57 protein-coding genes, 1 pseudogene and 1 riboswitch (2 of these 59 cut by a window edge) are annotated in these 53,870 nt (G+C 70.2%); of the genes and pseudogenes, 37 read left to right on the top strand and 21 right to left on the bottom strand.

Translation table 11 applies throughout. From position 1 onward, the window contains the following. The 4 genes from DEJ47_RS14280 to bcp form a co-directional block, all read right to left on the bottom strand. Positions 1 to 578, bottom strand: partial view of an HNH endonuclease gene (locus DEJ47_RS14280; RefSeq protein WP_150168376.1) — the 5' portion only. It extends 85 nt beyond the left edge of the window; the window shows 578 of its 663 coding nt (coding positions 1-578); its start codon is at positions 576 to 578; the stop codon falls past the left edge of the window. Next, positions 575 to 1,216 (bottom strand): HNH endonuclease signature motif containing protein, encoded by a 642-nt coding sequence (locus DEJ47_RS14275; protein WP_150168374.1) that lies wholly within the window; start codon positions 1,214 to 1,216, stop codon positions 575 to 577. The genes DEJ47_RS14280 and DEJ47_RS14275 overlap by 4 nt, the downstream gene beginning before the upstream one ends. Positions 1,217 to 1,373: 157 nt before the next feature. Then, entirely contained in the window at positions 1,374 to 2,876 is a 1,503-nt protein-coding gene (gene proP / locus DEJ47_RS14270) for a glycine betaine/L-proline transporter ProP (RefSeq protein ID WP_150168372.1), read from the bottom strand. Between the two features lie 194 nt (positions 2,877 to 3,070). Next, positions 3,071 to 3,538 carry a thioredoxin-dependent thiol peroxidase gene (gene bcp, locus DEJ47_RS14265; protein WP_150168370.1) on the bottom strand — a complete coding sequence of 156 codons (468 nt, stop codon included), beginning with the start codon at positions 3,536 to 3,538 and terminating at the stop codon, positions 3,071 to 3,073. Between the two features lie 149 nt (positions 3,539 to 3,687). Between bcp and DEJ47_RS14260 the strand changes: the two genes are divergently transcribed. The 3 genes from DEJ47_RS14260 to DEJ47_RS14250 all read left to right on the top strand — a co-directional run bounded on the left by DEJ47_RS14260 (position 3,688) and on the right by DEJ47_RS14250 (position 4,902). Next, the gene (locus tag DEJ47_RS14260; protein WP_190329340.1) at positions 3,688 to 4,008 is read left to right on the top strand and encodes a DUF3618 domain-containing protein; all 321 of its coding nucleotides are present in this window, start codon (positions 3,688 to 3,690) and stop codon (positions 4,006 to 4,008) included. A 101-nt stretch (positions 4,009 to 4,109) separates the two neighbouring features. Continuing rightward, a complete protein-coding gene (locus DEJ47_RS14255; RefSeq protein ID WP_055568690.1) occupies positions 4,110 to 4,412 on the top strand; it encodes a GroES family chaperonin in 303 nt (100 codons plus the stop codon). A 47-nt stretch (positions 4,413 to 4,459) separates the two neighbouring features. Beyond that, a riboswitch (guanidine-III (ykkC-III) riboswitch) is annotated at positions 4,460 to 4,530 on the top strand. A 51-nt stretch (positions 4,531 to 4,581) separates the two neighbouring features. Next, positions 4,582 to 4,902: a DMT family transporter gene (locus DEJ47_RS14250; RefSeq protein ID WP_150168366.1), complete on the top strand. Its 321-nt coding sequence runs from the start codon at positions 4,582 to 4,584 to the stop codon at positions 4,900 to 4,902. Between the two features lie 81 nt (positions 4,903 to 4,983). On the opposite strand, the gene DEJ47_RS14245 is transcribed toward DEJ47_RS14250, so the two are convergent. Continuing rightward, positions 4,984 to 5,607 (bottom strand): hypothetical protein, encoded by a 624-nt coding sequence (locus DEJ47_RS14245; protein ID WP_150168364.1) that lies wholly within the window; start codon positions 5,605 to 5,607, stop codon positions 4,984 to 4,986. A 249-nt stretch (positions 5,608 to 5,856) separates the two neighbouring features. Between DEJ47_RS14245 and DEJ47_RS14240 the strand changes: the two genes are divergently transcribed. Beyond that, positions 5,857 to 7,194, top strand: a complete 1,338-nt coding sequence (locus DEJ47_RS14240; protein WP_223828355.1) for a helix-turn-helix domain-containing protein — start codon at positions 5,857 to 5,859, stop codon at positions 7,192 to 7,194. A gap of 9 nt (positions 7,195 to 7,203) precedes the next feature. Here the strand turns inward: DEJ47_RS14240 and DEJ47_RS14235 are convergent, their stop codons facing one another. Beyond that, positions 7,204 to 9,732 (bottom strand): transglycosylase domain-containing protein, encoded by a 2,529-nt coding sequence (locus DEJ47_RS14235; protein ID WP_398334436.1) that lies wholly within the window; start codon positions 9,730 to 9,732, stop codon positions 7,204 to 7,206. Positions 9,733 to 9,939: 207 nt separating this feature from the next. On the opposite strand from DEJ47_RS14235, the gene DEJ47_RS14230 reads away from it, so the two are divergent. From DEJ47_RS14230 to DEJ47_RS14215, 4 genes are read left to right on the top strand one after another with little or no spacing between them, the layout of a single operon-like run. After that, positions 9,940 to 10,761, top strand: a complete 822-nt coding sequence (locus DEJ47_RS14230) for an ABC transporter permease (RefSeq protein ID WP_150168362.1) — start codon at positions 9,940 to 9,942, stop codon at positions 10,759 to 10,761. Between the two features lie 10 nt (positions 10,762 to 10,771). Beyond that, positions 10,772 to 11,626, top strand: coding sequence for an ABC transporter permease (locus DEJ47_RS14225; protein WP_223828700.1), 855 nt, complete (start codon positions 10,772 to 10,774; stop codon positions 11,624 to 11,626). A 5-nt stretch (positions 11,627 to 11,631) separates the two neighbouring features. After that, on the top strand, positions 11,632 to 12,603 hold the full coding sequence (locus DEJ47_RS14220) for an ATP-binding cassette domain-containing protein (protein ID WP_150168360.1): 972 nt from the start codon (positions 11,632 to 11,634) through the stop codon (positions 12,601 to 12,603). 11 nt (positions 12,604 to 12,614) lie between these two features. Further along, positions 12,615 to 13,331 carry a DUF1707 domain-containing protein gene (locus DEJ47_RS14215; RefSeq protein ID WP_150168358.1) on the top strand — a complete coding sequence of 239 codons (717 nt, stop codon included), beginning with the start codon at positions 12,615 to 12,617 and terminating at the stop codon, positions 13,329 to 13,331. Positions 13,332 to 13,501: 170 nt separating this feature from the next. Here the strand turns inward: DEJ47_RS14215 and DEJ47_RS14210 are convergent, their stop codons facing one another. Beyond that, positions 13,502 to 14,824, bottom strand: coding sequence for an SGNH/GDSL hydrolase family protein (locus DEJ47_RS14210; RefSeq protein ID WP_150168356.1), 1,323 nt, complete (start codon positions 14,822 to 14,824; stop codon positions 13,502 to 13,504). 403 nt (positions 14,825 to 15,227) lie between these two features. On the opposite strand from DEJ47_RS14210, the gene DEJ47_RS14205 reads away from it, so the two are divergent. The 4 genes from DEJ47_RS14205 to DEJ47_RS14190 all read left to right on the top strand — a co-directional run bounded on the left by DEJ47_RS14205 (position 15,228) and on the right by DEJ47_RS14190 (position 19,727). Then, a complete protein-coding gene (locus DEJ47_RS14205) occupies positions 15,228 to 16,523 on the top strand; it encodes a DUF445 domain-containing protein (protein ID WP_223828354.1) in 1,296 nt (431 codons plus the stop codon). Positions 16,524 to 16,714: 191 nt separating this feature from the next. Then, positions 16,715 to 18,196 carry an MFS transporter gene (locus DEJ47_RS14200; RefSeq protein ID WP_150168354.1) on the top strand — a complete coding sequence of 494 codons (1,482 nt, stop codon included), beginning with the start codon at positions 16,715 to 16,717 and terminating at the stop codon, positions 18,194 to 18,196. Positions 18,197 to 18,255: 59 nt separating this feature from the next. Further along, complete coding sequence (locus tag DEJ47_RS14195) at positions 18,256 to 19,191, top strand: GlxA family transcriptional regulator (protein ID WP_150175625.1); 936 nt, start codon at positions 18,256 to 18,258, stop codon at positions 19,189 to 19,191. Positions 19,192 to 19,259: 68 nt separating this feature from the next. Next, positions 19,260 to 19,727 carry a hypothetical protein gene (locus tag DEJ47_RS14190; RefSeq protein ID WP_150168351.1) on the top strand — a complete coding sequence of 156 codons (468 nt, stop codon included), beginning with the start codon at positions 19,260 to 19,262 and terminating at the stop codon, positions 19,725 to 19,727. Between the two features lie 13 nt (positions 19,728 to 19,740). Here the strand turns inward: DEJ47_RS14190 and DEJ47_RS14185 are convergent, their stop codons facing one another. The 4 genes from DEJ47_RS14185 to DEJ47_RS14170 all read right to left on the bottom strand — a co-directional run bounded on the left by DEJ47_RS14185 (position 19,741) and on the right by DEJ47_RS14170 (position 21,840). Next, complete coding sequence (locus DEJ47_RS14185; protein WP_150168350.1) at positions 19,741 to 20,043, bottom strand: hypothetical protein; 303 nt, start codon at positions 20,041 to 20,043, stop codon at positions 19,741 to 19,743. A 53-nt stretch (positions 20,044 to 20,096) separates the two neighbouring features. Beyond that, the gene (locus DEJ47_RS14180) at positions 20,097 to 20,684 is read right to left on the bottom strand and encodes a nucleoside deaminase (RefSeq protein ID WP_223828353.1); all 588 of its coding nucleotides are present in this window, start codon (positions 20,682 to 20,684) and stop codon (positions 20,097 to 20,099) included. Positions 20,685 to 20,785: 101 nt separating this feature from the next. Further along, entirely contained in the window at positions 20,786 to 20,995 is a 210-nt protein-coding gene (locus DEJ47_RS14175; protein WP_150168348.1) for a DUF397 domain-containing protein, read from the bottom strand. Beyond that, positions 20,995 to 21,840, bottom strand: coding sequence for a helix-turn-helix domain-containing protein (locus DEJ47_RS14170; RefSeq protein ID WP_150168346.1), 846 nt, complete (start codon positions 21,838 to 21,840; stop codon positions 20,995 to 20,997). The genes DEJ47_RS14175 and DEJ47_RS14170 overlap by 1 nt, the downstream gene beginning before the upstream one ends. 231 nt (positions 21,841 to 22,071) lie before the next feature. Here DEJ47_RS14170 and DEJ47_RS14165 point away from each other — a divergent pair, with 231 nt between their 5' ends. Next, the gene (locus DEJ47_RS14165; RefSeq protein ID WP_150168344.1) at positions 22,072 to 22,704 is read left to right on the top strand and encodes an ATP-binding protein; all 633 of its coding nucleotides are present in this window, start codon (positions 22,072 to 22,074) and stop codon (positions 22,702 to 22,704) included. Here the strand turns inward: DEJ47_RS14165 and DEJ47_RS14160 are convergent. Next, on the bottom strand, positions 22,674 to 23,447 hold the full coding sequence (locus DEJ47_RS14160; RefSeq protein WP_150168343.1) for an HNH endonuclease: 774 nt from the start codon (positions 23,445 to 23,447) through the stop codon (positions 22,674 to 22,676). The two genes, DEJ47_RS14165 and DEJ47_RS14160, sit on opposite strands and share 31 nt — an antisense overlap. 161 nt (positions 23,448 to 23,608) lie before the next feature. Between DEJ47_RS14160 and DEJ47_RS14155 the strand changes: the two genes are divergently transcribed. Beyond that, the gene (locus DEJ47_RS14155) at positions 23,609 to 24,664 is read left to right on the top strand and encodes a DNA cytosine methyltransferase (protein WP_150168341.1); all 1,056 of its coding nucleotides are present in this window, start codon (positions 23,609 to 23,611) and stop codon (positions 24,662 to 24,664) included. A gap of 18 nt (positions 24,665 to 24,682) precedes the next feature. On the opposite strand, the gene DEJ47_RS14150 is transcribed toward DEJ47_RS14155, so the two are convergent. Together DEJ47_RS14150 and DEJ47_RS14145 are read right to left on the bottom strand one after the other, a co-directional pair. Then, positions 24,683 to 25,150 (bottom strand): very short patch repair endonuclease, encoded by a 468-nt coding sequence (locus DEJ47_RS14150; RefSeq protein ID WP_223828352.1) that lies wholly within the window; start codon positions 25,148 to 25,150, stop codon positions 24,683 to 24,685. A gap of 20 nt (positions 25,151 to 25,170) precedes the next feature. Next, on the bottom strand, positions 25,171 to 26,178 hold the full coding sequence (locus tag DEJ47_RS14145) for a NaeI family type II restriction endonuclease (protein ID WP_317850808.1): 1,008 nt from the start codon (positions 26,176 to 26,178) through the stop codon (positions 25,171 to 25,173). 57 nt (positions 26,179 to 26,235) lie between these two features. Here DEJ47_RS14145 and DEJ47_RS14140 point away from each other — a divergent pair, with 57 nt between their 5' ends. Continuing rightward, complete coding sequence (locus DEJ47_RS14140; protein ID WP_150168339.1) at positions 26,236 to 27,102, top strand: hypothetical protein; 867 nt, start codon at positions 26,236 to 26,238, stop codon at positions 27,100 to 27,102. 76 nt (positions 27,103 to 27,178) lie between these two features. Here DEJ47_RS14140 and DEJ47_RS14135 read toward each other — a convergent pair whose 3' ends face one another. After that, positions 27,179 to 28,216 carry an SEC-C domain-containing protein gene (locus DEJ47_RS14135; protein WP_150168337.1) on the bottom strand — a complete coding sequence of 346 codons (1,038 nt, stop codon included), beginning with the start codon at positions 28,214 to 28,216 and terminating at the stop codon, positions 27,179 to 27,181. A 239-nt stretch (positions 28,217 to 28,455) separates the two neighbouring features. Here DEJ47_RS14135 and DEJ47_RS14130 point away from each other — a divergent pair, with 239 nt between their 5' ends. Genes DEJ47_RS14130 through DEJ47_RS14120 form a run of 3 tightly spaced genes read left to right on the top strand, consistent with a single transcriptional unit; the run spans position 28,456 to position 31,043 of the window. Continuing rightward, positions 28,456 to 29,274, top strand: a complete 819-nt coding sequence (locus DEJ47_RS14130) for a class E sortase (RefSeq protein ID WP_223828351.1) — start codon at positions 28,456 to 28,458, stop codon at positions 29,272 to 29,274. Between the two features lie 27 nt (positions 29,275 to 29,301). Further along, positions 29,302 to 29,511, top strand: a complete 210-nt coding sequence (locus tag DEJ47_RS14125) for a DUF3311 domain-containing protein (protein ID WP_223828350.1) — start codon at positions 29,302 to 29,304, stop codon at positions 29,509 to 29,511. Further along, entirely contained in the window at positions 29,508 to 31,043 is a 1,536-nt protein-coding gene (locus tag DEJ47_RS14120) for a sodium:solute symporter (RefSeq protein ID WP_150168333.1), read from the top strand. Before DEJ47_RS14125 ends, DEJ47_RS14120 begins: the two co-directional genes overlap by 4 nt. Here the strand turns inward: DEJ47_RS14120 and DEJ47_RS14115 are convergent. Then, entirely contained in the window at positions 31,006 to 32,469 is a 1,464-nt protein-coding gene (locus tag DEJ47_RS14115; protein ID WP_150168331.1) for an MFS transporter, read from the bottom strand. The genes DEJ47_RS14120 and DEJ47_RS14115 overlap by 38 nt on opposite strands. A gap of 106 nt (positions 32,470 to 32,575) precedes the next feature. Between DEJ47_RS14115 and DEJ47_RS14110 the strand changes: the two genes are divergently transcribed. From DEJ47_RS14110 to DEJ47_RS36895, 7 genes are all read left to right on the top strand, one after another. After that, positions 32,576 to 33,106, top strand: a complete 531-nt coding sequence (locus tag DEJ47_RS14110; RefSeq protein WP_150168329.1) for a winged helix-turn-helix transcriptional regulator — start codon at positions 32,576 to 32,578, stop codon at positions 33,104 to 33,106. Positions 33,107 to 33,177: 71 nt separating this feature from the next. After that, complete coding sequence (locus DEJ47_RS14105; RefSeq protein ID WP_150168327.1) at positions 33,178 to 33,498, top strand: DUF6412 domain-containing protein; 321 nt, start codon at positions 33,178 to 33,180, stop codon at positions 33,496 to 33,498. A 151-nt stretch (positions 33,499 to 33,649) separates the two neighbouring features. Beyond that, complete coding sequence (locus DEJ47_RS14100) at positions 33,650 to 34,420, top strand: YidC/Oxa1 family membrane protein insertase (RefSeq protein WP_150168326.1); 771 nt, start codon at positions 33,650 to 33,652, stop codon at positions 34,418 to 34,420. Between the two features lie 113 nt (positions 34,421 to 34,533). Further along, positions 34,534 to 35,391 (top strand): fumarylacetoacetate hydrolase family protein, encoded by an 858-nt coding sequence (locus DEJ47_RS14095; protein ID WP_150168324.1) that lies wholly within the window; start codon positions 34,534 to 34,536, stop codon positions 35,389 to 35,391. Positions 35,392 to 35,502: 111 nt separating this feature from the next. Beyond that, the gene (locus tag DEJ47_RS14090) at positions 35,503 to 36,090 is read left to right on the top strand and encodes a hypothetical protein (protein WP_150168322.1); all 588 of its coding nucleotides are present in this window, start codon (positions 35,503 to 35,505) and stop codon (positions 36,088 to 36,090) included. A 114-nt stretch (positions 36,091 to 36,204) separates the two neighbouring features. Beyond that, entirely contained in the window at positions 36,205 to 37,032 is an 828-nt protein-coding gene (locus tag DEJ47_RS14085; protein ID WP_150168320.1) for a hypothetical protein, read from the top strand. 43 nt (positions 37,033 to 37,075) lie between these two features. Continuing rightward, entirely contained in the window at positions 37,076 to 38,791 is a 1,716-nt protein-coding gene (locus DEJ47_RS36895; protein WP_223828349.1) for a hypothetical protein, read from the top strand. Between the two features lie 46 nt (positions 38,792 to 38,837). Here the strand turns inward: DEJ47_RS36895 and DEJ47_RS37625 are convergent. The 4 genes and pseudogenes from DEJ47_RS37625 to DEJ47_RS14065 all read right to left on the bottom strand — a co-directional run. Next, a pseudogene (locus tag DEJ47_RS37625) lies at positions 38,838 to 39,197 on the bottom strand (nucleotide triphosphate diphosphatase NUDT15); the annotation flags it as partial. Positions 39,198 to 39,207: 10 nt separating this feature from the next. Continuing rightward, positions 39,208 to 40,080: a radical SAM protein gene (locus tag DEJ47_RS14075; protein WP_150168316.1), complete on the bottom strand. Its 873-nt coding sequence runs from the start codon at positions 40,078 to 40,080 to the stop codon at positions 39,208 to 39,210. 104 nt (positions 40,081 to 40,184) lie between these two features. After that, positions 40,185 to 40,670, bottom strand: coding sequence for a heme-degrading domain-containing protein (locus tag DEJ47_RS14070; protein WP_150168314.1), 486 nt, complete (start codon positions 40,668 to 40,670; stop codon positions 40,185 to 40,187). Then, positions 40,667 to 41,791 (bottom strand): Gfo/Idh/MocA family oxidoreductase, encoded by a 1,125-nt coding sequence (locus tag DEJ47_RS14065; protein ID WP_150168312.1) that lies wholly within the window; start codon positions 41,789 to 41,791, stop codon positions 40,667 to 40,669. Before DEJ47_RS14065 ends, DEJ47_RS14070 begins: the two co-directional genes overlap by 4 nt. 56 nt (positions 41,792 to 41,847) lie before the next feature. Here DEJ47_RS14065 and DEJ47_RS14060 point away from each other — a divergent pair, with 56 nt between their 5' ends. From DEJ47_RS14060 to DEJ47_RS14005, 12 genes are all read left to right on the top strand, one after another. Next, positions 41,848 to 43,020, top strand: a complete 1,173-nt coding sequence (locus DEJ47_RS14060) for an ROK family transcriptional regulator (RefSeq protein ID WP_150168310.1) — start codon at positions 41,848 to 41,850, stop codon at positions 43,018 to 43,020. Between the two features lie 222 nt (positions 43,021 to 43,242). Next, positions 43,243 to 43,974 carry a hypothetical protein gene (locus DEJ47_RS14055; protein WP_150168308.1) on the top strand — a complete coding sequence of 244 codons (732 nt, stop codon included), beginning with the start codon at positions 43,243 to 43,245 and terminating at the stop codon, positions 43,972 to 43,974. An 82-nt stretch (positions 43,975 to 44,056) separates the two neighbouring features. After that, a complete protein-coding gene (locus DEJ47_RS14050; protein ID WP_150168306.1) occupies positions 44,057 to 44,848 on the top strand; it encodes a GntR family transcriptional regulator in 792 nt (263 codons plus the stop codon). Positions 44,849 to 44,982: 134 nt separating this feature from the next. Continuing rightward, positions 44,983 to 46,107, top strand: coding sequence for a TIGR03364 family FAD-dependent oxidoreductase (locus DEJ47_RS14045; RefSeq protein WP_150168304.1), 1,125 nt, complete (start codon positions 44,983 to 44,985; stop codon positions 46,105 to 46,107). 17 nt (positions 46,108 to 46,124) lie between these two features. Beyond that, positions 46,125 to 46,844 carry a phosphonatase-like hydrolase gene (locus tag DEJ47_RS14040; RefSeq protein WP_150168302.1) on the top strand — a complete coding sequence of 240 codons (720 nt, stop codon included), beginning with the start codon at positions 46,125 to 46,127 and terminating at the stop codon, positions 46,842 to 46,844. Further along, positions 46,844 to 47,896: an ABC transporter ATP-binding protein gene (locus DEJ47_RS14035; RefSeq protein ID WP_150168300.1), complete on the top strand. Its 1,053-nt coding sequence runs from the start codon at positions 46,844 to 46,846 to the stop codon at positions 47,894 to 47,896. The genes DEJ47_RS14040 and DEJ47_RS14035 overlap by 1 nt, the downstream gene beginning before the upstream one ends. After that, positions 47,889 to 48,854, top strand: coding sequence for a 2-aminoethylphosphonate ABC transporter permease subunit (locus DEJ47_RS14030; RefSeq protein ID WP_150168298.1), 966 nt, complete (start codon positions 47,889 to 47,891; stop codon positions 48,852 to 48,854). Before DEJ47_RS14035 ends, DEJ47_RS14030 begins: the two co-directional genes overlap by 8 nt. Continuing rightward, positions 48,841 to 49,638 (top strand): ABC transporter permease, encoded by a 798-nt coding sequence (locus DEJ47_RS14025; RefSeq protein ID WP_150168296.1) that lies wholly within the window; start codon positions 48,841 to 48,843, stop codon positions 49,636 to 49,638. Before DEJ47_RS14030 ends, DEJ47_RS14025 begins: the two co-directional genes overlap by 14 nt. Positions 49,639 to 49,667: 29 nt before the next feature. Then, complete coding sequence (locus DEJ47_RS14020) at positions 49,668 to 50,744, top strand: 2-aminoethylphosphonate ABC transporter substrate-binding protein (protein WP_150168294.1); 1,077 nt, start codon at positions 49,668 to 49,670, stop codon at positions 50,742 to 50,744. A gap of 123 nt (positions 50,745 to 50,867) precedes the next feature. Further along, positions 50,868 to 51,647, top strand: a complete 780-nt coding sequence (locus DEJ47_RS14015) for an HAD-IIA family hydrolase (protein WP_150168292.1) — start codon at positions 50,868 to 50,870, stop codon at positions 51,645 to 51,647. 122 nt (positions 51,648 to 51,769) lie between these two features. After that, positions 51,770 to 52,282: a hypothetical protein gene (locus DEJ47_RS14010; protein WP_223828348.1), complete on the top strand. Its 513-nt coding sequence runs from the start codon at positions 51,770 to 51,772 to the stop codon at positions 52,280 to 52,282. Between the two features lie 16 nt (positions 52,283 to 52,298). Further along, on the top strand, positions 52,299 to 52,967 hold the full coding sequence (locus DEJ47_RS14005; RefSeq protein ID WP_150168288.1) for a class F sortase: 669 nt from the start codon (positions 52,299 to 52,301) through the stop codon (positions 52,965 to 52,967). A gap of 300 nt (positions 52,968 to 53,267) precedes the next feature. Here DEJ47_RS14005 and DEJ47_RS14000 read toward each other — a convergent pair whose 3' ends face one another. Next, a protein-coding gene (locus DEJ47_RS14000; RefSeq protein WP_150168286.1) for a GAF and ANTAR domain-containing protein crosses the window boundary here: on the bottom strand, positions 53,268 to 53,870 show its 3' portion. The gene runs 174 nt beyond the window's last position; 603 of the gene's 777 nt are visible here — the last part of the coding sequence; its start codon lies off the right edge, out of view; its stop codon occupies positions 53,268 to 53,270.

Genomic DNA, 53,870 nt, shown 5'->3' with positions numbered 1-53,870 from the left:
CGGTCGTCGCGCCAGTCGCCGTTGACGTGGTCGATCTCCAGCGTCATGGGTTTTCCGTACCACATGGGTGGGGTCCCGCACTCGTCGCAGAGCTCGGGGACGCCGACCTCACCCAGGGCACGACGCAGCAGGACGGTCCTGGTGCGGTTCTGCCTGTCGTGCCGAATGAGTACGTCCGCGGCAGTTTTCACGGGTGTCGGGCCCGGTCGGCCTCGTTGGTGGGCCTGGCCGAGGAAATGTCGTGTGTCGAGCCCGTCTTCCTCCACCCACTGGGACAGCAGAGCGCGCAGGCGACCGTTCTCCGGTTTTCCCAGGGCGCGCAGCGTGCCTGCGATCGAAGTGCTCCCGGCAACCGCGCGACTCAGGTCGTCGGACGCGGGCTTCGGGTGCGGTCCGCCTCTTGAGCGTCGAGAGATGTGGGAGACGTCGATCCCATGGTCATCGAACCGTTTGAACAAGTGGCGGCGCAGACCGCGGTACGGGCGTACCCCTACGAACTCGATGACTTCATCCATGCTTGAGCAGTTCTGGGCGGCCGTCGTCAGGAGCTCCCGCGTGTAGCGGACCGGCTCACTCATGCCCGGCGGGTTTTGCCGCGACCGCGATAGGTGTCCGTGGCCGAGTGGCAATTGGGGCACAACAATCGCAGGTTCTCGATGCGGTTGTCGCGCCAGTTGCCGTCGATGTGATCGACCTCCAGTGGCAGCGGGCGTCCTCGCCACAGGGGCTCCGTCCCGCACATGGCGCACCGCTCCGCAGTGCCGAGATCGGTCATGGCCTGTCTCAGCCGGTCGCCCTGGATACGTCGGGCGCGCGTCGGCTCCTGTTCCACCAGGAGTAGTTCCGGTGTGCAGCGCTGCCTGGGGATACCGAGCCGGGAGGGCTGCTGGAAGTGCGACGTGTCGATTCCGTACGCCTTGATGCGTCGGCTGATGTTCGTGTGGTGGCCGCCCACGACCTCGATTCCCAGGTACCGCAGCACATCGTTCACGCTCTTCGACGCGGCCACTGCCGGCTCGAGAACGCTTCTGGTCCACCGCGTCCCCTCCCGCTCGAAGTGCGATGTCACCACTCCGAGCTTCTTCATCCGCCCGTGGATGTACCGCCGCGTCGAACTCTTCGGATCCACCCCCAATTTCTCCAGCGCCTCGGACAGCGTCCGCGACGAGCGGGCCGCCTCTTCCAGTCGCTCCTTGGTGTACGGACTGACCGGCATGCTTCCTCCCCATCCGACCACGCGTTCGCAGCCTCGTACGGACCAACGAACCGAAAATCGGATCGTTACGACCGGTATGCGGAACGGCCCGCCTCACTTGTGGGGGCAAGTGGGGCGGGCCGTTGCGGAGGGGGAGGGGAGGTGTCAGAACCTCGGGTCAGAACTTGGGGGGTGTGGCCTGGGCCTCGACCATTTCCGCTGCCTCTTCCTTTGTCTCCACGGAGGGGGGCGAACCCGACAGCGGCTTCTGGGCCGTTTCCTTCATGCAGGCCACCGCGATCACGCCCACCAGCGCCGCCGCCATCGAGTAGTACGCCGGGATCATGTCCGTGCCCGTGACGCTGATCAGGGAGGTGATGACCAGGGGAGCTGTGCCGCCGAAGAGGGAGGCGGAGAGGTTGTAGCCGACGGACAGGGAGCCGTAGCGGACCGACGTGGGGAAGAGGGCCGGGAGCGTGGCCGACATCGTGCCGAGGAGGCAGACCAGGGAGAGGCCGAGGAGGAGCATGCCGGCGGAGACCGCGACCAGGCTGCCCTGCTGGATGAGCAGGAACGCCGGGATCGAGAGGACCAGGAAGCCGATCATGCCCGTCATCAGGAGCGGCTTGCGGCCGAAGCGGTCGGAGAGCTTGCCGATCCGGGTGATGATCAGCATCAGGATGATCATTGTGCCGATGAGGATCAGGAGGCCGTGCGAGTCGTCGTAGCCGAGCTCGTCCGAGAGGTACGTCGGCATGTAGGAGAGGAGCATGTAGTCGGTGATGTTGTACGCGCCGACCAGGGCGATGCAGAGGATCAGCGTCGGCCAGTGGTCGCGGAAGATCTTCGCGAGGTCGCCCTTTGCGGTCGTCTCGACCGTGGACGCGCCCTCGGACGCCGAGTGGTAGGAGGCGTCTTCCATTTTCTGGAACGCCGGGGTCTCGTCCAGCTTGAGCCGCAGGTAGAGGCCGACCAGGCCCAGCGGGCCCGCGACGAGGAACGGGATGCGCCAGCCCCAGGACTCCATGGTGTCCGAGCCGAGGGACGCGTTGAGGATGAGGACGAGGCCCGCCGCGCCCGTGTAGCCGGCGAGCGTGCCCATCTCCAGGAAGCTGCCGAAGAACCCGCGGCGCTTGTCGGGCGCGTACTCGGCGATGAACGTCGACGCACCGCCGTACTCGCCGCCCGTCGAGAAGCCCTGGACGAGGCGGAAGAAGATGAGGAGGACCGGTGCCCAGAAGCCGATCGTCGCGTAGGACGGGATCAGGCCGATCGCGAGCGTGCCGATGGCCATCAGGATCATGGTGAGCGCCAGGACCTTCTTGCGGCCCACCTTGTCGCCCATGGGGCCGAACACCATGCCGCCGATGGGTCGCACCAGGAAGGAGACCGCGAAGGTGGCGAAGGACGAGATCAGCTGGGCCGTGTCGTTCCCGGACGGAAAGAACACGTGGCCGATGGTGACGGCCAGGTAGCTGTAGATGCCGAAGTCGAACCATTCCATGGCGTTGCCGAGCGAGGCCGCTTTGACGGCCCGCTTGACCGCTGCCTCGTCCGTGACCGTGATGTCGGTACGGCGCAGGGGCGGGTTCTTGCGCCGTTTCACCGCCCTGAACAGGGTGCGGTGGCGCTTCATCGCCTCCGGGTCGGCCTCGGCCTCGAGCTCTTCTTGGGCCGCCATGGAGTGGTTCCTTTCGTTCTTCGTACAAGTCCCCCGGGGATCACTTGCTCGAAGATGGCCGATGCAAACGAAAGCCCCCCGTGAGGGGGGCTTACATCACATCGGAAGGGGAACTCGGTGCGCGCGGCGGAGTGCTCCGTTCGGAGGCCCCGGAGGCCCCGGAGGCCTCGGATGCCCGCGGTTCCTCAGGTGTCTCAGACGCCCAGGTCCCTGATGATCTTCGCCACGTGGCCCGTCGCCTTCACGTTGTAGAACGCGTGCTCGACCTTGCCCTGTTCGTCGACCACCACGGTCGAGCGGATCACGCCGGTCACCGTCTTGCCGTACAGCTTCTTCTCGCCGAACGCGCCGTACGCCGCCAGGGTCTCCTTGGAGGGGTCGCCGACCAGCGTGACCTTGAGGTTCTCCTGCTCGCGGAACTTGGCCAGCTTCTCGGGCTTGTCGGGGGAGACGCCGATGACGTCGTACCCGGCGGCGGCCAGCACGTCGAGGTTGTCCGTGAAGTCGCAGGCCTGCTTGGTGCAGCCGGGGGTGAGGGCGGCGGGGTAGAAGTACACGATGACCTTGCGGCCCTTGTGGTCGGCCAGCGAGACGTCCTTGCCGTCGGCGTCGGGCAGGGTGAACGCGGGGGCGGTGTCGCCGGGCTGCAGTCGCTCGCTCATGGGCGTCTCCTCGTACGGGTGCTTCGCAAAGAGTGTGGTGACGGGGACGAGCGTAATAGGGGTGCCGCCGGGTGCGGCGCGCGTGAAGCTGACAGACTGTGGGGTACAGCTCGTACCCATCACACAGCTACGACCACGGAGGCAGCGCGGTGTCGGATGCCAGGACCCCTGCGCAGATCGAGGCGGACATCAAGCGCCGGCGCGACCAGCTCGCCGAGACCCTCGACGAGATCGGGGTGCGCGTCCACCCGAAGACGATCGTCGGCGACGCGAAGGCAAAGGTCGTCGCGGGCGTGGACAACTCGCTCGGCCGGGCGTACGTGGGGGCGAATCGCTTCGTCTCCGACGTGCGCGGGCAGCTCGTGTCGGAGGACGGTTCGCCGCGCATCGAGCGCATCGTGCCGGTCGCCCTGGTGGCCGTGGGCCTCGTGGGGCTCCTCGTGGTGAGCTCGCGGCGTCGCGGCGCCTGAGTGCCGACCCGGGACCCATTGGTCCGGCCGGTACGGGTAGGTTCTGGGGCGTGAGCGAGAAGACCCCCGGGACCCCCCACGACGACAAGCTGCCCATCCGCATGCTGCACGACCGCGTGCTCGTGCGGCAGGACACCAGCGAGGGTGAGCGGCGCTCCGGCGGCGGCATCCTGATTCCCGCGACCGCTGCCGTGGGCAAGCGGCTCGCCTGGGCCGAGGTGGTCGCGGTCGGGCAGAACGTCCGGACGGTCGAGCCGGGCGACCGGGTCCTGTACGACCCGGAGGACCGCGCGGAGGTCGAGGTGCGGGGCGTGGCCTACGTACTGATGCGGGAGCGCGATCTGCACGCCGTGGCGGCCGACCGCTTCGAGGGGTCGGAGGACTCGACGGGGCTTTACCTGTAGGGACCTGTGCGTAAGGGGCTGGTGACGATGGTCACCAGCCCCTTACGCATGCCCTTTGCTACCGTTGAAGGACCCCGACGAGACGCGCCGTACCGGGTTTCCGCAAAGACGACGCACCCCCATCAGGCAACGCGACGCGTTCGCGTTTCTACTCGTCGGAGGTGCCGTCATGGCCTGGGTTCTGCTGATCGTCGCCGGACTGCTCGAAGTGGGCTGGTCGATCGGGATGAAGTACACGGACGGTTTCACGCGCCTGTGGCCCAGCGTGTTCACGGGCGTGGGCATCGTCGCCAGCATGATGCTCCTGTCGCAGGCCGCCAAGACGCTGCCGATCGGTACGGCCTACGGAGTGTGGGTCGGTATCGGCGCGGCCGGCGCGGCGGTGCTCGGCATGGTGATCCTGGGTGAGCCGGTCACCGCCGCCCGTATCTTCTTCGTCTGTCTGCTGCTGGTGGCCGTCGTCGGCCTGAAGGCGACCTCCGGCCACTAGCCGCATGCCGGGTGTGACCCCGGCTGAGGGGCCGTCCTCCCGACCCCCGTGACGGGAGGACGGCCCTCTGCCTTCTCCGGGTCAGTACAGCTTGTTCACCGCCGTGGTCGTCGTCTTCTTGAAGGCGGCCACGGGCGCGTCGTCGAAGTCGCCCATCTGCCCCCACTTCACGACGGTGACGGTCCTGCCGTCCCGTCCGACCGACATCAGGGCGATGTCGGTGGCGCCCCCGGACGTCTCGGTGTGCAGGCCGCGGACGCGGGCGCCCTCCTCGACCGGCAGGGTGCCGTAGTCCCGGCCCTCGGCCCGGACGTCGGGGTCGGCCTTCTCGATGCGCTCGGCGCAGGTGCGGACCAGGTCGTCGTAGTGCTTGGCCAGGGCCTTGGCGTGGGCGGCCGTGTCCGCCACGACGGTCAGCTGCGCGGCGTTGGTGTCCACGTCGGTCCGGAACAGCCGGTTCTTGTAGTCGTAGGAGGGCACGCCCTCCGTGCTCACGCAGAAGCCGATCTCATCCGGGAACCCTTCGGTGACCGGCCCCGCGGTCCAGGACGACGTCGGGTGCGGCGGCAGCTGGGACGCCGAGAGGAACTTCGGGGCGGTGGCCTGGGGCGCGGCGCCGGCGGCCGGTGCCGTGAGGACCGTGCCGGCCGCGAGGGCGGCGACGGCGAGTGCGGTGCGGGCGCTCGTTCGGATGCGCATGGACATGGGTGATTCCCCCGTGAAGGAGTGCGTGGAGTACGTGGACGTGGTTGCCGCCGCGGGGCCGGCTGGTCGGCACGGGCCTGGTCGGTGCGGCACCAAGAGCATCAGCGGTCACGGCCACCGGGCGCAACGACCGACGCACGATCGAGCGGGGTGGAACCATCCCAGCCCTCCTGACGTGCAGGTATACGGGTGCCTGGGATACCGTCCCGGGCCGCGTGGGGCGTACGGGCGTACGAGGACGGGGGACCCGTGTCGGCACAGGACGACGGCGACGGCTGCGGCGACGGCGACGGCATCGACGAGGTGGCGGAGTTCGCCGCGCTGCTGCGCGGGTTGAAGGAGCGCACGGACCGGAGCTATGGCTCGCTGGCCCGCCGTCTGGGCATGAACACATCGACGCTGCACCGCTACTGCGCGGGCGACGCCGTGCCGCTCGACTTCGCCCCCGTGGAACGGTTCGCGGCGCTCTGCGGAGCGACCCCGGAGGAGCGCCTGGAGCTCCACCGCCGATGGCTCCTGGCGGTGGCGGCCCGCCGCAGGCCTCGTGGGGCGGAGGACAGGACTGCCCAGGGGCGCGGGGAGCTGCGCGAAGAGCCCCCACCGGTCCGCGGGCACGAGAGCGCGCCCGAGACCACGGCGCCCCGCCCCTGGTACCGCCGAAGACGTCTCATGGCCGGGCTGGCCTCGGCCTGTGCCGTACTCGCGACGCTCGGCGCGTTCTCCTTGCTGCCGGACGGGCGGCGGGTGTCCGCCGACGGTCCGGACCGGGTCGCCGGGGCGCCGGAGAGGCGGGGCGGCCCGTCCGGACCGAGCGGCGCCCCCGCCTCCGAGCCGCCCACCGACTCCGCCGCCTCGAAGGAGAAGGCGGCGAAGAAGGAGCAGCCGGGGAAGAAGCCGTCGGCGAAGACCCCGGGCGGCTCCCACCCGCCCGGCGCGACCTCAGCCCCGCCCTCCGGCGACAAGCCCGCCGCGCTGCCGCTCACCTGGACCGTCGACTCCCACGCGTGGAAGCTCGGCTGCGGTCACGACTACGTCGTCGCCAAGCCGCCGAGCCAGGTCCCCCCGCCCCCCGCCCCGCAGGACGCGGTGCCCTGGGCGGCGACGCAGAAGGCGGTGCACGGCGGCGAGACGCTCGTGCGGCTGTCGGTGCAGGGGCGCAGCGACACCGCCGTCGTGCTGGAGGCGCTGCGCGTGCGCGTGGTGGGCCGTGCGGCGCCGGTGAAGGGCAACGCGTACCGCATGGACCTGGGGTGCGGTGGCGCGGTCACGCCCCGCATGTTCGCCGTGGACCTGGACAAGGACCGTCCGATCGCGCGCGCGGTCCCCGGGAACGACACGGGCACGCCGATCCCGGCCGTGCGCATGCCCTACCGCGTGTCGGCGAAGGATCCCGAGGTGCTGCTGGTCGACGCCGGGACCCGTTCGTGCGACTGCCGGTGGTACCTGGAGCTGGACTGGTCGTCCCAGGGCCGCCAGGGCACGGTGCGCGTCGACGACGGGGGCCGCCCGTTCCGTACCAGCGCCATCAAGGGCCTGCCCCGGTACGGGTACGACACCATCGGGCGCCGGTGGGGGACCTACGGCTGAGGAGCCGCGTCAACCGTCCGTGAGGCCGCCGATCCCTCCGCCGTCGTCCGTCCCGCCGTCGACCGCCCCTCCTGCCGGGTCGGTGCCGCCCGTCGGCCCGCCTTGGGCGCCCCCGTCGGTGGGGCCGCCGTCGGTGGCGCCGCCGTCGGTGGGGCCTCCGGTGTTCTGGCCGCCGGTTTCCTGTCCGCCGGTCTGGCCGCCGTTCTGGCCCCCCGTCTGGCCGCCTGTCTGGCCGCCGGTGTCCTGGCCGCCGGTGGTGGTGCCTCCGGTGTCCTGGTCGCCGGTGGTGCCGCCGTCGGTCGTGCCGCCGGTGTCGGGGCCGCCGTCCGTGCCGCCGTCGGTGCCGGGCTCCTCGGTGCCGCCCGTCGTCGGGTCCGGCACCTCCGGAATGTCCGCGCCCTGCTCCAGCTCCAGGTCGAAGTCCTTGACGGGCTTGCCCTTGAGGGCGGCCTCGGTGAACTGGGCCCAGACGCGCGCGGGGTAGGCGCCGCCGTTGATGCGGGTCTCGCCGAGCGCGCCGTACAGCGGGGTGTGGGCGCCGGTCTCCGGGTCCTGGCCCATGACGGCGACGACCGTCGCGAGCTCGGGGGTGTAGCCGGCGAACCAGGCCGCCGTGTCGTTCTCGGCCGTGCCCGTCTTGCCCGCGGCCGGGCGGCCCGCGCCCTGTGCCGCCGTGCCGGTGCCGCCCTGGACGACGCTCTGCAGGACCGACGTGGTGGTGTCGGCGGCTTCGCGGGTCACGGCCTGCGCGGTCTTCGGCTCCGGCAGTTCGATCTCGCTGCCGTCCTTGCTGATCTTCTCGACGAGGGTGTACGTGCCGTGCTTGCCGTGGTTGGCGAGCGTCGCGTAGGCCTCGGTCATGTCCAGGACGCTCGCGGTGGAGGGGCCGAGCGCGATCGACGGGGACGCGGTCAGGTCGGGGGTGTTCTCGGGGACGCCGAGGGCGATGGCGGTCTCCTTGACCTTGTCGGAGCCGACGTCGACGGCCATCTGCGCGTACACCGAGTTCACGGACTTGTCGGTGGCGGTGCGGACGGTGACGTCGCCGTAGTCGACGTGGTCCTCGTTCTCCGGGGCGTACGATCCGCCGCTCCAGCCCTGCACCGGCCGCTTGTTGGTGCCGTCGTACACGGTGTTCGGGGTGATGGGGCGGCCGTCCTGGGTGACCGAGCCGTTCTCCACGGCGGAGGTGAAGACGAACGGCTTGAACGTGGAGCCGACCTGGTAGTCGCGGCGGGTCGCGTTGTTGACGTACTGCTTGGTGTAGTCGATGCCTCCGTACATCGCGACGACCTTGCCGGTGGCCGGGTCGATGGAGGCGCCGCCCGCGCGGACGTTGCGGTCGACCTTGCGGGCGCCCTTGTCGACCTTCGACATCACCTGCTCGTCGACGGCCTCCTTGAAGGCGTCCATGCGGTCCTTCTGGAGGGTCGTGGTGATGCGGTAGCCGCCCTTGGCGAGGGTTTCCTCATCGATGATCTTGTTGGCCGTCAGATAGTCCTCCACGGCCTTCACGACGTAGCCGCGCTGCCCGGACAGGCCCGCCGCGCCCTTCGCCTCGTCGGGCATCGGGAACTTCGTCTTCGTCCGCTCGGACTTGTCGAGCCAGCCCTCGCTGACCATGCCGTCCAGGACGTAGTTCCAGCGGCCCGCCGCGCGCGGCTTGTTCTCGGGGTGCGTGGCGACGTCGTAGGCGTTGGGGGAGTTGAGGAGCGTGGCGAGGTAGGCGCCCTGGGCGACGGAGAGGTCCTTGACGTTCTTCCCGTAGTACGCCTGGGCGGCGGCCTGCACGCCGTAGGCGTTGCGGCCGAAGTAGCTGGTGTTCAGGTAGCCCTCGAGGATGTCGTCCTTGCTCACCTCGCGGTCCAGCTTGATCGAGATGAAGAACTCCTTCACCTTGCGGGTGACCGTCTGCTCCTGTCCCAGGTAGTAGTTCTTCACGTACTGCTGGGTGATGGTGGAGCCGGACTGCTTGCCCTTGCCGGTGACGGTGTTCCAGGCCGCGCGGATCATGGCCTTGGGGTCGACCGCGGACTCGCCGTAGAAGTCGCGGTCCTCGGCGGCGAGCACGGCGCGCTGGACGTGCAGCGGCACTTCCTTGAGGGGCACCTTCTCGCGGTTGACCTCGCCGTCGCGGGCGATCTGGGTGCCGTCGGCGTAGAGGTAGACGTTGCTCTGCTTGGTGGCCGCGGAGTTCGCGGCCGGGATGTCGACCAGCATGTAGCCGGCCATGAAGCCGCCGACGCACAGCAGGATGATCAGGATGAAACCGCCGAGGACCATGCGCCAGGTGGGGAAGATCCGCCGCCAGCCCTTGCGCTTGGGCCGCTTGGGCTTCTTGCCCTTCTTCCCTTCGGGGGCGGCCCCGGCGGCGGCTCCGTCGGCCACCTGCGGGTTCTCCGCGGTCGCCCCCGCCTCCGCGGTCGTTCCCGCCTCCGCCTCCGCGGTCTCAGCGGGCGTGTCCTGCGGCTCCCTGGACGCCCAGCGCGGGCGCCGGACAGGACCCTGCTTGCCCTGCTGCTGCGGCTCGTCGCTCATGTCTTGCGGAACTCCCGGTTAGCGTCGTACATCCCGTACGCCTCGTAAACCTCTTGCAACCCCGTTGCAACCCCATTGGACACCGTTGCCACAGGCGTTCGTGACCAGGGACGCGCCACGCCCCGAAAATGCCTGGCACGGGCGACCCCTATCGCACTACGCTCCAGCGCTTTGGCCCCATTCGGGACGAAGCCCACGGTGAAAGGGATGCTCGTGCGCGCAGGACGGTTCCGTTTGTACGCGGCCGTCACCGAGGGCAGCTTCCGCAGGTACGCCACGTATCGGATGGCGACCGCGGCCGGCGTCTTCACGAACACGGTGTTCGGCCTCATTCTCGCCTACACCTACCTGGCGCTCTGGGACGAGCGGCCCGGCCTCGGCGGCTACGACCAGTCGCAGGCCCTCACCTATGTGTGGCTCGGGCAGGCGCTGTTGACGGTGATGGCACTGATGGGCGGCGGCTTCGAGGGCGAGCTGATCGAGCGGATCCGCACCGGTGACATCGCCGTGGACCTCTACCGTCCCGCCGACCTGCAGCTGTGGTGGCTGGCGGCCGACATGGGCCGGGCGGCCTTCCAGCTCGTCGGCCGCGGCATCGTCCCCATGGTCTTCGGGGCGCTCGTCTTCGACCTGACCCTGCCCCCGGACGCGCTGGGCTGGCTGGCGTTCCTGGTGGCCGCCGTGCTCGGCGTCGTGGTCAGCTTCGCGATCCGGTTCCTGGTGGCGCTCTCCGCCTTCTGGCTGATGGACGGCGCGGGCGTCACGCAGGTGGCGATGCTCGCGGGCACGTTCTTCTCCGGGATGCTGCTGCCCCTGAACGTCTTCCCCGGCGCCCTCGGCGAGTTCGCGCGGGCCCTGCCGTGGTCGGCGCTCCTCCAGATGCCCGCCGACGTGTTCCTCGGCGAACGCTCCGGTACGGCGCTGCTGCGGACGTACGCCTTCCAGATCGGCTGGGCGGCGGCGCTGCTCACGGCGGGGCGGCTGCTGCAGGCCGTGGCGACGCGACGGGTGGTGGTGCAGGGTGGCTGACGACACCGACGTGACGCCGGTCCGGGACGGGCGTCCCGGGCCCGGGTCCGGGTTCTCCCAGGTCCGGGAGGGGCTGCGTGCCTACCGCCTGATCTCCGCCATGTGGATCCGCTCCCTCATGGCCTACCGCGTCTCCTTCGCGATGACCGCGCTCGGCAACTTCGCGGTGACCGCGTTCGACTTCGTGGCCATCCTGCTGATGTTCTCGCAGGTGGACCGCCTCGGCGGCTACTCGCTCGCGGAGATCGCGTTCCTGTACGGCGCCTCGTGCGCCGCGTTCGGCCTCGCCGACCTCGCCCTCGGCTCCATGGACCGCCTCGGCAGACGCGTGCGGGACGGCACGCTGGACACGCTCCTGGTGCGCCCCGCGCCCGTGCTCGCACAAGTGGCCGCCGACCGCTTCGGGCTGCACAGGATCGGCCGCCTCGCGCAGGGCGCGCTCGTCCTCGCGTACGCCCTCGTCGTCCTGGACATCGACTGGACCCCGCTGAAGGTCCTGATGGTGCCGCTGATGCTGGTCTGCGGGGCGGGGATCTTCGCGGCGGTGTTCGTGGGCGGCGCCGCGTTCCAGTTCGTCGCGCAGGATGCGGCGGAGGTGCAGAACGCCTTCACGTACGGCGGCACCACGCTGCTCCAGTATCCGCCGACCGTCTTCGCGAAGGACCTGGTGCGCGGCGTCACGTTCGTCCTGCCGCTGGCCTTCGTGAACTGGCTGCCCGCGCTGTACGTGCTCGGGCGCCCCTATCCGCTGGACCTGCCGACGTGGGTGGCGTTCACGCCGCCGCTGGTGGCCGCCGCGCTGCTGGCGCTTGCGGGCGTCGTCTGGCGCACGGGCCTTCGTTCGTACCGCAGCACAGGGAGCTGACAGACATGACTGGTGACCCCCTCATCGAGCTGGAGGAGGTCGAGAAGGTCTTCGACGTCCGCAGGAAGACCGGCTTCCTGCGGCGCGAACGCCACGAGGTGCACGCGGTCGACGGCATCTCGTTCACCGTCCCGCGCGGCGAGATGGTCGGCTACATCGGCCCGAACGGCGCGGGCAAGTCCACGACGATCAAGATGCTGACGGGCATCCTGACGCCGAGCGGTGGCCGCCTGCGCGTGGCGGGCATCGACCCCTCCCGTGAACGGACGCTCCTGGCCCGCCGCATCGGTGTGGTCTTCGGCCAGCGCACGACGCTCTGGTGGGACCTGCCGCTGATCGACTCGTACCGTCTGATGCACCGCATGTACCGCATCCCGGACGCCCGTTACCGGGAGAACCTGGACCGCTGCGTGGAACTCCTGGAACTGGGCGACCTGTTGGACGTTCCCGTGCGCCAACTCTCCCTGGGCCAGCGGATGCGCGGCGACATCGCGGCGGCGCTGCTGCACGATCCCGAGGTGCTGTACCTGGACGAGCCGACGATCGGCCTGGACGTGATCAGCAAGTCGAAGGTCAGAACCTTCCTCAGCGACCTCAACAGGGAGTCCCGGACGACGGTCCTCCTGACGACCCACGACCTGACGGACATCGAGCAGCTGTGCAAGCGCGTGATGGTGATCGACCACGGGCGCCTGATGTACGACGGTGCGCTGTCGGGGCTGCACGAGGTGGGGGAGAGCGAGCGCACGCTGGTCGTCGACCTGGAACGCGAACTCCCGCCCATCGAGGCGGGGTCGGGGGCGAAGGTGGTGAAGGTGGAGGGCCCGCGCCAGTGGCTGGCGTTCCCGGCGTCGCAGTCGGCGGCCCCACTGGTGGCGCACATCGCCGCCCGCTACCCCCTGGCGGACCTCTCCGTGAGGGAACCGGACATCGAGGCGGTCATCGCGAAGATGTACGCGGAGAAGTCGACCTCGTAGGCTGCGGAGTTATGAGTGACGACGCCCACCGCACGCCTCCCCGCCTCCCGGACCTGCGCGCCTCCGACGCCGACCGGGAACGGGTCGCCGAGCAGCTCCGGGACGCGGTGGCCGAGGGCCGCCTCGACATGACGGAGTTCGAGGAGCGCCTGGACGCGACGTACAAGGCGCGGACGTACGGCGAGCTGGAGCCGCTCACCCGCGACCTCCCGTCGCACGAGGCGGTCACGGCCAAGGCGGACCTGGTCAAACACGGCGCGAGCACGGACCCGGTGGCGATCAACTGGCCCGAACGCATGGTGGAGGGCGCCGAACCTTCTTCGTCGTTGGGCTTCGCCTTCTGGAGCGGCTTCGGCCGCAAGGGCAGCTGGGTGGTGGGCCGCCGGTTCACCGCGTTCGCGATGTGGGGCGGCGGCGAGATCGACCTGCGCGAGGCCCGCTTCACGGACCGCGACGTCGAGATCCGCTGCTTCACGATCATGGGCGGCCTCCAGGTCGTCGTCCCCCCTGACATGACCGTGGTCGTACGCGGCTTCGGCATCATGGGCGGCTTCGACGACAAGGCCACGGGGGAGGGGACGCCGGGCTCCCCGCGCGTGGTCGTGACGGGCTTCGCCCTGATGGGCGGCGTGGGCGTGGACAGAAAGGTCCGCAGAGCGGAGAAACTCCGCCAGCGGGAAGAACGCCGCCGCCAGAAGCTGGAACGAAAGAAGAACACTCCGGACTGACCCGCCCCGAGGGGAACGTCCTCAGACGCACAGGAAACCGCGCAACACCCCGGGTGGCGCCCGCTGAACGTCGGGCGCCGGGAAGCCGCCGGTCAGGGGCGCGGGGAACTGCGCGAACGGCCCCCACCGGCCCGCGCCGGCGGACCTCCCAGGCGCCCCGCTGGTGAAGGTCAGAGCTCGGCCGCGGCCGAGCCCTTCAGGTGCGAGAGGTTGAACGTCTCGGCCATCCGCCGGAACCCCGCGTCCGAAGGGTGCAGATGGTCCCCCGAGTCGTACCGCTCCCGCAGCTTCCGCGGATCGTACGGATCCCGCAATGCCCGGTCGAAGTCCACGACCTCGTCGAAGACCCGCCCCGACCGGATCTCCTCGTTCACCGCCTGCCGCACGCGCTCCAGCGCGGGCTCGTACCCCCGGTGCCCTCCGAACGGCATCAGCGTCGCCCCCACGACCCGCAGCCCGCGCGTATGCGCCTGCCGGGTCAGCTCGCGCAGCCCCTCGACGATCCGGTCGGGATCGTTCTGGTGCGGGTTGCGCAGGATGTCGTTGACACCGAGCGCGATGACGACGGCCTTGACGCCCGTCCGGTCCAGCACGTCCCGGTCGAACCGGGAGAGACCGCTGGGGTTGACGGCGGGGTTGCCGAGCCCGTCGGAGAGGATGCGGTTGCCGCTGATGCCCTGGTTCACGACGCCGTAGCGCGGCGCGCCCGACTCCTCGCGCAGCCGGTCCGCGAGGACGTCCGTCCAGCGCCGGTTCGCGCCCATCGTGGACGAGATGCCGTCGGTGATGGAGTCACCGAAGACGACGACGGTCCCGTCGGTCTCGTTGCTGAGGACGTCCACCGCGGAGAGGTAGCGCCAGTACGGGCTCTGCTCCGTGTACGCGTCGCCGAGCTGGTCCTCCGTGCGGTCGCCCTCGGCGACGTAGCTGATCTGCCGGGCGTGCGGGTGGTAGGTGACGGGCCCCGACGGGGTCGGGGAGTACGTCGTGACGAGCAGGTCCGCGTCGTGCGGCACCCGCAGCCGCGCCGCGTCGCTCATCACCTGGGCGCCCGGCGGGATCACCACCGACGTGTTGCCGTTGAAGGTGAGCCTGCGCAGCGTGCCGGCCGCGGCGGCGGGGTTGTTCGATGCGGAGGCCAGCGCGATCGAGGCGTGCGTGATGCTGAGCGGCGTCGTGCCGTACAGGTTGGAGAGGGTGATGCGGGCGCTGCTGCCGCCGACGCTCGTGTGCACGACGTTGCGGATGGAGCGGCCTGCGAACCCCTTCTGCTCCGTGCCCGGTTCGAACCCCGCGGGCGACGCGGACCAGGAGCCGACCCAGATGCCGGAGGAGGCGGGTGCGGCAGAGTTGCGGGGACCGCTCGGGCCCGCGCTGATCGTGTCTTTCGAGCCGTCGTCGGTGCCTGCGACCCCGACGTATATGGCTGCGGAAATCACCACTATGACCGCGAGAACCGCGGCGAGAAGGGCATAACCGTGTCGCTTGGTCATGCGGGCTCTTTCTCCTCGGGCAGGGGGAGCCCCGAGGCTCCGGTGTGATCACCCCATGATGCGGCATGGGCCGTGAGGCGGCCGACACTGCCCCCCTCCGTCCAGTGAGACGCCGGGAACTTGTCGTCCGTTCCAGGAGTAGGTCAGGAAGGGGCGTAGGACACAGTCGATGGGGACAATCGGGACAGAGGACAGGACGCAGGACAGGGGACCAGTGCGGACGGCTACTGAGTGAACGGGCCAGGTGGAGTGAGTGGAACGCGCAAATGCGGAGGAACCGGCTGAGGTGCACGGCGATGAGCATGCCCGCGGGAACGGCGCCGCAAGCCGGGCGCTCCGGGGCCGACCGGACGCGCCGGCAGGTGGTACGGGCGTCGGTTCCACGGATGGCCTAAAGGCAGCGGTGCGGGAGCCTCGCGCGCCCCGAGCCCCCGGCGGCCTCGCCTACAGCCCCGCCGACGAGGAGAAGCGGCGCGGTGTCCGCCGTATGAAGATCACGGCGACGGGCCTGCTCGTCTTCGTCGCCGTCGTCTACGCACTGGCGAAGTGGGCGCAGAACTCCGGCGCGGGCCCCTGGGCGGGTTACGTGGCGGCGGCAGCCGAGGCGGGCATGGTCGGCGCGCTCGCCGACTGGTTCGCGGTCACCGCGCTCTTCCGCCACCCGCTGGGCCTGCCCATCCCGCACACGGCGATCATCCCGAACAAGAAGGACCAGCTGGGTGCCTCGCTGGGCGACTTCGTGGGGGAGAACTTCCTCTCCGCCGATGTCGTACGGGACCGTCTGCACGCCGTCGGCATCGCGGGCCGCCTCGGCGCCTGGCTCGCCGAGCCGGCGCACGCGGACCGCGTGACGGCCGAGCTCGCGACGGCCCTGCGCGGCGCCCTGACCGTCCTGCGCGACTCCGACGTGCAGGCGGTCGTCGGTGAGGCGATCACACGCCGCGCGGACGCGCAGGAGATCGCCCCCGGCATGGGAAAGATGCTGGAGAAGGTGGTCGCGGACGGCGGTCACAGGCGGGTCGTGGACCTGGTCTGCGTACGGGCGCACGACTGGCTGGTGGAGCACGGCGACTCGGTCATGGACGCGGTGCAGGGCGGCGCTCCGGGCTGGACCCCGAAGTTCGTCGACAAGCGCGTCGGTGAGCGGGTCTACAAGGAGCTGCTGCGCTTCGTCACCGAGATGCGGGACATGCCGGGCCACCCGGCGCGGGGCGCCGTCGACCGTTTCCTCGCCGACTTCGCCGCCGACCTGCAGTCCGACTCGGACACGCGGGAGCGCGTGGAGCGGCTGAAGCGTGAGGTCCTCGGACGCGACGAGGTCCAGGACCTCATCGCCTCCGCCTGGTCGGCCGTGCGCGCGATGATCGTCGCCGCGGCGGAGGACGAGCGCAGCGAGCTGCGCCTGCGCGTGCGGGCCTCGCTGCTGTCGCTGGGCGCGCGGATGGCGAACGACGCACGGCTGCAGCAGAAGGTGGACGGCTGGGTGGAGGGCGCGGCGGTGTACGTGGTGACGACGTACCGCGACGAGATCACCTCGCTCATCAGCGACACGGTGGCGGGCTGGGACGCCGAGCACACGTCGAAGAAGATCGAGGCGCACATCGGCCGCGACCTGCAGTTCATCCGCATCAACGGCACGGTGGTCGGCTCGCTGGCGGGCCTCGCGATCTATACGGTGTCGCGGCTGCTGGGGGCGTAGGCCGGGGCAGGGGCGGCGCGCAGGCGCGGTGCGTAGGCGCAGTTCAGCGCGCGTGAACGGGGATTCGCTGGGCACTCTGGAGGGGCCCCTCGGCGTCGAGGTGGCCGTCGTCCGGTGGTGGTGCGGGGGCCGCAGCCCACGTACACGTACCGCATCCGGCGACGTGGCCGCAGCGGAAGGAGTCGCCTGCCATGACCGCGTCGTCCACGCCTCCCCAGCCGCCGCCGCCCGCGCAGAGCGCGGGGAACACGGTCACCACAGCGGTCCCCGCCCGCCTGGACCGACTGCCGTGGTCGCGCTGGCACTGGATGATCGTGATCGGCCTCGGCACGGTCTGGATTCTGGACGGTCTGGAAGTCACGACCGTCGGCAACATCGCGAGCCGCCTCTCCGAGGAGGGCAGCGGCCTGGCGATCAGCTCCGCCCAGGTCACCGGTACGGCGGCGGCCCTCTACGTGGCGGGGGCCTGCGCGGGAGCGCTCTTCTTCGGCCGCATGACGGACAGGTTCGGCCGCAAGAAGCTCTTCATGGTCACCCTGGCCGTGTACCTCGCCGCCACCGCCCTCACGGCGCTCTCCTTCGACGCCTGGTGGTTCTTCCTCTTCCGCTTCCTGACGGGCTTCGGCATCGGCGGTGAGTACGCGGCCATCAACTCGGCGATCGACGAGCTGATCCCGTCCAAGTACCGCGGCCGCGTCGACCTGATCATCAACGGCAGCTACTGGCTGGGCGCGATCGGCGGCTCGCTGCTGTCGGTCGTCATGCTCAACACGAGCACCTTCCCGAAGGACCTCGGCTGGCGGCTCACCTTCGCCCTGGGCGTCGTACTCGGCCTGGTGATCCTGCTCGTACGCCGACACGTACCGGAGAGCCCGCGCTGGCAGTTCATCCACGGCCACGGGGAGGAGGCGGAGCGCCTGGTCTCATCGGTGGAACGCGAGATCGAGTCGGAGAAGGGCGAACGCCTCCCGCCCCCCGAGCAGGAGATCACCATCCACCAGCGCAAGAGCATCGGCTTCGGCCTGATCGCGAAGACGGTCTTCCGCGAGTACCCGAAGCGTTCGATCCTGGGCCTGGCGCTCTTCATCGGCCAGGCGTTCCTCTACAACGCGATCACCTTCGGCTTCGGCGCGATCCTGACCAAGTTCTTCGACGTCCCGTCAGGCAACACGGGCTACTACTTCGCCGTCATCGCCGCCGGCAACTTCCTCGGCCCGCTCTTCCTCGGCAAGCTCTTCGACACGGTCGGCCGCCGGATCATGATCTCGTCGACGTACATCCTCTCCGGCCTCCTCCTCTTCGCCACCGCCTGGCTCTTCGACCGCGGCTCGCTGACCGCGACGACGCTCACGGCGTGCTGGTGCGTGGTCCTGTTCTTCGCATCGGCGGGAGCGAGCAGCGCGTACCTGACGGTCTCCGAGATCTTCCCGATGGAGACGCGGGCGATGGCCATCGCCTTCTTCTACGCGATCGGCACGGCGGCGGGCGGCATCAGCGGCCCGCTCCTGTTCGCCGAGCTGACGGAGTCGGGAGTGGTGGGCGACACCGTGCTCGCCTTCCAGATCGGCGCGGGCCTGATGTGCGCGGCGGGCCTGGTGGCGGCGGCGCTGGCGGTGAACGCGGAGCGGAGGTCGCTGGAGGACATCGCGAAGCCGTTGTCGGCGACGGAGTGACCCAGGAACGGGGAAGGGCGCACCGTGTCGCGGTCCTCGTCCGGGACGGCGTGCTGCCGATGGAACTGGGCCTGGTGCACCAGCTGTTCGGCGCGGCGAGGAGCGCGGCGGGGGAGCGGCTGTACGAGGTGAGGACGTGCGCGCCGGCGGGCCCCGGCCTCATCCGCACGGACGCGGACTTCCCGGTGGGCGCGCAGCACGGCCCGGAGGCGCTTGCGTGGGCGGACACGGTGCTGATCCCTGCGTCGCACGAGGAGGACGAGTCGCTGACGCCGGGCGGCCTGCCGGCTCCGCTGGCGCGTGCGCTGGACGCGGCGGCGGCGCCTGAGTCCCTCACCCGCCTCGCCTCGATCTGCACAGGGGCGTTCGTGCTGGCGGCGGCGGGCCTGCTGGACGGCCGCAGGGCGACGACACACTGGCTCTCGACGGACTTGTTCGCCCGTACGTTCCCGTCCGTGACGGTCGATCCGGACGTCCTCTACGTGGACGAGGGCCGCATCCTCACATCGGCGGGGGAGGCGGCGGGCGTGGACCTGTGCCTGCACATGATCCGCGAGGACCACGGCGCGGCGGTGGCGGCGGACGTGGCACGCCGCACGGTGGTGCCGCCGCACAGGGAGGGCGGCCAGGCGCAGTACATCCAGCGCCCGGTTCCGGTGGGGGTTTCGACCTCGACGAGCGAGACGCGGGCGTGGGCGGAGGAGCGCCTGGCCACGCCCCTGACGCTCAGCGAACTGGCCGCCCGCGCCTCGATGTCCGTACGCACGTTCAGCCGCCGCTTCCGCGAGGAGACGGGCCTGACGCCGATGCAGTGGCTGACGCGACGGAGGGTGGACCGCGCGCGAGAACTCCTCGAATCCACGGACCACACGGTGGACCGCGTGGCGACGGAGGCGGGCTTCGGGACGGCGGCGTCGCTGAGGCAGCACTTCGTGGCGAGGGTGGGGGTGTCGCCGGGGGCGTACAGGTCGACGTTCCGGGGTGGGCGGGGCTGACCGGGGGGACGCGGTGATGAGTACGCATACTCTGTCGCACTCCGCTGCCGAGCGGCACGGTCGTACACATGACCGCGACAGCGAGCCCTCGCCTGGCCCTCCTGCTGACCCCGCTCCGGCAGACAGCCCCGCTGCCCAGGTACGCGACCCGAATCCTGGGAGCGACTTTGGCGGCCGGAGCGTACGTCGCATGCCTCCCCTGGGACCTGCGCAACCGCCCCGAGACGCCGGGCGCGCTGCACGAGACGTCTCCGGTGAGCGGCGCGGGCGTCACGCTCCTGTCCGTCGCCCTCCTGGCCCTGGCGGCCTACTTCGGCGTACGGGATCGCCCGGCGTGGACGCTGCTCGTGGTGGCGGTCCCGCCCGCGACGCTGATGTACGTCTCGTTCGACACGCACCCCACGCAGGACGCGCAGGTGTGGCCGCTGGCGTGGGCGGCGTTCACGCTGCTGTTCGGGGCGGGGACGCTGGTGACGGCGGTGGTGGCGAGGCGGCTGCGGGGCGGCCGCCCGGAGCTGGACGAGGCCCCGCGCTAGCCCTCTCCCCTCCCTACCTGTGGCGGTCGGCGAGGACCCAGGAGGCGAGCCCGACGCCACCGGCGACACCGAGGACGGCGGGCCAGGCGCCCACCTTCTTGGCGAGGGGATGCGATCCGGCGAACCCGGCGAGGTAGGCGCCGGTGAGCGCGGCGGCGGTCTTGCCACCGGCGGCTTCACGCCACTGCCGGGCGGCGACGACGCCGGCGGCACCGAGCACGACCCCACCGAGGGGCCGCTTCTTGGTGGCCCGCGCGGTGGCGTACCCCCCGACCAGCCCGCTCACGGCCACGACTGCCGCGGGAATCCTCGCCATGATTGATCCGCCTCTCGGTCATAAGTCCAGGTTGTCTTGCCTATGGGGCGAGGCTAACGCGGGCCGCCAGGCCACCGACCGGCACCCTCAGTGCTTCGGTCAGTGCTCCGGCTCGACCTGCGCCTTCCGAGCTTCGGCTCGACGGGCTCGGGCTGCGCGTCGGCCCACGCGGCGAGAACGCCGACGGCGGCGGACCTGACCTCCCCCTCGACGGGCACCTCGTCCAACATCCGCCGCTCCCCATTGGGCAACGCGAGCTCCCGATAAAACTGAAGGTCGGGATGCCCGTTGCGGGCGGCGTCGTGCCGGTCGGCGGCGTAGACGAGCCGACTGATCCCCGCCCAGTAACAGGCGGTGAGACACATGGGACAGGGCTCGCAACTGGAGTACAGCGTGGCCCCTTCCAGGAGATACGTCCCGAGCCGCCGCCCCGCGTCCCTCAGCGCCATGACTTCGCCGTGGGCGGTCGGATCACAGTCCTCGACCACACAATTGCTCCCGACCCCCACGACTTCCCCGTCCATGACGACGACGGCCCCGAAGGGCTTCTTGGTGGTGTCGGGGCCGAGGGAGCGACGGGACTGAGCGATGGCTTGCTCGATGAACGCGCGGTCGTGGTCTTGCTCGGAGGCGTAGGGCAAGGGGTTCTCCTCCTCGTACGGCGTCTAGGGCGTCGCGGCGTGCCGCCCCTGGATGGATGGGTACATGGTTGACGGCTGCGCCGGTCTCACACATGGCGGTGTCAGCGCCACGTGGCGACGAAGCGGTCCCACGCTGTGGAGGAGACCCGGAGGCGGGGCCCGTCGGCTCGCTTGGAGTCGCGTATGAGGACACCGCCGGGAGGGCCAGGGAGGAAGGCGGTCTCCAGGCATTCGGTGGTGTTGCCGCCGCTGTGGGAGGACTTGAACCACGTGAGTGCTGAGGGAGGAAAGGGCGGCGTAACGGCGGGCACTACAACTCCTTGCGGACGCGTTGAATCATGGAGGAAGAGGCTTCCATGTCCAACGCTTGTGCGCGGAGGTAGTCGAAGGCAAGCCGGTAGCGCTCCAGTTCCTCGTCTTTCTCCAGGAAGAGCGACCCGGTGTGGAGGTCGACGTACACGACGTCCAGGGCCGGTTCGGTGCCGCCGATGATCACGAAGCTGCCGAGTGCCGCGCAGTGGGCCCCTTTGGAGAAGGGCAGCACTTGAAGTGTGATGTCGGGTGTTTCGTTCGCTTCGAGTAGGCGGCCGAGCTGTTCCTTCATGGCTGCCGGGGAGCCGACGACGCGACGGATGACGGACTCGTCGAGGATCGCCCACAGCCGAGGGGGAGTCGGCCGGGTCAGGATCTCCTGCCGTTTCATGCGGATGTCCACGAGGCGTTCGATCTCGGCCGGGGCGAGGCGCACTTCGTTGGCCTGCTGGACCGCGGTGCTGTAGGCGCGGGTCTGCAGCAGTCCGGGCACGTACACGCATGAGAAGTGGTCCTCACGAACCGCCTCATCCTCCAGGGTGAGCAGCAGATTCATGCTCTCCGGGATCGAGTCGGTGAACGAACTCCACCACCCTTGCTGCTTGGCGTCCTTGGCGAGCGCCACGACTGCGCGCCGCTCGGCGTCGGAGGCCGTGTACTCGCGGCACAGCGCGTCGACCACGAGCCACTTGACGGGCCCGGCCTGTGTCTCGTACCGGCTGACAGTCGCCTTGGACACCCCGACGAGAGTCCCGGCCTCTTCCAGAGTCAGCCCCTTACGGGCGCGCAGCTTCCGCATCATCGCGCCCAGTTGGCGCCGACGCGTGGTGGTCCGTAGCGACATATGACTCCTCTCGCTCTCCTGTCCAGCCCGAAGGTCGGATTCCCACTCCCTGCTGGGCGCGTCCAGGCTAAGCGCCAACTCGGCTGACCCCCCACCGAGTTCACTCGAAGGATATGGGTGAGAAGTTACATAGCGAGACTTCTCTGTGCCATGCTCGCAGCACTCACTACGCGGTGTAGCCGTACGAATACGGCGGGCGCAGCGCTGCGTGGCCTGCGAGGGAGCCTCTCCATGCCCAGGTACGAAGAGGGCGCACACCGACTGCGCCGAGTCCTGCCCTTCGAAGCGACACCGAAGGAAGTTCCGCTCCTCCGCCTGGAGGTGAAGCGCAACTTGGAGCAGTGGGGTGCGCTGAGCGTCCTCGACGAAGCGGGGCTGGTCGCGACGGAACTGGCGACGAACGTCATCAAGCATGTCGGCGAGGGCACGCCGGCGACGCTGGTACTCGAGCCCCGCGGGGGCCGCCTCCGCGTTGAGGTGCACGACGGAAGCTCGGCCGTGCCGACGCTGAGTGCAGTGTGTGGCGAAGCGGAATGCGGCCGGGGCCTCCACCTTCTGGCCTCCCTGAGCGAGGAGTGGGGCACCGTCGTGACGGCTGCGGGGAAGGTGGTGTGGTGCGAGATCTCACTGACCGCTGTTGGACAGTGCGCACGGGTCCAGCGCGCAGCGGCCGTGCTGGACGAGTACTGCAAGCTGATCGGCTCAGACTCGATGGTTGCGCCGGAGCGTGCGCTTTTGGAGACGTTGGTCCCCGAGGTCATCGCTGACCTGCTGCATTGGCTCGCTGCACAGGGCGGGGACCCGGACGAGGCGCTGGGTCTGGCGCTGGCCCGCTACGAGTCAGCGGCGGCGGAAGCGGCGTGAGGGCTGTGGGATGCCGCATCGGCAATCAGGGCCCTCAGTGCGTCCGGAGTGCGCCAGGATTCTCCCCGGCGGTTCTTGTGGCACATGCGGTGGCAGTTGGCGCACAGGCAGGCAAGGTCGTCGAGCCTGGTGCTTCGGGGGCCGGATATATGGAGGGGGGTGACGTGGTGCACCTCGATGTATCCCTCGCCGAGTGCGCCGTAAGCGCGTGCGAAGTCGAAGTCGCAGACCTCGCAGCGCAGCGGCTTGCCGTTCTGCTGCGCCTGCTTGATCTTCAGCTTGCGGAGCTTCTGGTCTCGCTCGCGGGCCAGTGCCTGACGGACGAGAAGCCGGCCCTCGATAGCGGTAGAGCCGGAGTCGTCGATCTCATCGGGCTGGGGCGGGATGAGCTGCAGCCGCCCCGAGCTGATTCCGTCTTCGATCGCCTGAGCGGCCTCCAGCATCTCGGCCTCTCGGTCGATGAAAGCCTTGATCATCAGGCGAGTCGGCTCCCCGCAGCGTGTGCCTTTGCGGGTGTAGTCGGGGTGGTTCGTCGCGAAGTCGCTGGTCTTGCGGCTGACGCTGTCCGGAGACCGGAACTCGGGGAGTCCGAGGGCTTCGGGGGGATGGATGGGGAGCGACCGGAGCAACTCGGACAGTTCTTGGACCTCCGGATCTCCGGTTCGCAGCTCGCGCCACCCGTTTCTTACGACGCGCGCTCCGGCCAGTACGAGCTCATCCTCAGTCCACGCAGGGATCCGCATGGGCAATATCGTATGAGTGTTCGTCGTGGCAGAGGGTGTGTTCAGCGAACTATGCAACGTGCTGCACACTTGGGTAGGTCTAGTTGTCAGTGGGGTCTGTCACCCTCTGTGATGGTGGTGCGCGCAGTGTGCCCGCCGCTGCGTACCGGTATGGAGGGGACATGGCCCGCGTAAATGAGCTCAAGTACACCTCGGTGGAGATCTGCGCCGGGGCTGGGGGCCAAGCTGTCGGTCTGCACAATGCGGGCTTCAGGCATGCTGCTCTAATTGAGATCGACAGGGATGCCTGTCAGACACTCAGGGACAACACCAGCAGGAACCCGGAGTGGGATGGGTGCACGGTCATCGAGGCGGATCTCAGGCTGTTTGATACGGCGAGCTTGGGACTAGTCCCAGGGGAGCTTGATCTTCTGGCGGGCGGGGTGCCTTGTCCTCCATTCTCGGCGGCCGGCAAGCAGCTGGGCCGCGACGATGAGCGTGATCTCTTCCCACGGATGCTCGATCTCGTCGATGAACTCAGTCCTAAAGCCGTGATGATCGAGAACGTGCGTGGTTTGCTCGACCCGAAGTTTGCCGATTATCGGCAAGAGATCATCAAGCGCTTGGAGTCGCTGGGGTACGAAGAGTGCTATTGGGAGGTGCTGGAAGCGAAGCGATATGGAGTCCCGCAGCTTCGCCCCAGAGCCGTCCTCGTTGCGATGCAGCCGCAGTATGCCCGGTACTTCCAGCACACCAAGCCCGAGGAGCGTGCAGAACTCACGGTCGGCGAGGCGCTGCACGACTCGATGCGAGCCCGGTATGACGCAGTTGCTGACGACCCCAGGGCTGAGAACGCGTTCAAGAAGTGGTACGAGAAGGCGCTAGAAGGTGTCGCCCCCACCGTTGTCGGGGGTTCAAAGAAGCACGGGGGAGCAGACCTCGGGCCGACACGGGCCAAGCGAGCCTGGGCGGACCTTGGAGTATGCGGACTAGGCGTCGCCAACGAGCCAGACGAGATGAAGGATGCAGAGCGCGACCTTTTCGCTCCCGCAGGTCCCAAGCTCACGGTGACCCAAGCCGCACTGATCCAGGGATTCCCGGAAGACTGGCAGTTCTCCGGGCGCAAGACTGCCGCTTACCGGCAGGTCGGGAACGCTTTCCCGCCTCCAGTGGCACAGGCTGTCGGCGAGCAGGTCTACGCGGCTTTCGAGGCTTTTGAGGCTGCCCGAGAGCTATAGACGAGGCAGAGCGACCACTCACTTCTGGGCTGCTCGGAGTCGGCTCGCTGTGGCCGCGATCTTGACGGCGCAGGCCTCGGCTGATTCGTGCTCCCAGAAGCGGAGTACTGTCCACCCTGCTGCCCGAAGCTGCGCGTCGGTGTCGCGGTCGCGGGCCATATTCCGGGCAACCTTGTCCGACCAGTAGCCCGCATTGGTCTTCGGCTGTACATAGTGTTCCGGGCAGCCGTGCCAGTAGCAGCCGTCAATGAACACAGCCAGCTTTGCTGGTCGGAAGACGATGTCCGCTGTCCGGCGTAGGCCGGGAAGCGGCTTGGCTGCCACACGGTAGCGCATGCCCTGAGCGTGGAGAAGGCTTCGGATCTTCCGCTCGGGCTTGGTGTCGCGGCTGCGGATAGCTTGCATGTTGCGGCGTCGTGCCGCGGAGGAGGCCCAGGAACCTTCAGGCGGAACCCAACTCCCGCTGCTGCTTTCCATATTCTGCATGGCCTCCTCCGGACGGAAGGTCAGTCGATGCTGCTTGTCTTCTTCTTTGTCTCAGGAAGAAGAGGAGCCCGCTCTTCTGGGTCATCGGGACCAGCTGCGACCCAGTATCGGTCCTCTAGCAGGACGCGAGGCTGGCCGTCATGGTGTGGCTTGGCTTCCACGACGCGGATACTGACGCTCTCGCCCTCCTGCGGGACGGGTAGTCCTAGCTGGGCGGCCACAACTTGGTGGTTCGGATAGTCGCCGCAGATAAGTATCCCCTCATCACGAAGCTTGTCACGCGCCCCACCGTTGTACCGCACGCGCTTCATGTAGTCCTTCTGCTGTGCGAGAGTCCGCACCACCGTACGGTTTACTCGGCGCCCCTGTACTCGCCGGAACAGCTCGTTGAGCTTTGCTTGGCCAGGGCTGCGCCGTGTTCCGGCCCCGGCATTCAAGACTGCCTGCTGGGTCTCCTTGTCGATGTGCAGCAGTAGGTTCTCCTCCAGTGGCGCCTCATGCCAGAGCCAAGTGACTAGAGAGTGATGCTGTTTTGTGAGCCGGAACTTTCCGTCCCGGTTGCCCTTCTTTGTGACTTTTCCGCTAGTGGTCAGCTTTGCGCGATTTGCTCGAAGGAGTCCTGCACTCCACAGGCTTTGGTGGTCGTCCGCCCAGACCACGAGGCAGATTTCATCCAAGGCTTCTGGTGGAATCATCCAGCCGTACAGCTTCTGTGAGTACTTGCAGTCGACCTCGATCCCTTCGATCAGGTAGTCCAGGTCTGCTCCGCTGGATAGTTCGAATTCACGTAGCAGGTTGATCTCTACCAGAGTTCCTGCGTGAGTCTTCTCGGTCTTGTGAAGGTCGTTCCAGTCAAACCGGCCAGTGTGCTCGCCGTCTAGGAGCTGGTCAATGGTGTCGCGCAGGACGCGGGCGAACCGCTCGCCCCTTGGGTCCAGGCTCAGTAGGTGCTGGCGTACGAGCATGAGCTCAGGGTCGTCACACACGCCAGGTGCTGGGCCTGGAGGGTCGAAGAGGGGTGTGGGCACGAGTAACTCCTGAAGCAGAAAGACGATATGTGGCTCACTAGTATCACGGCTCGCGAGATGACCCTGGGCTCCGAGGTCATGGTCAACTACCCTGCTCACGGGTTGACTTACTGCCGACTGTGGGTGTGGGCGATGGAGACGACGGCCAGGCATGTACTGGACCTGTTCTGTGCGTCGGTGAGCACTGAGAGGCGCTTCGAAGACTGGAAGCGTGATCCTCGAAGGGAACGGGTTGCGCCAGTGGTGTTGGCGCACCGCACGCGAGTGCTGTATCGCCTCACTGAGGATGATGTGCACGACGTGTGCCAACGCACGGAGCATGCTCTGGGGCAGGTGCGGCGCGAGGTAGGGGAGAGTGTGCCCCAGATCGTGGACTGGCACCCGAAATTCGCGTTTACGCATACGTTCCATACGTGTGTGGAGCGTCTTGGAGCAGTACCTACCTATCAGCAGTTCCGGGAGTTCTCACTTTCTTCTGCTGAGGGGCTCGGAATGCTTGGCACCCCTGCAAAGGAACTGATTCGGGACCTTGTTGTAAGGCATGGTGTTGAGCAGCGGCGCGCTCAGGCAGCGATGCGCTGGCGCATCGGCAACGCGTACTACGGTTTTCTGCGAGAGGTGTATACCCTCGTGCAGCTCAGGAGGCGCGGAATTGATCTACGTGTTCACCCGCTGGCCGATGCGCTGTTCCGCGTAGACGCGTGGACTGGGCGGCGAGCGCTGAGTTTACGTGTGGGGAATAGAAAGTTCCGTCAGGGGAGCAATGCTGGCCGGAAGACCCCTGCTGAGCTGTTACTTGCCGACGTGGTGCCGCCGCTGCGGTTCGACACTATTGAACTCGCAGCAGCGACCCAATTCGGCCAAGTGCATGTGCCGACTGCCCAGGTCCTTGATCACGCAGCCGACCGCCTCAATGTTCTTTAAGAGCAGCAGCCGTAGGGTGAGGCGGCTCGTTTTTGTAGAACCTCTTCGGCGAATGTGGGCGCCAACAGTCTGTTGCTCAGGCGGAAAGATCGCCGTGACACTCCCCATACCCCCGCCCCGACCCACACCAACACCCAGCCCCCTCCTCCGGCGGCCAAGCCACCGCCCGCCCCCGCGCCGCCAGCGTCGTCGCGTACTGGGGCAGGAGCGACGGGTCCTCCGGGGAGGACGCCTCCGAGGCCGCGAAGGCCTCGTAGGACGGGACCGTGCCCGTGACGATGCCCAGGTTCGGCGTGCCGGAGGCCGACAACTCCCTCAGCGAGGACTCTATGGTCGACAGGTGTGCCTCGTGGGACGGGTACTCCGAGGACAGGGACGGGTACGCCGTCAGGAGTTCCGTCAGTTCCGGAGCGGGCCAGTGAAGCACCGCCACCGGGAAGGGGCGGGACAGGGCCTGCCGGTACGAGCCCAACTCCGCCTGGATACGGGCGATTTCCGCACGCAGCTCCGCCGGGTTCTCCGAGCCGAGCGACCACACCCGCTTCGGGTCGTGCAGTTCGTCCAGGGGGACCGGGGAGGACGAGACCTGGTCCGCCAGGGCGTCCCAGTCGTCGTGGTCCGCGCCCAGGAGGCGGCGTACCCGGTGGCGGCCGAAGAGGATCGGGTGCGTCGCGTACGGGGGCTCCGTCGCCGCGGGGATCAGCAGCGTCGCCGCCTCCGTGAACGCGGCGTGCGCCTGCTCCAGCTCGTCGTGGGATTCGAGGGACTCCGCCACGATCACCCACGGCGCGGGGTCCCGCGGCGCGGACGCGCGGACGCCGTCGATGATCGCCCTCGCCTCCGCCTCGTGCCCGTACTCCCACAGGTTGGAGGCCTTGAGAGCCCGGATCAGGAGTGGGGAGGAGGGCGGGTGTGGGGCCGAGGGGGAGAGGAGGTTGTCGTAGAGACTCGTCGCGCGGTCTCGGGCGCCGGCCAGTTCGAGGTGGGCCGCGGCCTGGAGGAGGAGCTGTTCGGCGTCCTCCGGGTACAGGTCGGCCGTGCGTTCCAGGCGCGCGGCTTCGGCGATGTGGTCGACGTCGACGTCAGCGGCAGCAGCAGGCTTCTCGGGGCGCATACGGGACACGGTACTGCCGAGTGGGGCTCGTGCAGGAGGGTCGGTACGGTTCCTGCCCTGGTCGGCCGTGGCGGCCATGGATCCTGGGCATGGATCCTGGGCATGGATTGTTGCGGGTGCTGCGCCTATCCTCGCCGCGGCCGGGGGCGGGACCCCGGCGTCGTCGGGCCGTCGGGCCGTCGGGCCGTCGGGTCGTCGGGTCGTCGGGTCGAGGAGCGTCGTCGGGGCGAGGAGGCTTCGTGCGCGTACGGGTACCTGTCGTTCAGCAGGGGCGGTCGCCGGGCCGCCGCTCCCTCGCCGCGCGGCTGGCGTGGAACGCCGCCGAGGTCGCCGTCACCCTCGGGGTCGTGCTGCTCCTTCTCGTCGCTCATCAGCTGTGGTGGACCAACCGGCAGGCCCGCGCCGCCGCCGAGCGCGAGGTCGAGGCCCTTGAGGAGGAGTGGGGCCGGTCGGACGGGGATGGTTCCGGGGGCGAGCGAGCAGGAGGGGCGGCCGGGGGGCTTCCGGCGGAGGCGGGACGCTCCGGTTGGCGTGATCCCGCGCGCGGTCCCGCCCGTGGCGTGCCCGGAGACCCTCCGCAGTCCGGCCGCACCGGCCCACCCCGATGGGACCAGGCCTACGCAGTCCTCCGCATCCCGCGGATCGGCATCCGCGTTCCTGTCGCCGAAGGGGTCGGCAAGGGGGGCGTGCTCGACAAGGGGTACGTCGGGCATTATCCGCGTACCGCCCAGCCCGGCCAGGGCGGCAACTTCGCCCTCGCCGGGCACCGCAACACCCACGGCGAGCCCTTCCGCCGCATCGACCGGCTCCGGAACGGGGACGAGCTGCGCGTCGAGACCAAGGAGGCCGTGTACACGTACGTCGTCGACAAGGCGTTGGCGCGGACCTCCGCCCACGACGGGGGCGTCATACGTGACGTGCCGCGCAGCGACGTGCGGAGGGGGTACGGGTACCACGCGCCCGGGTACTACATCACGCTCACCACCTGTACCCCCGAGTACACCTCGAAGTACCGGCTCGTCGTGTGGGGGAAGCTCCGGGCCATGCGGCCCAGGTAGCCGAGAGGCAGAGACTAAGGTCGGGCCGTGATCGCTCGACGTCCCCATCTTCTCTGGCTGCTCGTCCCCTTCGTGCTGTACCTCGGCGTGCTGCCGCTCGCCAACCGCGTGCGGCCCGTCGTCCTCGGGCTGCCGTTTCTCTTCTTCTGGCTGCTGTGCGCGACCGTGCTCACGCCGCTCTGCGTCTGGCTCGCGCACCGGGGTGACCGGAAGCGGAAGGGACGTGCGTCGTCATGAGCAACGGAGCCGTCGCCACCACCGTCTTCGCCGTCTTCATGGCCGGCACCGTCGCCCTCGGTCTCGCAGCCGTCCGCGGGCGCGGCAAGCAGGGCGGGATCGCCGAGTGGTCCGTGGGCGGGCGCAGCCTCGGGGCCGTCTTCATCTGGGTGCTGATGGCGGGGGAGGGGTACACCAGCTTCAGTTATCTGGGGGCCGCCGGGTGGGGGTACAACTACGGGGCGCCCGTGCTGTACGTCGTCGCCTACATGTCCTGCGGGTACGCCGTCGGGTACGTCGTCGGGCCCATGCTCTGGGCCTACGCCCGCCGCCACGGGCTCGTCAGCATCTCCGACATGGTCGCCCACCGGTACGGGCGGCCCTGGCTCGGTGCCGGTGTCGCGCTGCTCGTCACCGTCTTCCTGCTGCCCTACATCCAGTTGCAGATCACCGGCATGGGCGTCGTCGTGTCGACGATCTCGTACGGCGCCATCAGTCTCGACTGGGCGTACTTCATCGGCTTCGCCGTCACGACCGGGTTCGTCGTCGTGAGCGGGCTGCGCGGCAGCGCCTGGGTGTCCGTTCTCAAGGACGTGCTCGTTGTGGGCACGCTCGCCTTCCTCGCCGTCTATGTGCCGCAGCACTACTTCGACGGGTACGGGCCCTTCCTCGACCGGATCGTCGAGGAGAAGAGTGCCTGGCTGACGTTGCCGGGGAGCGGCGGGAGCCAGTACGGGGAGGCGTGGTTCGCGACCACCTCGCTCCTCAACGCGCTCACTGTTGTCATTTTCCCGACCACCGTCGCCGGGTATCTGGGTGCGCGCAGCGCGGACGGGCTGCGACGCAACGCCATCTGGCTGCCCGCCTACAACGTGCTGCTCTTCGTGCCCATGCTGCTCGGCATGGCCGCGCTCTTCGTCGTGCCGGGGCTTGTCGGTGCCGAGTCCAATCTCGCGCTCTTCAAGCTCGTCGTAGACTCGCTGCCCGCCTGGGCCGTCGGCGTCATCGGGGTCGCCGCCGCGCTCTCGTCCATCGTGCCCATGGCCGTGTTCATGCTGGTCATCGGGACGATGTGGGGCAGCAGCGTGCTGTCGCTGCTGCCCCGGTGGCGTACCCCGCAGCGGCAGAAGGTCGCCTCTCAGGGCGTGGTCGTCGTGGCGGGGGCGCTCGCGCTCGCGATGACGTACGGGGCGCCCAACACGCTCGTACGGCTCTCGCTCATCTCGTACGAGGGGATGGCGCAGCTCGTACCCATGCTACTTCTGGGGCTTGTGTGGCGGAAGTTGAGCCTGGTGGGTGCGTTGAGCGGGCTCGTGGTGGGTGTGGCGATCGTGTGCGCGCTCGTCTTCAGCGACCACGACCCCGTGTTCGGGGTCAACGCGGGGATCGTCGCGCTCGCCGTGAACCTGGTGGTCGCGCTCGTGGTGTCGTACGTCGGGCCCGCCGATCGGGAGGACGGGCGGCCGGACGAGGACGTCCTCGCGAGTGATCCGGTGGGGCAACCGGAGGACGGGATCAGCTCCGTCGCCGCTCCCGCAGCAGAAGCACGCTGACCGTCGCGAGCACCGCGAGGCAGGCCGAGACCGTCACCGCGAGGTCCGCGCCGTGCGCGAGGTCGTCCGTCGAGGTCGACACCGCGATCATCAGGGCGACGCCCGCGGCCGAACCGACGTAGCGCGCCGTGTTGTTGGCGCCCGAGCCCATCGCGGCGCGTTCGGCGGGCACGGACTCGACCGAGAGCAGCGGGAGCGCCGCGTTCAGGAGGCCGGCGCCCGCGCCGGAGACGAGGAGGCCGGGCAGCAGCCGGGTCCAGGAGCCCGAGGACGCCGCGCCCAGCATCGTCACGGCGGCGACGGCGTGCAGGGCGAAGCCGACGGCCAGTTGGTGGCGGGCCGAGACCCGGCCCGCGAGCCGCCTGGCCTGCAACGCCGCCACGAAGGACGTGCCCGACCAGATCACGAGCAGCCAGGCCGTGCTCATGACGGAGAGGTTCAGCGTGTGCTGGAGCAGCGTCGGCAGATAGCTGAACAGGCCGATCACGGAGAACCCCGTGAACAGGGCGCCCGCCGTCGAGGCCAGGAACAGCGGGCGGCGCAGCAGGGCCAGGTCGAGCATCGGGGTCCGGACGCGGCGTTCCACCGCCACGAACGCGGCGAGCAGCACGGCCGCCGCGACCAGGAGCGCCGCCACGGGTGCGCGCAGCCAGCCGTCCCGCCCGAGGGTGAGCGCGGCCACCAGCGACGTCAGGGCCAGACCGAGGGTGGCTGCGCCCGCCAGGTCAGGGCGGCCGCGGCGCGCGGCGCGGGACTCGGTCAGCGCGCGCGGTGCCAGGGCGGCGACCACGAGGGCGGCGGCGCCGAGGGTGGCGTACGCCCAGCGCCAGCCGTTCGGGCCCGCTCCCGCCAGGGCCCCCGCGACCGGCGGGCCCGCCGCGATGCCGCCGCTCACGAACGCGCCCCAGACGCCGGTCGCCCTGATCCGCGCGGCGCCCGCGGGGAACGCGTGCACGAGCAGGCCGAGGCTGCTCGCGAGGATGGCCGCGCTCGCCGCGCCCTGGGCCAGGCGGGCCAGGGTGAACAGCCAGGTCGACCCGGCGAGCGCGGAGAGCACGGTGGTGATGCCGAGCGCGACCGTGCCGGAGAGGAAGATCCGCCGCCGGCCGTAGTCGTCGGCGAGGCTGCCCGCGACCAGGAGGACCGCGGCGAGGCCGAGTGGTGTGCCGTTGAGCAGCCAGGCCTGGGCGGAGAGCGGGGTGTGCAGGGCGGCTGCCGTGTCGGGGAGCGTGATCATCGGCGCCGTGTACGTCATGAGCGTCACGGCCGTTGCGGCGCTGGTGACGGCGAGGGTGGCGCGGGGGTGCGGGGTGCCGGACGGGGGTGGTGCGGGGGCGGTCGCTTCGGGGGTGCCCGATGCGGGGGCGGCCGGTGCCGGAGTGGTCGGCGCGGGGGCGGTGGGGGTGTGGCCGAGGCGGGAGGACATGGAGAAGCCCTTCGAGGTTCAGTCATTGAACTCGGTGAGTGCGACGACCGTAGCATCGAGAGTTCGTTCACTGAACCTCGTACGGGAAAACGGTTAGAGTGGAGACATGGCTCTCGGCAAGGACTACGCCGCGCAGGAGTGCTCCATGGCCCGCGCCCTGGAGGTGGTCGGCGAGCGCTGGACGCTGCTCATCGTCCGCGACGCCCTCTACGGAGTGCGGCGGTACAACGACTTCCTCGTCCACCTCGGCATCCCGCGCGCCGTCCTCGCCGCCCGCCTGCAGACGCTCGTCGCCGCGGGCGTCCTGGACAAACGGCCGTGCGCCGAGGCGCCGAGGCGGCAGGAGTACGTGGTGACGGAGCGCGGCGAGGCCCTGTGGCCGGTGCTTCGCGCGCTCGGGGCGTGGGGGCGCGACCACATCTCCGGCACCAAGTCGCCGCGCCTCTTCCGGCACGCGGCGTGCGGCACCGAACTGGGCGCCGGGGGCGACTGTCCGGCCTGCGGCGGCCCCGTCGCCATCAGGGACGTCGAGATGCTGCCGGGGCCCGGGCTCGATCCGGACCCGAAAGATCCGGTCAGCCGCGCACTGGCCCGGCCCCGCAGGCTCCTTCAGCCGGTCGAAGTCGATCCTGTATAACGGCAGTACGACAGTAGTCAGAGGCGCAGTACGACAGTCGTCACAAGCACCGGCAGAGAGAGGGGGCAGACATGCGCGACGTGATCCGTGACGGGAAGGCGGCCGCACGCCCGGCCCTGCTCCTCCTGCTCCTCCTCGTCGAAGTCGTCCTCGTCGACACCGGAAGTCTCGCCTCCGCCGTCGCGCTCGCCGCGACCGCCGCCGCGGGCTCCGCGCTCGCCGTCTGCTCCGTCATCGCCGCGCGCTGCGCACCCGCCGTGCCCCGCACCAGAGTGCGCACGGCCATCCGCGACCGTGAGATGCGTACGGCCTTCCTGCCGCAACGCGACCCCGACGCCAGGGGCCGCAGGCGCCCCCGAGCACCCGGCCGTCCCGTCCTGACGGCCGCGTAGGGGAACGCAACCGGGAACAACCGGAACAACCGGGAACAACCCAGCTCTTCCGAGCGTCCCCTCGCGGGCCGTCATGCCGACGCGACGCCAGCCCTCGCTGACCGTCGCCCTCTCCTCTCCCGGCACGACGAGACCCACGGAGGGCTCCTCCATGTCCGCTTTCATGTCCCTGTTCGCCGATCTTGTCGCGCACCTCGCCGACCTGCTCGACCCGCTCTTCCACGCCTCGGCGACCGCCGCCGCGATCGTGCTGTTCACCGCCTGCGTACGGCTCCTCGTCCACCCGCTCTCGCGCGCCGCGGCCCGCGGCCAGAAGGCGCGCGCCAAGCTCAACCCCCAGATCGCGGAGTTGCGCAAGAAGCACGCCAAGAACCCCGAGAAGCTGCAGAAGGCCGTCCTCGAACTGCACCGCAAGGAGCAGGTGTCGCCGCTCTCCGGATGCCTGCCCAGCCTCTTCCAACTGCCGGCGTTCTTCCTGCTGTACCACCTCTTCTCCAGCTCCAGCATCGGCGGTGACGCCAACACGCTCCTCGACCACACGCTCTTCGCCGCGCCGCTCGGCGGCCGGTGGACGGACGCGCTCGCGGAAGGCGGGGTGTTCGGGGCGCAGGGGCTGGTCTACGTCGGGCTGTTCCTGCTCGTCGCGGCCGTCGCCACGTTCAACTACCGGCGCACGAAGTCGCAGATGGCGGCGGACCCCCTGCCCCAGGGCGGTGACCAGCAGGCCCAGCAGGTGCCCGGTATGGGCGCGATCACGAAGGTGATGCCGCTGATGTCGTTCATGACTCTGTTCACGGTCGCCGTCGTGCCGCTGGCGGCCGCGCTGTACGTGGTGACCAGTACGACGTGGAGCGCGGTCGAACGAGCCGTGCTGTACCGGGACATGCCGGGCACGGCGGGGGTCCTGGCTACCGCTGGGTAACGGTCCAGTACGTGAACGGGGTATTGCGGAGCGGACGGCGACCTTGGACGATCGACCAAACCTCCGATGGCCGCATCCCATCGGCCGGGCTGCCGAAGGAATGGAGTCTGACCATGAAGCTGCTGCGAGTCGGTACGTCAGGCGCGGAGCGCCCCGCGCTCCTCGACGCCGAGGGAACCCTCAGGGACCTGTCGGGGGTGGTCGCCGACATCGACGGCAGCGTGCTCGCCGACGCGGCGGCGCTCGACCGGATCAGGGCCGCCGCCGACGCCGGTGACCTGCCCGTACTCGACGCGGCCGGGCTGCGCGTAGGGCCGCCGGTGGGGCGGGTGGGCAAGGTCGTCTGCATCGGCCTGAACTACCACGACCACGCCCGCGAGACGGGCGCGGAGCCGCCCGCCGAGCCCGTCGTCTTCTTCAAGGCGGCGGACACGGTGATCGGCCCCGACGACACCGTCCTGGTGCCGCGCCGCTCCGTGAAGACGGACTGGGAGGTCGAGCTCGCCGTGGTCATCGGACGTACGGCGCGCTACCTGGAGTCGGACGAGGAGGCGCTCGCGCACGTCGCGGGGTACGCGGTGGCCCACGACGTGTCCGAGCGGGAGTTCCAGATCGAGCGGGGCGGCACCTGGGACAAGGGCAAGAACTGCGAGACGTTCAACCCGCTGGGCCCCTGGCTCGTCACCGCCGACGAGATCGCCGACCCGCAGGCCCTGTCCCTGAAACTCTGGGTCAACGGTGAGCTGAAGCAGGACGGCACGACCGCCGACCAGATCTTCCCGGTCGCGGAAGTCGTGCGCTACGTGAGCCAGTTCATGACCCTCTACCCCGGCGACGTCATCAACACGGGGACGCCCGCGGGCGTGGCGATGGGGCAGCCGGAGCCGAAGCCGTACCTGCGGGCCGGTGACGTGGTGGAGCTGGAGATCGAGGGGCTCGGGCGGCAGAGGCAGGAGTTGAAGGACGCGTAGCCCGCCGGGTGACGCGCGGAGCGGACGTTCCCGGCGCACGGTCGCGGACGTTCCCGGTTCAGGTTCGCCGGGGGCGTCCGCGCGTCATCATGACGCCATGGGGATGACGCCATGGGACTGACTCCGGCCGAAGCGGCGCTCACCGGCACGGCGTTCGGCGCCCTGGCCACGTTCTCCAGCGCGTGGCTCATCCAGCGGGCCACGACCAGACGCGAACACGAGAACCGCGTGTGGGACCGGCGTATGGCCGTCTACGACGAAGTCATGATCGCCGTCAGGCGCATGGCGGACCTCAGGGAGACGGTCCGCAGAACCGGCGCCTTCCCCGAACGCCCGCCCGGCACGACGGTCCCCGCCGACGACATGTCCCCGCTCCTCGCCCGCCTGGAGATCTACGGCAGCGACGCGCTCCTCACCGCCTGCAAGCGCGCCTTCGCGGCCCGGCGGCGGTGGAAACTGGCCTGGGGATCGTGGTGCACCCAGCAGGACAACAATCCGCGGATCAGCGACAACGACCCTTACTGGGTCGAGTTCAAAAAGACCGTGAAAAAATCAAGGAAAGCGGATCACCGGCTCCTCGCTCTGCTGCGTGCCGAGATTCATCCCGAAAGGATCTCGATGAGGCAGAAGTGGCTGGCGCGGCTGAAGCGTTCGAGAGTTCCCGGAATCCGCAGAGCGCGTCCGGTCGCCCCCGACTGAATATTCCCTCAGATGTGCCACAGGCCCATTCCCCGGCAACCAATTCTGGTTACCATGGCGTCTTCCGGGCGAAATCGGGGGTTCGCTCAGGGTCCGGGACGGGGGGGCTGGCCCGTGGTGTACGACGAACACTTCATCGAGATCTTCCGGAGCGGCTGCCGACAGGGCGCCGAATGCCGCCGAGGGGCCGACTGCGGGCAGGACGAAGGCCTCGGGCAGGGCGACGGCTGCCGGCGCGGATCGGGCGTACGCCTCACCCGCGAGTTCGCCCTCACCGCCGCGCACTGCCTCAAGGACCGCGAGCTGAAGGGCCTCGACCTGCTCATGCTGCGCCTCTCCGACGGGAAGCAGGCCATGGGGAAGGTGCACGACCACGACCGGCGCTCGGACCTCGCGCTCCTGAACCTCACCTTCGCCGAGGGGGAGGACGTCCGGCTTCCCCGGGTCTGCTTCGACGACGCGCGGCAGGACGAGGAGTGGAAGGCGACGCACCAGCCGCCCGACACCGACGACGTGCTGTCCGGCACCGTCGCCGACGTGTCGTACGCGTACGGAGACCCGGAGAAGGGCGTGAACACCTGCGCCCTGCGGCTCAACTGCCACACGAGCCCGGACGATTACGGGAAGTTCGCGGGCAGCCCGGTGGAGCGCGGCGATCCGTACCGCCCGACGGCGGTCCTCGGCCTCATCGTCAAGCGGCACGCGGACACGGCGGGGGACACGGTCTTCGCCGCCACGATCCGCGAGGCCGTCAGGCAGTTCGACCGGTTCCGGTTCCGGATCGAGGATCTGGCGAGGGACCAGTGGCCCCTCTCCGTCAGGCCGTACTCGGTGGAGGCGACCGATACGGAGAAGAAACTGCGGATCAACGCCGCTGTCGCCGAGGCCCTGAAGAAGGCGGGGCACGACTCCGTGGTGGCCGTGCACTGGATACGCCGCTGACCCGGCACACCGGCAGTGGGCCGGCGACCTCCCGGGAGGGACCATGACGACGACGCAGTACCTGGACGACGCCATAGCCGTCGCCGAGGAGATGCTCCTCGAAGAGATGCACTCGACGCCCCCGGGGCCAAACCCCCGGGACAGGAGCCGCCTCGCGGCGTACGTGAAACACGTCCGCAGGCCCGACCCCGCCGACCAATACCAGCAGTTGCGCGCCGGACAGCTCATCCACCTCGCCAAGCTCCTCAGCGCCCTCGGCATGAAGACCCTGTCCCTTTCCGTGGCCGACATGACGCTGCGGCACATGGAGACCGTCGAGGCGGACCGCGAGGTGTACGCGGCGTCCGTCTGGAACGAGCTGGGCGCCCTGCTCGCCGAACACGGCGATCTGGAGCGGTCGCGGCTCGTCCTGTGCCGCGCGCTGAGCAGGGCCGAACGCGGCAGCCTCGTCCCGGAGCGGGGCCGGATCCTCGCCAACCTGGGGGCCGTCAGCCTGCGCAGGGGGGATCTGGGGGACGCCGGTTTCTGGGCGGACAAGGCGCTGGAGGAGCTGGACACGCGGCCGGGCGACGACCCCGACGCACGCCTGACGGCGGAATGGGTGCAACTGGAGCTGGCCCGGGGCGAGGACGACCGCGATCTGGACCGCATCGGCGCCACCCTGCGGAGGTTCGACCGGTCCGCGGAGCACTCCATCGCCCTCAAGGGCGGTGACCATCCGGCGGCCATCGCCGCGCGGCGCGCGCTGGCCACGGCGAAGTTCGAGGCGGCCGCGGCCGCCCACGACGTGGAACTCAGCGAGCGGCAGCTGAGCGAGCTGGAGATCGTGCGGCTGAACGCGTCGGCGTTCCTCGGGGCGACCCACCGCGAGACGATCGTGGCCCAGGCGGCGCTGGCCGTCGCCGAGTTCGAGGCGGCGGGCGGCGGCTCGGGGAGCCTCTCGCGCAGGCAGCGGGCGGTGTCGCTGCTCGAATCGGCCGAGGAGATGGCCGTGGAGTCCCTCGGCAGGGAGCATGCGCAGACCCTCGCGATACGCGAGGCGCTGGCCCACCTCCGCGCCGCGACAGTGCAGGCGGACGACCTCCCGTACCGCATCGACCGCACCTACACGCCGCAGGAGAACGACGTCCGCAACACCGCGAAGAAGAAGGCGATCGACGCGGAGCGGAACGTCATCCGCCTGACGGCGCACGCGGGCGCCTCCTACTTCCTGGCCGACCTGGACATCTTCTACTGGCAGATCCACCGCGCCCTGGAACGGGGCACTTACTTTCACGTGATTCTGAGCAGCCCTTGGAACAATCTCGCGATCTTCATGCAGCACGGCGCGGACTCGGAACCGGTGAGCCACCAGAACATCGTGGACCGGGTGCGGGCAAGTACGTATTACCAGGAAACGTTCCTGCCGGTGATCGAGTCGTACAAGGATCTGCGCAGCCGGTTCCCCGACCACATCGAGCTGAAGCTGACCCCCACCGACATCTCGGGGTCGACGCTGCTCACCTCGGAAGCGGGTTTCTTCGAGCCGTACATCACCATGAATCCACTGCAGCGCACCCGTAGGGGCCTGAGCGTGTTCGAGCACCAGTTCCTCAAGGACAGCAAGTACTACGAGGACAGTCTGGCGGCGTTCCGTACGCAATGGGAACTGACCAGCACCTGGGCTCAGTTCGGCATGCACGAGGAGAAGCACATGGAAAGGCTGCGCGCACTGATGACGACGCAGTCCGACGACCGTTGGTGCAAGAGCACGGAGTGAGGACGGAGATGACGCCCTCCGAGCCGACGAAGAGCGGCTCGGGCAGCCCGTCCAGGGGCCAGAACTGCCAGCGCAGGCAGCGGTCGGGTTCGCGCAGCCTGATGTCGCCCGCGTAGTCGAGGACTTCGACGCCGACCTGCATGTGGTGGTTGGTCGCGGGGTCGGGGTCGGTGAGGCAGGCGACGCGCAGGTCCAGCGCGTCGATGCCGGTCTCCTCGGCCAGCTCCCTGCGGGCGGCCTCCTCGAAAGTCTCGTTCAGTTCGACGTGGCCGCCGGGCAGGCCCCAGGAACCCGCGCCGAAGCAGTTGGCCCGCAGACCCAGCAGGATGTCACCGGCCGGGCTTCCCCGGTGCCGGCCGTCGCGGCGGACGATTGCCTGCACCCCTACACGTACATGCGCCGTCATCGGGAACTCCTCACTGGTCCGGGTAGGTGCCGGCGAAGTTCTCGACGTTCCTGGCAGGGGTGAGCAGTTGGGCGGGCCGGAGCGTGTCGTCCGCCAGCTTTTCGAAAAGATTCCCGATTCTGCGTTCCTCACCCTCGTCGACGACGACGATCCCGCAGTCCGGATCGATGAAGAAGTAGCTGCCGGTCCGGGTGGAGTTCCGGTACACCCGCAGGGGGACACCGCGCTGCCGTGCGGCTTCCCGGCACGCGCTCACGACGTCCTCGAACTCCTCGTCGCCGAGGGCGAGCCAGTCCCGGTTGTCCGCGCCGTAATTGGTCTCGGACATCTGGTAGACCTTCCAGACGTCCGGCAGGGACGCGTCCTCGATCAGGTCCAGGACCTGCGGCGCGCCCTTGACGTTGAGGCGGGTGACGACGGTGCCCAGCTTCACCCGGACGTGCTCGTGGTTCTCGCGCACCTCACCGAGCAGGCGCAGTACCCGGTCGCGGTGCGGTGCGGGGCTGCCGGTGCGCAGGAGGCCGTGCTCCTTCCGGTCCGCGGACTCCAGGGGCAGGGCGATCCAGGAGAGGTGCGGCAGGACGCGGTCCATGGCTTTCCGGGGCGCGAGGCCGTTGGTGCTGAGGACGACGCGGGGGGCGGGCCGCCCGTCGTCGAAGGGCTTGCGCAGCGCCCCTACGAGGTCCGGGAGGTAGGGGAGCAGAGTCGGTTCACCACCGGAGATGACGACACCCTGCACCCCGCCGTCCCGCAGGACGTCGACCACGTTCCGAGCTGTGTCCCAAGACATGGAAGGGACCTCGTGACGCGGTCCGAAACAGAAGGGGCAGCTGAGATTGCAGCGGCCGATGGGGCGTAGGTCCACGAATGCGGGCAGCTGCATGCTGCGCAATTAAGGGCCCTGTGGAGACAGTAGAAAAACCCACAGGGCCGCTTTCAGTCTTTCCAGTGAGTTTAGTTCACTCGTTACGCTGAATTAAAGGCCGTTCAGGTTGCGAGAAACTTTTCCAGCGCCTCGACCACCAACGCATGGTCCTTCACCTGCGGCAGCCCCGACACCACCACCGCGCCGATCACCCCCGCGCCCTCGACCGCGATCGGGAACGCGCCGCCGTGGGCCGCGTACGCGTCGAGGTCGAGGCGGGAGGCGTCCTCGAAGGTCGTGCCCTTGGCGCGGAAGCGGGAGCCGACCAGGAGGGAGGAGCAGCCGTAGCGTTCCACGACGCGGCGTTTGCGGGTGATCCAGGCGTCGTTGTCCGGGGTCGAGCCGGGGAGCGCCGCGTGGAAGAGCTGCTGGCCGCCGCGGTGGATGTCGATGGCGACGGGGGCTTCGCGCTCGCGGGCGAGGTCCACCAGGAGCGTGCCGAGGGCCCACGCGTCGTCGTACGTGAAGTGGGGCAGGACCAGGCGGCGTTCCTGGGCCTCCAGCTCGTCGATGGAGGGGGCGTTCGCGGGGGCGGGAGGAGTGCTCACAGCGTCACCGTCACACCGTCGCGGGCCGAGCGGCGCGCCGCCTCCAGGACGTCGAGGGCCGCCGCCGCCTCGTGCGCGGAGACGGGGTTCCGGCCCTCGCCGCGCAGTGCCGCGGCCACCGCCGCGTAGTACGCGGGGTAGTCGCCCGGCAGGGTCGGGGCGGGGCTGCCGCCGCCGGTCAGCGGGGACTCGCCGGAGCCGACCCGGCCCCACATCGCCTCGTCCTCCACGCCCCACGGGGTGTGGGTGGCCGGACGCTTGCCGTCGCGGAGGGCCGCCTCCTGCGGGTCGAGGCCGTACTTCACGTAGCCCGCCTCGGAGCCGAGGACGCGGAAGCGCGGGCCGAGCTGGGCGGTCGTCGCGCTGACGTACAGGTGCGAGCGGACGCCGTTCGCGTGCGTGACCGCGATGAACGTGTCGTCGTCGGCCTCCGCGCCCGGACGGCGTACGTCCGACTCCGCGTACACGCTCACCGCGGGGCCGAACAGGACGAGGGCCTGGTCGACGACGTGGCTGCCCAGGTCGTAGAGGAGGCCGCCGATCTCCTGCGGGTCGCCGGACTCGCGCCAGCCGCCCTTCGGCCGCGGCCGCCACCGTTCGAAGCGGGACTCGAAGCGCCACACGTCGCCGAGTCCACCGTCGTCGAGCAGCTTGCGCAGCGTACGGAAGTCGTTGTCCCAGCGGCGGTTCTGGAAGACCGACAGGAGGAGCCCCCGCTCGTCGGCGAGGGCCGCGAGCTCGCGCGCCTCGGCGGCCGTGCCGGCGATCGGCTTGTCCACGACGGCCGGCAGGCCCGCCTTGAGGGCGGCGGTCGCGAGGGAGACGTGGGTCTTGTTCGGGGAGGCGATGACGATCAGGTCGAGCTCGTCCGCCCGGTCCCACAGCTCGTCCGCGGAGGCCGCGCAGCGCAGGGCGTCGCCGAACTCGGCGCGTGCCTGTGCCTGGCGCTCGGGGTTCGACGTCACGACCGTGTCGAGGACGAAACCCTCGGTGGCGGCGATCAGCGGGGCGTGGAAGACGGAACCCGCGAGTCCGTATCCGATGAGGCCGACGCGGAGCGGCGAGCCCGGGGAGGGGTGCGGGGAGCCCGGCGTGGGGCGCGTGGAGCCTGTACCAGTCATGCCATCCACTTAAGCAACGGTGTTGCCAAAGTGCAAGCGGGCGGGACAATGGGGGCGTGAAGTCGTACGTGCAGAGGGAAAACCCAGGCGTGAACCTGCCGGCGCTGCGTGGGCACAACGCGGCGCTCGTGCTCGATCTGCTGCGTGCCGCGGGGGAGACGGGCATCAGTCGTCTTGAACTCGCCGAGCGCACGGGGCTCACGCCGCAGGCGGTCAGCAAGATCACGGCGCGGCTGCGGGCGGAGGGCCTTGCGGCGGAGGCGGGACGCCGCGCCTCGACGGGCGGCAAGCCGCGTACGGTGCTGCGCCTCGTGCCCGGCGCGGGGCACGCGGTCGGCCTCCACCTGGACCGGGACGAGCTGACGGCCGTCCTCGTCGACCTCACCGGCACGGTCGTCGCCGAACGCCGCGCCCCGCTCGCCTTCGGCGCGGGGGCGCGGGCGGTGGTGGAGGTCGCGGCGGAGGAGGTGCGGGAGCTGCTGGGTGCGGGTGCGGCGGGACGTGGTGCGGGGGATGTGGGGCCGGTCTCCGGGGTCGGGGTCGCGCTCCCGGGGCCGCTCGACCACGCGGAGGGAGTCCTGCACCGGGTCACCGGGTTCCCCGAGTGGGACGGATTCCCGTTGCGGGACGCGCTGGCGGAGCGGCTCGGACTGCCGGTCACCGTCGACAAGGACACGAACGCCGCGGCACTCGGCCTCGCGCTCGCGGGTGCGGCCGACTCCTTCGCGTACGTCCACCTGGGCACGGGGCTCGGTGCCGGGCTCGTGCTCGGCGGGACCGTCCACCGCGGGGCGCGCACGGGGGCGGGGGAGTTCGGGCATCAGGTGCTCCAGCTGGACGGGCCGCGGTGCGAGTGCGGGGACCGGGGGTGCGTGGAGGCGCTCTGCCTCGCGGCGGTCGCGCGGGGCGAGCTCGAGGAGGCGGCACGGGTCCTCGGCACGGCCGCGGGGAACCTGGTGGGGCTCCTCGACATCGACCGCGTGCTCCTCGGAGGGCGGACGGTGTTCGCGGCGGAGGATCTTTTCGTACGGGGGGTGGGGGCGGTCGTCGCTGAACGGGTCCGGCGCGGGGGCGGAGGCGGGGGCGCAACGGTCCCGGTTCCCGTGCCCGTGGGCCTCGCCCCCGGAGGGGAGCGGGCCGTCGCGGAGGGCGCGGCGCAACTCGTCCTCGCGCCCGTCTTCGGCCGCGCGGACGTGGCGTTTCCGGGCCGCCGCGGAGGCCGGGGCTGAGCCCAATCGGCCGGCCGGGGAATCTCGCCTGATCGAGGGGACTCCGGCGGGCCGATCGGGCCCAACGGGCGGTGGCGGGGCAGTCCGGGCGGGCGAGCGTGACAGGGTCTCAGCCCACGACAGCAGGCCCACGCCGTCGTCCCGCTGCCGCCTCCGTCCTGGTGCCGGTGCCGGTCCCCTGCCCCCGTCCCGTCCCCGGCACCCGCCCCGCAAAGGTCCCGCATGCGCCTCCGTCATCTCCTCGTCCTCGGCGTCACCGCCGCGGTCCTCGCCCTGGCGCCCAGCGCGGCTGCCGAGGGCGGCCCGCCCGCCGACCACCCCGCCTGCACCTCTGTCGACGCCACCGAGTTCCCCCTCGTCACCCGCATCCACCCGGGGCCCGGCGCCTACGAGTCCGGTGGGGAGCCGCGGGACTGGACGCTCGACCTCAGCAATTCCACCGACGAGACCTGCGGGAACATCCACCCCGTCCTCGTCCTGGCGGACGAGGAGCGGACGTTGCGGGCGCGGCACGTCCGGGCGGAGTTCGGTGACGGGGACCGGTGGTGGGACGTGGACTTCGAGAGGACCGGGCAGGGGGAGAACGTCGGCGTCTTCGGCGGCAACGGGTTTCCCGGATTCACCGTCGGGCCCGGCCGCACCGTCACCGTCAAGGTCCGCCTCTCCTTCGCCCCCGGCGCCGAGCCCAACCACGTGGTGACGTCCGCCGCGGTCGTCCAGCGCAGGGACGACGACGGCGACTGGGTCGGCGCCTCCAACGAGTACCCCTTCGACATTGTCCCCGAAGGCACCGTCGTCCCCTCGGCGACGGCTCCCTCCGCCGAACGGCTCCAGGAGCTCGCCGAGACGGGGACCGGCACCACGCTGGGATCCGGCATCGCCGCCGGCGCCGCCCTCCTCGGGCTCGGCGCCCTCGCGGTGGGCGCGCGGCGCCTGCGCGCCGGGAGGCGGTGAGGGGCCCCAGGACGGGACCCCCAACTCCCCCCGCCACCCCACGTTCACCCACCCGTTCACGTACGTCTGCGAACATCCCCCGGTGGACAACCTCACCCCCGGCCTCGACCCCGAACCCCCGGCCCACCTGCTCACGCAGGCGCCCGGCGCGCCCGTCCGCTCCGGGATTCCCGAGCACGGGCGCATCCCGAAGTACTACGCCGTGAAGGCCAGGATGGCGGGGCTCATCGAGGAGTTGGGGGACGGGCAGCCGCTGCCCACCGAGCGCGATCTCGCCGAGCGGTACGAGGTGGCGCGGGAGACCGTGCGGCAGGCGTTGCGTGAACTGCTCCTGGAGGGGCGGCTCCGCAGGCAGGGGCGCGGCACGGTCGTCGCGGGCCCGAAGCTGGAGCAGCCGCTGTCGCTCGCCAGCTACACGGAAGGCGTGCGCAGGCAAGGGCGTACGCCCGGACGTAATCTCATCTCCCTTGATCGCTTCCCCTGCCCCGGCCCCCTCGCCGCCGAGATCGGCGCCGAACCCGGCGAAGCCGTCTGGCACATGGAGCGTGTGCTGCTCGCCGACGACGAGCGCGTGGGCCTGGAGAGCACCTACGTCTCCGTCGCCCGCGTGCCCCGCCTCGACGCCGACTTCGAACCCGACTCGTCCTTCTACGCGTACCTGCGCGACCGCCTCGGCATCTCCTTCGGCGACGCCGACGAACGGATCGAGACCGTCCTCGCCACGCCCCGCGAGGCCCTTCTCATCGGGACGCCGCCCGCACTCCCCATGCTGCTGATCCACCGGCTGTCGCGGGACACCTCGGGCCGCCCGCTGGAGCGGGTGCGCACCCTCTACCGGGGCGACCGGTTCTCGTTCACCACGCACCTCGGCTGAGGAACCGCCCTCGACCGGGTCACCCAGTTGCATCACGAGAAGGTAACGGGTCTAGTCCAAGCTTGGGTGGCCGTTCACCGTCCCGTTGCCCACTCGCCCCGCCCGGGTCACCGGCCCCCAGCAGCGTTGCCGCCGTGAGAGTCATCGTCGTAGGAGCCGGCGTGGTGGGAACCATGCACGCCTGGCACGCACTGGACCGCGGCCACGAGGTCGTACAGATCGAGCGGGAGAGCGAGGCCCGGGGCGCGTCGCTGCGCAACTTCGGGCAGATATGGGTGAGCGGCCGGGCGGGCGGCGAAGAGCTCGACACCGCCCTGCGCGCCCGCGAGCTGTGGGAGGAGATCGGCGCCCGCGTCCCGGGCCTCGGCTTCCGGGCCAACGGCTCCCTCACCCTCGTCCGCAACGACCGCGAGCACGCCGTCGCCGAGGCCGCCCTCGCCCGTCCGGACGCCGCCGCCCGCGGGTACAAGCTGCTCACCGCCGACGAGGCACGGGCCCTCAACCCGGCCCTGCGCGGCGGGTTCAGCGCCGCCCTGTGGTGCGAACGGGACGCGGCCGTCGAGCCCCGCACCGCCCAACTGCGGCTCAGGGCGGCACTGTCGGCATCGCCCCGCTACACCTTCCTGCCCGGCCGTGAGGTCCGCGACGTCGTCGGCGAGAACGCCGTGCGCGACGACCACGGCGACGTGCACACCGGTGACGCCGTCGTCCTCGCCACCGGCGCCTGGCTCGGCGGCCTCGTCCGCGAGCTCGCGGGACCCGACCTGCCCGTGCGCCGCGTACGCCTGCAGATGATGCAGACCGAGCCCCTCGGCGAACCGCTCACCACCTCCGTCGCCGACGCGGACAGCTTCCGCTACTACCCGGCGTACAAGTCGGCGGCTCTGGACGCGCTCAACTCGGCGCAGGAGCAGGCGCCGACCGCCGCCGCGCACAAGATGCAGCTGCTCATGGTGCAGCGCCAGGACGGCGGCCTGACCATCGGCGACACCCACGAGTACGAGCACCCCTTCGCCTTCGACACCGTCGAGGACCCCTACGACCACCTCACCGAGGTCGTCGAGGGCTTCCTCGGCCGTCCGCTGCCGAAGATCAGGCGGCGCTGGGCCGGGGTGTACGCGCAGTGCGTCGACACGAGCCGTGTCGTGCACCGGCAGCAGGTGCGCGACGGCGTGTGGCTGGTCACCGGGCCCGGCGGGCGCGGCATGACCTGCTCGCCCGCCATCGCCGAGCGGACCGCCGACGAACTGGGATGGTGAGGGAGTTGACGAACAGCATGAACGCACCTGCCGACGCACCTGCCGTGGACGCCGGTCGTATCGGGCTCGTCGTGCTCGACATGGCCGGCACCACCGTCGCCGACGGAGGCCTCGTCGAGCAGGCCTTCGCCGCCGCCGCGCGCGAACTCGGCGTCGAGCCCGACTCCGCCGACCACGCGGCGAAGCTGGAGTACGTCCGCGCCACCATGGGCGAGTCCAAGATCTCCGTCTTCCGGCACCTGTTCGGCGAGGAGAGGCGCGCGCAGCAGGCCAACGTCGCCTTCGAGAAGGCGTACGGGACGCTCGTCGACGGGGGCCGCATCGCACCCGTCCCCGGCGCACGCGAGGCCATCGAGGAGCTCGCGGACGACGGCCGCACCGTCGTCCTCACCACGGGGTTCGCCCGCGTCACACAGGACGCCATCCTCGACGCGCTCGGGTGGCGGGACCTGGTCGGCCTCACCCTGTGCCCCGCCGACGCGGGCGGGCGCGGGCGCCCCTACCCCGACATGGTGCTCGCCGCCTTCCTGCGGACCGGCGCCGCGGACGGCGTGCGGGACGTCGCCGTCGCGGGCGACACGGCCTACGACATGCTCAGCGGCGTACGCGCGGGCGCGTCGGTCGTCGCCGGGGTGCTGACGGGCGCGCACGGGGACGCCGCGCTGCGCGAGGCCGGCGCGACCCACGTACTCGGCTCCGTCGCCGAACTGCCCGCCCTGCTCCGGGGCGTCGGCTGATGGGCAGCGGCATCCGTTTCGACCGGGTCTGCGTCGCGTACGACGGGACCACTGTCCTCGACTCCCTCGACCTGACCGTCGAGCCCGGCGAGGTCATGGCCCTGCTCGGGCCGTCGGGGTCCGGCAAGACCACGGCGCTGCGGGCCGTCGCGGGGTTCGTGCGGCCCGTGTCCGGGCGGGTGTTCCTCGGGGACCGCGACGTCACGGACCTGCCGCCGCACCAGCGGGGCATCGGGATGGTCGTCCAGCAGTACGCCCTCTTCCCGCACATGCGGGTCGAGGACAACGTGGCGTTCGGTCTGAAGGCGCGGAAGGCGGCCAAGGGGGACATCGGAGTACGCGTCGCCGAAGCGCTCGGCATGGTCGGCATGGCCTCGTACGCCAAGCGGTACCCGCGCGAGCTCTCCGGCGGTCAGCAGCAGCGCGTCGCCATCGCGCGGGCGCTCGCCATCCGGCCCGACGTGCTCCTGCTCGACGAGCCGCTGTCCGCGCTCGACGCGCAGCTGCGGTCGGGAATGCTGGGTGAACTGGCCCGTCTGCACCGCGAGTTGCCGGACGTGTCGATCCTGTACGTCACGCACGACCAGGTCGAGGCGCTCACCCTCGCCGACCGCATCGCCGTCATGGACCGGGCGCGGCTCCGGGACTGCGGGACGCCGCAGGAGCTGTACCGGGCACCCCGTACGGAGTTCACCGCGTCGTTCGTCGGCAACGCGAACCTCCTCGCGGTGACGGTGGGGGCGGACGGGGTGTTCCTCGGCGACACCGAGCTGAAGGTCGACACGGGGGGCGTGGCCGCCGGGGTGACGGCCACGCTGTGCGTGCGGCCCCACCTGGTGGGGCTCGGGGACGGGCCCAATGCCCTGACCGGGCGGGTCGTCGAGGTGCAGTGGCGGGGCGCCACGCACCGGGTGTACGTCGAGGTCGCCGGGGAGCGGGTCAAGGCGGACCTGCGGGAACTCCGTGAACCGCCCGCCGTCGGTGACGTGGTCACGTTGCACTTCGCCGCCGAAGACGCGGTGCTCCTGGCCGGAGGGGTGACCGATGGCTAGTCCCACCGAACGCCCCGGTGCAGGTGACCCGGCACCGGGGGGTGTGCCCACCCTCCCCCGAGCTCTCGACTCCGCTCGAGCAGGGGGGACCCCCATCGCCGTGCGGAACGCCTGCCCACAGCGGGAGCGGCGACTGCGGAGGCTGCCCGCGTTCGTGTGGGCCCTTCCCCCCGTCGCCCTCCTCGGGGTCTTCTTCCTCTACCCGCTCTTCCTCGTCGTCCAGCAGTCCGTGCAGCCCGACACCGGGGGGACCTCCCTTCAGCCCTACTCCGACGTCTTCGGCTCCGAGGCGTTTCGGGAGGCGCTCGGGACCACCGTGTGGCTGGCGGTGGGGGCCACCGTCGGGTGTCTCGTGCTCGGGTTCGTGCTCGCGCTGGTCATCGCCTTCGTGCCGTTTCCCGGGGGGAAGGCCGTGGCCAGGTTCATCGACGTCTTCCTCTCCTTTCCGTCCTTCCTGATCACGCTCGCCCTCCTCTTCGTCTACGGGACGAAGGGCATGGCCAACGGCGTGTGGACGGACACGACGGGCGCCGCCGAGGGCCCGTTCCAGTTCCTGACGACCCCGTGGGGCGTGCTGCTCGCGGAGATCACGTACTTCACGCCCTTCGTGATGCGGCCCCTGCTCGCCGCGTTCTCGCAGATCGACACCGCGCAGATCGAGGTCGCATCCAGCCTCGGTGCCCGGCCCGCCCGCATCGTGCGGCGCGTCATCCTGCCCGAGGCGCTGCCCGCGCTCGCCGCGGGCGGCAGCCTCGTCCTCGTCATGTGCCTGAACGAGTTCGGGATCGTCCTCTTCACGGGGGCGAAAGGGGTCACGACCCTCCCGATGCTCGTGTACAGCAAGGCGATCCTCGAATCCGACTATCCGGCGGCCTGCGTCGTCGCCGTCGTCAACATCGCGATCTCCGTGGGCCTCTACGGCCTGTACCGGGTGGTGAGCCGTCGTGTTGGTGCATAGCCGCAAGGTGAAGTGGGCCACCTGGGTCCTGTTCCTCGTGCTCTTCCTGCCGCTGTTCGCGCTGCCGCTGCTCGTGATCCTGATGGCGTCGTTCGCCGAACACTGGTCCGGTGCCTTCCCGTCCGGGTTCACCGGCGAGCACTACGCGTCGGCGACCCGAGGCGAGTCCCTGCAAGCCCTGACCACCAGCCTCGTCACCGCATGCGCCGCCAGCCTCCTCGCGCTCGCCGTGGGGACCTGGGCCGCGCTCGCCGCCGCCTCCCTGAAGCGGGGCGGCAGGAGGTTCGTGGACGCCCTGTTCGTGCTGCCCGTCGCCGTGCCGTCCGTGGTCGTCGGGCTCGCCGTCCTCGTCGCGTTCTCCCGACCGCCGATGATCCTCAACGGCACGCGGTGGATCGTGATCCTCGCCCACGCCCTCCTCGTCACCGCCTTCGCCCACCAGTCGGTCTCGGCCGCGATCGCGCGCCTCGACCCGGTGTACGAACAGGCCGCCGCGTCACTCGGCGCCCGTCCCTCGTACGTCCTGTGGAAGGTGAGACTGCCCCTCCTGCTGCCGTCCCTGAACGCGGCGGCCGGGCTCTGCTTCGCCCTGTCCATGGGCGAGTTGAGCGCCACGATGATGCTCTACCCGCCGGACTGGATGCCGCTGCCCGTGCGCATCTACGCGGCCACCGACCGCGGCTCCACCTTCACCGGCGCCGCCGTCGCGGTGGTCCTGATGGCGGCCACGCTGCTCGTCCTCCTGGCCGTCTCCCGCATCCGGACCCGCGCCTCCTACCGATGACTCCCCTTCTTCAAGGAGCACCCCACGTCATGTCCCGCGTCACGCACCTCCGCACGGTCGCCGCCGTCACCGGCGCCCTCGTCCTCACCGCAGCCCTCACCGCGTGCGGCGGCAGCTCCGCCGCGTCCGACGACAAGGTCGTCACCGTCTACAGCGCCGACGGCCTCAAGGGCGAGAACGGGGACGGCTGGTACGACCGTGTCTTCAAGGACTTCGAGAACAAGACCGGCATCAAGGTCAACTACGTGGAGGGCGGCTCCGGCGAGATGGTGCAGCGCGCCGTCCGCGAGAAGTCCAACACCCAGGCCGACGTGCTCATCACGCTGCCGCCCTTCATCCAGCAGGCCGACGAGCGGGGGCTTCTGCAGGCGTACGAGCCCAAGGGTGCCGACCAGGTCGACGGCGCCGACAAGGACGCCGACGGCAAGTGGACCTCCGTCGTCAACAATTACTTCGGGTTCATCTACAACAAGAAGGAGCTGAGCGGCGGCAAGGCCCCCAAGACGTGGGAGGACCTCACCGACGGCTCGTACAAGAACAAGGTGCAGTACTCCACACCCGGTGTCGCGGGCGACGGCACCGCCGTGCTCATCAAGGCGATGCACGACTTCGGCGGCGAGGAGCCGGCGATGGAGTACCTGAAGAAGCTGCAGACCAACAACGTCGGTCCTTCCGCCTCCACCGGCAAGCTCGCCCCCAAGGTCGACAAGGGCGAACTGCTCGCCGCCAACGGCGATGTCCAGATGAACTACGCGCAGTCCAAGGACATGCCGAACCTCGGCATCTGGTTCCCGGCGACCGCCGAGAACCCCGACAAGCCCACCACCTTCGCGCTGCCCTACGCGGCCGGGCTCGTCACCAAGGCCCCGCACAGCGCCAACGCCAAGAAGTTCCTCGACTTCCTGCTCGGGCGCGAGGCGCAGCGGCAGGTCAGCGAGGTCGGCGGCGGGTTCCCGGCCCGCAAGGACATCAAGGCCACCGACGCCAACGCCATCGCCCTCGAAAAAATCATCGACGGTGTGGAGATCTTCGAACCGGACTGGGCGGACGTCTCGAAGAACCTCCGCTCGTACGTGGAGGACTGGAAGTCGGCGACCGGCAGCTGACGGCCGCGACCGGTACCGGACGATCGACGGGGTCAAGATCAGCGAGGCTTGATTAGGCTGTGGGCGTCGGCACAGCGCTGTCCCGGCGCCCCAGCCACCTCGTACACCGCAGGAGTGCACCGCATGGCAGAGCGCAAGCCCATCGAATCGTGGCTCACCGACATGGACGGCGTGCTCATCCACGAGGGAGTGCCGATCCCCGGCGCCGACGCCTTCATCAAGAAGCTGCGCGAGTCGGGCAAGCCGTTCCTCGTCCTGACGAACAACTCCATCTACACCGCGCGCGACCTCCAGGCCCGGCTGAACCGCATGGGTCTCGACGTGCCCGTCGAGAACATCTGGACGTCCGCGCTCGCCACCGCGAAGTTCCTCGACGACCAGCGCCCCGGCGGCACCGCGTACGTCATCGGCGAGGCGGGCCTCACCACCGCCCTGCACGACATCGGGTACGTCCTCACCGACCACGACCCCGACTACGTGGTCCTCGGCGAGACCCGCACGTATTCCTTCGAGGCCATGACCAAGGCCGTCCGGCTGATCAACGGCGGGGCGCGGTTCATCTGCACCAACCCCGACGAGACCGGCCCCTCCACCGAGGGCCCGCTGCCCGCCACCGGCGCCGTCGCCGCGCTGATCACCAAGGCGACCGGCAAGAACCCGTACTTCGCGGGCAAACCGAACCCGCTCATGATGCGGACCGGGCTGAACGCCATCGGCGCGCACTCGGAGACCAGCGCGATGATCGGCGACCGCATGGACACGGACGTCCTCGCGGGCCTGGAAGCGGGCATGGAGACGTTCCTGGTGCTCACCGGGCTGACGTCCCGCGCCGACATCGACCGGCACCCGTTCCGGCCGTCGAACGTCGTGGACTCCATCGCTGACCTGGTCGAACGGGTCTGAGACGGGGGCCTGGGCCGACTGTCCGCCGCGCATCGAGATGCGGAGTCGGCCCGGCCGGGTGAACCTCGTAGTGGAGGTTCATCACGATGCGTACATGTTCCCTTGCTGTCCGTGGGGCGGGGGTGGCCGTCGTTCTGGCCGCCGTCCTGCCCGTGAGCGCGGCCCAGGCCCACGACAACGGCTCCGTACGGGCCACCGTCACCCCCGCGAGCACCGCGCCCGGCGCCACCGTGGAGGTGAGTGTGACGGGCTGCAGCGGCACCACAGGAACCGCCGGGTCCGGCGCCTTCGAGGGGGACGCCGAGCTCACCGGCCGGGACGGCGACACATACACGCTCAACGGCAGCGCAAGGATCAAGCGCGGCATCTCCGGCACGCACGACGTCACGGTCACCTGCGACGGCCACCCGCACCAGGGCGTCGGCACCGTCCGCATCCAGCGGCACAACCCCGAACCGGTCTCCCCGGTACGGGCCGGTGGCGGCGGCACCGCACACCTGAGCACCACGGTCGCGGGCGCGGAGGCGAACGAGGCGGGGCCCGGCACCCGGCACGCCGTGATCGGCCTGATCCTCGCGGGGGTCGCCGCCGTCGCGGTGGCGTTCCGCAGCGTCCGCCGGCGCCGCTCCGAGTGACGGAAGGGACGGCACCATGTCCGGCATACGACGCGTCTCCGGCTCGGGGCGGCTCCTGACCGGGTTCGCCTGGGCGGTCCTCCTGGCCGGCCTCTGCCTCTGGGGCAGCGACATCACGGGCCTGCGCGGCGGTCTCTCCGCACCCGCCACGGGCGACGTGGCCGCCGTCGGCCGGCCCCTCGGCATCGAACTTCCGGCCGCGCACGCACCGTTGGCACCCGCGCGGCCCGAGCGCGTCGACGTGCCCGCGCTGAAGGTACGGGCCCCCGTGACCGCCCGCGGCCTCGACGCCGACGGTGCGATAGACCCGCCGCCCTTCGCCGACTCCGGCACCGTCGGCTGGTACGGCGGCGGCACCCGCCCCGGCGCCCCCGGCGCCGCCCTCTTCGTCGGCCACGTCGACACCGAGACCGAACGCGCCGTCTTCTACGACCTCAGCACCCTGCGCCCCGGCGAGAAGGTCGAGGTGGCCCGAGCCGACGGCAGGACCGCCGAGTTCACGGTGGAGGACGTCCAGGTCGTCGACCGGGAACGCTTCGACGCGAAGCAGGCGTACGGCCCGCACGAGGACGGCCGCGCGGAGCTGCGCCTCATCACCTGCGGCGGCACCTTCGACAAGAACGCGCGCACCTACACGGCGAACGTGATCGTCTCCGCCTATCTGACGGGCGTGAGCGACTCGTAGCCATGGGTGGCCCGCACACGCACTCCGTACCCGGCCCGGTCGGCGGCCCGCTCCCCCCGGAGCCGCCGACCGGGCTGGTCCTCGACCGCGCGCGCACGAGCTGCGGGAGAAACCCGGCGCCGGCGCGGGAGGTACGGGGACCATTCCCGAATGGGGGAACGGTCGACTGGGCCGGGGGCTTGGGCCGTGCAATCGACTGTAGAACGAATGAGCGCGGGGGCCTAGAGGCGGTGGCGACGGAATGACGCCAAGTCGCGCATCACTCTCACTCCGTGATGGCCGCAGGTGGGACGCACTGCCTCAGGAAGGCGCGGACCCACCCGGGCGGAGTTCGTTCTCGTCGATCTTCCCCTTGATCACCTGGGTGGCCACAGAGTCGATGACCTGCTGTTCTCTGCGTGCGTACCTTCGCAGCACCTCGAACGCCTCGTCCATGCCCGTCTGCCAGCGCTCGGCAAGAACGCCTTTGGCTTGTTCCACGTGAATACGGCTGTCCAGCGCCGTCTGAAGCTGTTCCGAGAGCACCCGGTAAGCGGAGTGGGTGCGATGGTTGTGGAGGCCCATGGCCGCGGCATCGGCCAGGGCCTGCGCGATCCGCAGCCCGAGTCCGGACGGCACCTCGTCCTCCGGGCCCTGCTCCCCACGGCCCGCCGCCACAAAGACGTTGAGCACACCGAGCATGGTGCCGCCCCGCCGGATCGGCACCGCGTACGTCTCCTCGACGCCCTGCTCGCCCGCCCGTTCCGCGAAGTGCGGCCAGCGGGCGCCGGCGCCCTCGGGGCATATCCGCGTCGGCGCCACCGGCTGCCCGGTCCCGAAGCTCTCCACGCACGGCCCCCCGTGGTACTGGATCTCCAGGAGCCCCCGCACCGCCTCCCGTTCACCGCCGCAGGGGATGACGCG

The sequence above is a fragment of the Streptomyces venezuelae genome (assembly GCF_008642355.1).
Taxonomy (GTDB): Bacteria; Actinomycetota; Actinomycetes; order Streptomycetales; family Streptomycetaceae; genus Streptomyces; species Streptomyces venezuelae_B.
Note: the sequence above shows the minus strand (reverse complement) of the source record. Positions and strands in the feature narration are given on the sequence as shown.

What these genes read in the sequence shown, in the direction of transcription:
- proP (WP_150168372.1), bottom strand. Translation starts at nt 2,876, where the DNA reads ATGGCGGCCCAAGAAGAGCTCGAGGCCGAGGCCGACCCGGAGGCGATG.
- bcp (WP_150168370.1), bottom strand. Translation starts at nt 3,538, where the DNA reads ATGAGCGAGCGACTGCAGCCCGGCGACACCGCCCCCGCGTTCACCCTG.
- DEJ47_RS14120 (WP_150168333.1), top strand. Translation starts at nt 29,508, where the DNA reads ATGAGCAACGGAGCCGTCGCCACCACCGTCTTCGCCGTCTTCATGGCC.
- DEJ47_RS14190 (WP_150168351.1), top strand. Translation starts at nt 19,260, where the DNA reads ATGACCGCGACAGCGAGCCCTCGCCTGGCCCTCCTGCTGACCCCGCTC.
- DEJ47_RS14185 (WP_150168350.1), bottom strand. Translation starts at nt 20,043, where the DNA reads ATGGCGAGGATTCCCGCGGCAGTCGTGGCCGTGAGCGGGCTGGTCGGG.
- DEJ47_RS14055 (WP_150168308.1), top strand. Translation starts at nt 43,243, where the DNA reads ATGCGCCTCCGTCATCTCCTCGTCCTCGGCGTCACCGCCGCGGTCCTC.
- DEJ47_RS36895 (WP_223828349.1), top strand. Translation starts at nt 37,076, where the DNA reads ATGACGACGACGCAGTACCTGGACGACGCCATAGCCGTCGCCGAGGAG.
- DEJ47_RS14095 (WP_150168324.1), top strand. Translation starts at nt 34,534, where the DNA reads ATGAAGCTGCTGCGAGTCGGTACGTCAGGCGCGGAGCGCCCCGCGCTC.
- DEJ47_RS14245 (WP_150168364.1), bottom strand. Translation starts at nt 5,607, where the DNA reads ATGTCCATGCGCATCCGAACGAGCGCCCGCACCGCACTCGCCGTCGCC.
- DEJ47_RS14040 (WP_150168302.1), top strand. Translation starts at nt 46,125, where the DNA reads ATGAACGCACCTGCCGACGCACCTGCCGTGGACGCCGGTCGTATCGGG.
- DEJ47_RS14235 (WP_398334436.1), bottom strand. Translation starts at nt 9,732, where the DNA reads ATGAGCGACGAGCCGCAGCAGCAGGGCAAGCAGGGTCCTGTCCGGCGC.
- DEJ47_RS14170 (WP_150168346.1), bottom strand. Translation starts at nt 21,840, where the DNA reads ATGTCGCTACGGACCACCACGCGTCGGCGCCAACTGGGCGCGATGATG.
- DEJ47_RS14160 (WP_150168343.1), bottom strand. Translation starts at nt 23,447, where the DNA reads ATGCGGATCCCTGCGTGGACTGAGGATGAGCTCGTACTGGCCGGAGCG.
- DEJ47_RS14250 (WP_150168366.1), top strand. Translation starts at nt 4,582, where the DNA reads ATGGCCTGGGTTCTGCTGATCGTCGCCGGACTGCTCGAAGTGGGCTGG.
- DEJ47_RS14020 (WP_150168294.1), top strand. Translation starts at nt 49,668, where the DNA reads ATGTCCCGCGTCACGCACCTCCGCACGGTCGCCGCCGTCACCGGCGCC.
- DEJ47_RS14275 (WP_150168374.1), bottom strand. Translation starts at nt 1,216, where the DNA reads ATGCCGGTCAGTCCGTACACCAAGGAGCGACTGGAAGAGGCGGCCCGC.
- DEJ47_RS14115 (WP_150168331.1), bottom strand. Translation starts at nt 32,469, where the DNA reads ATGTCCTCCCGCCTCGGCCACACCCCCACCGCCCCCGCGCCGACCACT.
- DEJ47_RS14255 (WP_055568690.1), top strand. Translation starts at nt 4,110, where the DNA reads ATGCTGCACGACCGCGTGCTCGTGCGGCAGGACACCAGCGAGGGTGAG.
- DEJ47_RS14200 (WP_150168354.1), top strand. Translation starts at nt 16,715, where the DNA reads ATGACCGCGTCGTCCACGCCTCCCCAGCCGCCGCCGCCCGCGCAGAGC.
- DEJ47_RS14030 (WP_150168298.1), top strand. Translation starts at nt 47,889, where the DNA reads ATGGCTAGTCCCACCGAACGCCCCGGTGCAGGTGACCCGGCACCGGGG.
- DEJ47_RS14035 (WP_150168300.1), top strand. Translation starts at nt 46,844, where the DNA reads ATGGGCAGCGGCATCCGTTTCGACCGGGTCTGCGTCGCGTACGACGGG.
- DEJ47_RS14215 (WP_150168358.1), top strand. Translation starts at nt 12,615, where the DNA reads ATGAGTGACGACGCCCACCGCACGCCTCCCCGCCTCCCGGACCTGCGC.
- DEJ47_RS14150 (WP_223828352.1), bottom strand. Translation starts at nt 25,150, where the DNA reads ATGCAGAATATGGAAAGCAGCAGCGGGAGTTGGGTTCCGCCTGAAGGT.
- DEJ47_RS14210 (WP_150168356.1), bottom strand. Translation starts at nt 14,824, where the DNA reads ATGACCAAGCGACACGGTTATGCCCTTCTCGCCGCGGTTCTCGCGGTC.
- DEJ47_RS14005 (WP_150168288.1), top strand. Translation starts at nt 52,299, where the DNA reads ATGTCCGGCATACGACGCGTCTCCGGCTCGGGGCGGCTCCTGACCGGG.
- DEJ47_RS14230 (WP_150168362.1), top strand. Translation starts at nt 9,940, where the DNA reads ATGCTCGTGCGCGCAGGACGGTTCCGTTTGTACGCGGCCGTCACCGAG.
- DEJ47_RS14165 (WP_150168344.1), top strand. Translation starts at nt 22,072, where the DNA reads ATGCCCAGGTACGAAGAGGGCGCACACCGACTGCGCCGAGTCCTGCCC.
- DEJ47_RS14110 (WP_150168329.1), top strand. Translation starts at nt 32,576, where the DNA reads ATGGCTCTCGGCAAGGACTACGCCGCGCAGGAGTGCTCCATGGCCCGC.
- DEJ47_RS14075 (WP_150168316.1), bottom strand. Translation starts at nt 40,080, where the DNA reads ATGCAGCTGCCCGCATTCGTGGACCTACGCCCCATCGGCCGCTGCAAT.
- DEJ47_RS14090 (WP_150168322.1), top strand. Translation starts at nt 35,503, where the DNA reads ATGGGACTGACTCCGGCCGAAGCGGCGCTCACCGGCACGGCGTTCGGC.
- DEJ47_RS14100 (WP_150168326.1), top strand. Translation starts at nt 33,650, where the DNA reads ATGTCCGCTTTCATGTCCCTGTTCGCCGATCTTGTCGCGCACCTCGCC.
- DEJ47_RS14140 (WP_150168339.1), top strand. Translation starts at nt 26,236, where the DNA reads ATGACCCTGGGCTCCGAGGTCATGGTCAACTACCCTGCTCACGGGTTG.
- DEJ47_RS14155 (WP_150168341.1), top strand. Translation starts at nt 23,609, where the DNA reads ATGGCCCGCGTAAATGAGCTCAAGTACACCTCGGTGGAGATCTGCGCC.
- DEJ47_RS14015 (WP_150168292.1), top strand. Translation starts at nt 50,868, where the DNA reads ATGGCAGAGCGCAAGCCCATCGAATCGTGGCTCACCGACATGGACGGC.
- DEJ47_RS14065 (WP_150168312.1), bottom strand. Translation starts at nt 41,791, where the DNA reads ATGACTGGTACAGGCTCCACGCGCCCCACGCCGGGCTCCCCGCACCCC.
- DEJ47_RS14135 (WP_150168337.1), bottom strand. Translation starts at nt 28,216, where the DNA reads ATGCGCCCCGAGAAGCCTGCTGCTGCCGCTGACGTCGACGTCGACCAC.
- DEJ47_RS14220 (WP_150168360.1), top strand. Translation starts at nt 11,632, where the DNA reads ATGACTGGTGACCCCCTCATCGAGCTGGAGGAGGTCGAGAAGGTCTTC.
- DEJ47_RS14105 (WP_150168327.1), top strand. Translation starts at nt 33,178, where the DNA reads ATGCGCGACGTGATCCGTGACGGGAAGGCGGCCGCACGCCCGGCCCTG.
- DEJ47_RS14195 (WP_150175625.1), top strand. Translation starts at nt 18,256, where the DNA reads ATGGAACTGGGCCTGGTGCACCAGCTGTTCGGCGCGGCGAGGAGCGCG.